Origin of the sequence: Mesorhizobium sp. KR2-14 (assembly GCF_040049255.1) — a bacterium.
Classification (GTDB): Bacteria; Pseudomonadota; Alphaproteobacteria; order Rhizobiales; family Rhizobiaceae; genus Pseudaminobacter.
Genome location: NZ_JBDZDR010000010.1, coordinates 1 through 56,997 on the forward strand (window position 1 = coordinate 1; position 56,997 = coordinate 56,997).

General features: G+C 62.9%; 52 protein-coding genes, 1 tRNA gene and 1 pseudogene. 28 read left to right on the forward strand and 26 right to left on the reverse strand.

Annotated elements, in window-relative coordinates; genetic code table 11:
• Nucleotides 1–159: 159 nt before the first annotated feature.
• The 6 genes from greA to ABLE86_RS20165 all read right to left on the reverse strand — a co-directional run bounded on the left by greA (nucleotide 160) and on the right by ABLE86_RS20165 (nucleotide 4,788).
• A complete protein-coding gene (greA, locus tag ABLE86_RS20140; RefSeq protein WP_348780882.1) occupies nucleotides 160–642 on the reverse strand; it encodes a transcription elongation factor GreA in 483 nt (160 codons plus the stop codon).
• Nucleotides 643–969: 327 nt separating this feature from the next.
• Nucleotides 970–1,164, reverse strand: coding sequence for a hypothetical protein (locus ABLE86_RS20145; protein ID WP_348780776.1), 195 nt, complete (start codon nucleotides 1,162–1,164; stop codon nucleotides 970–972).
• 86 nt (nucleotides 1,165–1,250) lie between these two features.
• On the reverse strand, nucleotides 1,251–1,562 hold the full coding sequence (locus ABLE86_RS20150; RefSeq protein ID WP_348780777.1) for a 2Fe-2S iron-sulfur cluster-binding protein: 312 nt from the start codon (nucleotides 1,560–1,562) through the stop codon (nucleotides 1,251–1,253).
• 21 nt (nucleotides 1,563–1,583) lie between these two features.
• Nucleotides 1,584–2,903: an FAD-dependent oxidoreductase gene (locus ABLE86_RS20155; RefSeq protein WP_348780778.1), complete on the reverse strand. Its 1,320-nt coding sequence runs from the start codon at nucleotides 2,901–2,903 to the stop codon at nucleotides 1,584–1,586.
• 89 nt (nucleotides 2,904–2,992) lie between these two features.
• Nucleotides 2,993–4,285 (reverse strand): TRAP transporter large permease, encoded by a 1,293-nt coding sequence (locus ABLE86_RS20160; RefSeq protein WP_348780779.1) that lies wholly within the window; start codon nucleotides 4,283–4,285, stop codon nucleotides 2,993–2,995.
• On the reverse strand, nucleotides 4,285–4,788 hold the full coding sequence (locus tag ABLE86_RS20165) for a TRAP transporter small permease (RefSeq protein ID WP_348780780.1): 504 nt from the start codon (nucleotides 4,786–4,788) through the stop codon (nucleotides 4,285–4,287). Before ABLE86_RS20165 ends, ABLE86_RS20160 begins: the two co-directional genes overlap by 1 nt.
• Before the next feature lie 528 nt (nucleotides 4,789–5,316).
• Between ABLE86_RS20165 and ABLE86_RS20170 the strand changes: the two genes are divergently transcribed.
• Entirely contained in the window at nucleotides 5,317–6,288 is a 972-nt protein-coding gene (locus ABLE86_RS20170; protein WP_348780781.1) for a LysR family transcriptional regulator, read from the forward strand.
• Between the two features lie 38 nt (nucleotides 6,289–6,326).
• On the opposite strand, the gene ABLE86_RS20175 is transcribed toward ABLE86_RS20170, so the two are convergent.
• From ABLE86_RS20175 to ABLE86_RS20195, 5 genes are all read right to left on the reverse strand, one after another.
• Nucleotides 6,327–6,776, reverse strand: coding sequence for a MarR family transcriptional regulator (locus tag ABLE86_RS20175; RefSeq protein ID WP_348780782.1), 450 nt, complete (start codon nucleotides 6,774–6,776; stop codon nucleotides 6,327–6,329).
• A 161-nt stretch (nucleotides 6,777–6,937) separates the two neighbouring features.
• Nucleotides 6,938–7,762 carry an SDR family NAD(P)-dependent oxidoreductase gene (locus ABLE86_RS20180; RefSeq protein ID WP_348780783.1) on the reverse strand — a complete coding sequence of 275 codons (825 nt, stop codon included), beginning with the start codon at nucleotides 7,760–7,762 and terminating at the stop codon, nucleotides 6,938–6,940.
• A 163-nt stretch (nucleotides 7,763–7,925) separates the two neighbouring features.
• Nucleotides 7,926–9,158, reverse strand: a complete 1,233-nt coding sequence (locus tag ABLE86_RS20185; RefSeq protein WP_348780784.1) for an FAD-dependent oxidoreductase — start codon at nucleotides 9,156–9,158, stop codon at nucleotides 7,926–7,928.
• Nucleotides 9,159–9,240: 82 nt separating this feature from the next.
• A complete protein-coding gene (locus ABLE86_RS20190; protein ID WP_348780785.1) occupies nucleotides 9,241–10,461 on the reverse strand; it encodes a cytochrome P450 in 1,221 nt (406 codons plus the stop codon).
• A gap of 28 nt (nucleotides 10,462–10,489) precedes the next feature.
• The gene (locus ABLE86_RS20195; protein WP_348780786.1) at nucleotides 10,490–11,185 is read right to left on the reverse strand and encodes an SDR family oxidoreductase; all 696 of its coding nucleotides are present in this window, start codon (nucleotides 11,183–11,185) and stop codon (nucleotides 10,490–10,492) included.
• A gap of 233 nt (nucleotides 11,186–11,418) precedes the next feature.
• Between ABLE86_RS20195 and ABLE86_RS20200 the strand changes: the two genes are divergently transcribed.
• The gene (locus ABLE86_RS20200; protein ID WP_348780787.1) at nucleotides 11,419–12,543 is read left to right on the forward strand and encodes a CoA transferase; all 1,125 of its coding nucleotides are present in this window, start codon (nucleotides 11,419–11,421) and stop codon (nucleotides 12,541–12,543) included.
• Nucleotides 12,544–12,605: 62 nt separating this feature from the next.
• Here the strand turns inward: ABLE86_RS20200 and ABLE86_RS20205 are convergent, their stop codons facing one another.
• The 12 genes from ABLE86_RS20205 to ABLE86_RS20260 form a co-directional block, all read right to left on the reverse strand.
• On the reverse strand, nucleotides 12,606–13,622 hold the full coding sequence (locus ABLE86_RS20205; protein ID WP_348780788.1) for a TRAP transporter substrate-binding protein: 1,017 nt from the start codon (nucleotides 13,620–13,622) through the stop codon (nucleotides 12,606–12,608).
• A 356-nt stretch (nucleotides 13,623–13,978) separates the two neighbouring features.
• A complete protein-coding gene (locus ABLE86_RS20210) occupies nucleotides 13,979–14,581 on the reverse strand; it encodes a hypothetical protein (protein WP_348780789.1) in 603 nt (200 codons plus the stop codon).
• A gap of 245 nt (nucleotides 14,582–14,826) precedes the next feature.
• Complete coding sequence (locus tag ABLE86_RS20215; protein ID WP_348780790.1) at nucleotides 14,827–16,014, reverse strand: multidrug effflux MFS transporter; 1,188 nt, start codon at nucleotides 16,012–16,014, stop codon at nucleotides 14,827–14,829.
• Between the two features lie 264 nt (nucleotides 16,015–16,278).
• A complete protein-coding gene (gene prpB, locus ABLE86_RS20220) occupies nucleotides 16,279–17,193 on the reverse strand; it encodes a methylisocitrate lyase (protein WP_348780791.1) in 915 nt (304 codons plus the stop codon).
• Between the two features lie 8 nt (nucleotides 17,194–17,201).
• On the reverse strand, nucleotides 17,202–18,359 hold the full coding sequence (locus ABLE86_RS20225; protein ID WP_348780792.1) for a CoA transferase: 1,158 nt from the start codon (nucleotides 18,357–18,359) through the stop codon (nucleotides 17,202–17,204).
• Between the two features lie 25 nt (nucleotides 18,360–18,384).
• A complete protein-coding gene (locus ABLE86_RS20230) occupies nucleotides 18,385–19,260 on the reverse strand; it encodes an enoyl-CoA hydratase/isomerase family protein (protein WP_348780793.1) in 876 nt (291 codons plus the stop codon).
• A gap of 18 nt (nucleotides 19,261–19,278) precedes the next feature.
• Nucleotides 19,279–20,784, reverse strand: a complete 1,506-nt coding sequence (locus ABLE86_RS20235) for an aldehyde dehydrogenase family protein (protein WP_348780794.1) — start codon at nucleotides 20,782–20,784, stop codon at nucleotides 19,279–19,281.
• A gap of 63 nt (nucleotides 20,785–20,847) precedes the next feature.
• A complete protein-coding gene (locus tag ABLE86_RS20240; protein ID WP_348780795.1) occupies nucleotides 20,848–21,993 on the reverse strand; it encodes an acyl-CoA dehydrogenase family protein in 1,146 nt (381 codons plus the stop codon).
• A gap of 22 nt (nucleotides 21,994–22,015) precedes the next feature.
• Entirely contained in the window at nucleotides 22,016–22,957 is a 942-nt protein-coding gene (locus ABLE86_RS20245) for a cupin domain-containing protein (RefSeq protein WP_348780796.1), read from the reverse strand.
• An 11-nt stretch (nucleotides 22,958–22,968) separates the two neighbouring features.
• Nucleotides 22,969–23,859 (reverse strand): fumarylacetoacetate hydrolase family protein, encoded by an 891-nt coding sequence (locus ABLE86_RS20250; protein ID WP_348780797.1) that lies wholly within the window; start codon nucleotides 23,857–23,859, stop codon nucleotides 22,969–22,971.
• The gene (locus tag ABLE86_RS20255) at nucleotides 23,856–25,541 is read right to left on the reverse strand and encodes an FAD-dependent oxidoreductase (RefSeq protein WP_348780798.1); all 1,686 of its coding nucleotides are present in this window, start codon (nucleotides 25,539–25,541) and stop codon (nucleotides 23,856–23,858) included. Before ABLE86_RS20255 ends, ABLE86_RS20250 begins: the two co-directional genes overlap by 4 nt.
• Nucleotides 25,542–25,787: 246 nt before the next feature.
• Nucleotides 25,788–26,894, reverse strand: a complete 1,107-nt coding sequence (locus ABLE86_RS20260) for a CaiB/BaiF CoA-transferase family protein (RefSeq protein WP_348780799.1) — start codon at nucleotides 26,892–26,894, stop codon at nucleotides 25,788–25,790.
• Nucleotides 26,895–27,034: 140 nt separating this feature from the next.
• Here ABLE86_RS20260 and ABLE86_RS20265 point away from each other — a divergent pair, with 140 nt between their 5' ends.
• The 10 genes from ABLE86_RS20265 (at nucleotide 27,035) to ABLE86_RS20310 (ending at nucleotide 38,219) form a co-directional block, all read left to right on the forward strand.
• The gene (locus ABLE86_RS20265) at nucleotides 27,035–28,000 is read left to right on the forward strand and encodes a 2-dehydropantoate 2-reductase (protein WP_348780800.1); all 966 of its coding nucleotides are present in this window, start codon (nucleotides 27,035–27,037) and stop codon (nucleotides 27,998–28,000) included.
• Between the two features lie 11 nt (nucleotides 28,001–28,011).
• A complete protein-coding gene (locus ABLE86_RS20270) occupies nucleotides 28,012–29,166 on the forward strand; it encodes a CoA transferase (protein ID WP_348780801.1) in 1,155 nt (384 codons plus the stop codon).
• Nucleotides 29,159–30,283, forward strand: a complete 1,125-nt coding sequence (locus ABLE86_RS20275; RefSeq protein WP_348780802.1) for a PrpF domain-containing protein — start codon at nucleotides 29,159–29,161, stop codon at nucleotides 30,281–30,283. Before ABLE86_RS20270 ends, ABLE86_RS20275 begins: the two co-directional genes overlap by 8 nt.
• An 85-nt stretch (nucleotides 30,284–30,368) precedes the next feature.
• A complete protein-coding gene (locus ABLE86_RS20280; RefSeq protein WP_348780803.1) occupies nucleotides 30,369–31,286 on the forward strand; it encodes an acyl-CoA thioesterase domain-containing protein in 918 nt (305 codons plus the stop codon).
• A gap of 30 nt (nucleotides 31,287–31,316) precedes the next feature.
• Nucleotides 31,317–32,972, forward strand: coding sequence for an AMP-binding protein (locus tag ABLE86_RS20285; protein WP_348780804.1), 1,656 nt, complete (start codon nucleotides 31,317–31,319; stop codon nucleotides 32,970–32,972).
• Nucleotides 32,973–32,981: 9 nt separating this feature from the next.
• On the forward strand, nucleotides 32,982–34,601 hold the full coding sequence (locus ABLE86_RS20290; RefSeq protein ID WP_348780805.1) for an AMP-binding protein: 1,620 nt from the start codon (nucleotides 32,982–32,984) through the stop codon (nucleotides 34,599–34,601).
• Nucleotides 34,602–34,758: 157 nt separating this feature from the next.
• Nucleotides 34,759–34,980 (forward strand): ferredoxin, encoded by a 222-nt coding sequence (locus ABLE86_RS20295; RefSeq protein WP_348780806.1) that lies wholly within the window; start codon nucleotides 34,759–34,761, stop codon nucleotides 34,978–34,980.
• Between the two features lie 205 nt (nucleotides 34,981–35,185).
• Nucleotides 35,186–36,205 (forward strand): TRAP transporter substrate-binding protein, encoded by a 1,020-nt coding sequence (locus tag ABLE86_RS20300; protein ID WP_348780807.1) that lies wholly within the window; start codon nucleotides 35,186–35,188, stop codon nucleotides 36,203–36,205.
• Entirely contained in the window at nucleotides 36,202–36,960 is a 759-nt protein-coding gene (locus tag ABLE86_RS20305) for a glucose 1-dehydrogenase (protein ID WP_348780808.1), read from the forward strand. The genes ABLE86_RS20300 and ABLE86_RS20305 overlap by 4 nt, the downstream gene beginning before the upstream one ends.
• Nucleotides 36,961–37,001: 41 nt before the next feature.
• On the forward strand, nucleotides 37,002–38,219 hold the full coding sequence (locus ABLE86_RS20310) for a cytochrome P450 (RefSeq protein WP_348780809.1): 1,218 nt from the start codon (nucleotides 37,002–37,004) through the stop codon (nucleotides 38,217–38,219).
• Nucleotides 38,220–38,498: 279 nt separating this feature from the next.
• Here the strand turns inward: ABLE86_RS20310 and ABLE86_RS20315 are convergent.
• Nucleotides 38,499–38,588 (reverse strand) — tRNA-Ser (locus ABLE86_RS20315).
• Between the two features lie 246 nt (nucleotides 38,589–38,834).
• Between ABLE86_RS20315 and rplU the strand changes: the two are divergent.
• The 3 genes and pseudogenes from rplU to ABLE86_RS20330 form a co-directional block, all read left to right on the forward strand.
• A pseudogene (rplU, locus tag ABLE86_RS20320) lies at nucleotides 38,835–39,233 on the forward strand (50S ribosomal protein L21); the annotation flags it as partial.
• A 43-nt stretch (nucleotides 39,234–39,276) separates the two neighbouring features.
• Nucleotides 39,277–39,546, forward strand: coding sequence for a 50S ribosomal protein L27 (gene rpmA / locus ABLE86_RS20325; protein WP_348780810.1), 270 nt, complete (start codon nucleotides 39,277–39,279; stop codon nucleotides 39,544–39,546).
• 122 nt (nucleotides 39,547–39,668) lie between these two features.
• Entirely contained in the window at nucleotides 39,669–40,259 is a 591-nt protein-coding gene (locus ABLE86_RS20330) for a GNAT family N-acetyltransferase (protein WP_348780811.1), read from the forward strand.
• Nucleotides 40,260–40,340: 81 nt separating this feature from the next.
• Here the strand turns inward: ABLE86_RS20330 and ABLE86_RS20335 are convergent, their stop codons facing one another.
• A complete protein-coding gene (locus ABLE86_RS20335) occupies nucleotides 40,341–41,201 on the reverse strand; it encodes an endonuclease/exonuclease/phosphatase family protein (RefSeq protein ID WP_348780812.1) in 861 nt (286 codons plus the stop codon).
• A gap of 113 nt (nucleotides 41,202–41,314) precedes the next feature.
• On the opposite strand from ABLE86_RS20335, the gene obgE reads away from it, so the two are divergent.
• From obgE to ABLE86_RS20395, 12 genes are all read left to right on the forward strand, one after another.
• Nucleotides 41,315–42,349, forward strand: a complete 1,035-nt coding sequence (gene obgE, locus ABLE86_RS20340) for a GTPase ObgE (RefSeq protein WP_348780813.1) — start codon at nucleotides 41,315–41,317, stop codon at nucleotides 42,347–42,349.
• A gap of 11 nt (nucleotides 42,350–42,360) precedes the next feature.
• On the forward strand, nucleotides 42,361–43,506 hold the full coding sequence (gene proB / locus ABLE86_RS20345; RefSeq protein WP_348780883.1) for a glutamate 5-kinase: 1,146 nt from the start codon (nucleotides 42,361–42,363) through the stop codon (nucleotides 43,504–43,506).
• A 3-nt stretch (nucleotides 43,507–43,509) separates the two neighbouring features.
• Nucleotides 43,510–44,796, forward strand: a complete 1,287-nt coding sequence (locus ABLE86_RS20350; RefSeq protein WP_348780814.1) for a glutamate-5-semialdehyde dehydrogenase — start codon at nucleotides 43,510–43,512, stop codon at nucleotides 44,794–44,796.
• A gap of 202 nt (nucleotides 44,797–44,998) precedes the next feature.
• On the forward strand, nucleotides 44,999–45,586 hold the full coding sequence (locus ABLE86_RS20355; protein ID WP_348780884.1) for a nicotinate-nucleotide adenylyltransferase: 588 nt from the start codon (nucleotides 44,999–45,001) through the stop codon (nucleotides 45,584–45,586).
• A gap of 165 nt (nucleotides 45,587–45,751) precedes the next feature.
• Nucleotides 45,752–46,129 (forward strand): ribosome silencing factor, encoded by a 378-nt coding sequence (gene rsfS, locus ABLE86_RS20360; protein ID WP_348780815.1) that lies wholly within the window; start codon nucleotides 45,752–45,754, stop codon nucleotides 46,127–46,129.
• Nucleotides 46,130–46,407: 278 nt separating this feature from the next.
• Nucleotides 46,408–46,890: a 23S rRNA (pseudouridine(1915)-N(3))-methyltransferase RlmH gene (rlmH, locus tag ABLE86_RS20365; RefSeq protein WP_348780816.1), complete on the forward strand. Its 483-nt coding sequence runs from the start codon at nucleotides 46,408–46,410 to the stop codon at nucleotides 46,888–46,890.
• A 138-nt stretch (nucleotides 46,891–47,028) separates the two neighbouring features.
• A complete protein-coding gene (locus ABLE86_RS20370; RefSeq protein ID WP_348780817.1) occupies nucleotides 47,029–48,309 on the forward strand; it encodes a murein hydrolase activator EnvC in 1,281 nt (426 codons plus the stop codon).
• Nucleotides 48,299–49,627: a S41 family peptidase gene (locus tag ABLE86_RS20375; RefSeq protein WP_348780818.1), complete on the forward strand. Its 1,329-nt coding sequence runs from the start codon at nucleotides 48,299–48,301 to the stop codon at nucleotides 49,625–49,627. Before ABLE86_RS20370 ends, ABLE86_RS20375 begins: the two co-directional genes overlap by 11 nt.
• A 120-nt stretch (nucleotides 49,628–49,747) precedes the next feature.
• Nucleotides 49,748–50,896: a divergent polysaccharide deacetylase family protein gene (locus ABLE86_RS20380; RefSeq protein WP_348780819.1), complete on the forward strand. Its 1,149-nt coding sequence runs from the start codon at nucleotides 49,748–49,750 to the stop codon at nucleotides 50,894–50,896.
• Nucleotides 50,897–50,905: 9 nt separating this feature from the next.
• Nucleotides 50,906–51,421, forward strand: coding sequence for an RNA pyrophosphohydrolase (locus ABLE86_RS20385; protein ID WP_348780820.1), 516 nt, complete (start codon nucleotides 50,906–50,908; stop codon nucleotides 51,419–51,421).
• 369 nt (nucleotides 51,422–51,790) lie between these two features.
• Nucleotides 51,791–52,924, forward strand: a complete 1,134-nt coding sequence (gene alr / locus ABLE86_RS20390; protein WP_348780821.1) for an alanine racemase — start codon at nucleotides 51,791–51,793, stop codon at nucleotides 52,922–52,924.
• A gap of 45 nt (nucleotides 52,925–52,969) precedes the next feature.
• Nucleotides 52,970–54,223, forward strand: coding sequence for a D-amino acid dehydrogenase (locus ABLE86_RS20395; RefSeq protein WP_348780822.1), 1,254 nt, complete (start codon nucleotides 52,970–52,972; stop codon nucleotides 54,221–54,223).
• Nucleotides 54,224–54,291: 68 nt separating this feature from the next.
• On the opposite strand, the gene ABLE86_RS20400 is transcribed toward ABLE86_RS20395, so the two are convergent.
• Nucleotides 54,292–55,173 (reverse strand): LysR family transcriptional regulator, encoded by an 882-nt coding sequence (locus ABLE86_RS20400; RefSeq protein WP_348780823.1) that lies wholly within the window; start codon nucleotides 55,171–55,173, stop codon nucleotides 54,292–54,294.
• A gap of 178 nt (nucleotides 55,174–55,351) precedes the next feature.
• Here ABLE86_RS20400 and ABLE86_RS20405 point away from each other — a divergent pair, with 178 nt between their 5' ends.
• The gene (locus ABLE86_RS20405) at nucleotides 55,352–56,848 is read left to right on the forward strand and encodes a CoA-acylating methylmalonate-semialdehyde dehydrogenase (protein WP_348780824.1); all 1,497 of its coding nucleotides are present in this window, start codon (nucleotides 55,352–55,354) and stop codon (nucleotides 56,846–56,848) included.
• Nucleotides 56,849–56,997: the final 149 nt, after the last annotated feature.

The following is a 56,997-nucleotide window of genomic DNA, read 5'->3' on the forward strand; positions in this document are numbered from 1 at the left end:
GCATTATGGCCAGCGGCGCATGAAAGGCCGCACTACAGGTCGGATACATGGCCGCACCAACCAGCAACGCAGAATGCTCAAAAGAACCCCTTGCCAACGGAGAGCCGTCCATACACGGCCCCACTGCCGTCATTTTGTGGGAGAGACCTCGATTGCCAATCAAGAAATTGACAAGATCTTGAGTTCGCGCGGTCCCTGTTGGACAACGTCGCCAACGGTCTTGCCGATCAGGGCGATGGCCACTGGTGAACCATGCGATATGGATCCTTGCGACGGATTCGCTTCGTCTTCACCGACAATTTGGAAAGTCTGGGTTCGTCCATCATCACGTTCAAAGGTGACGGTATGGCGGAATTCGACCACGTCGTTAGAAGTGGGCACCGGGCATAACTGGGCCGTTCGGATCCGCTCGGCATAATAGCTAACATCTCGAAACGGGACCGCCGACTGCCGTCGCCTCTCGTTGATGTCTTCCTGCAAGTTGGCAGCATCGAGAGCCTGCTGAGCGCGTGCCAATTCGACCTGCAACATCCTAAGGCCCGCCTCCGTAACGAGGTTGACTCGATCGGAGATCGGGCGCGCCGGCAGGATGGTTTCCGATGCTGCCTCAGCGCTTTCCTCTCTGACAAATGCTACGCTCACTTGATCATGCCTCTCGTCCTGTTCTCCAGTATTGGCATGGCCTGCCATCGACAATAAGTCACAACGCAGCGTCTGCGACACGGCGACGGCAGCGACCCAAGCGGGCCTTAACGTGTCGCTGAATTTTGCGACCCATTGTCAGCAAGCTCGCTGCTCGCTCGTCCTTGACACGGTGCCTGATCGAAAGCGCCTGTCGCTTCCTCCAAGATGGTAGTGGCGCAGGCTAGCGAGTGATGGGCGTGTTTTCTTGGCCGGCCCCTCTTTCGCGGTGACGCCTGATCGCGCCAATTGGCACGCCACCGCGGAACTCAACGTCCCTGCCAACCATCACGCTGATCTTGCTGCATTGTCGCGCGCCAACCCGTCACGATCCTCTTCATGGCCAAGTTCAGCATTTGTAACAGAGCTCGCTTGGGCGCTGCGTAGTTCAGCCATATCAACAGCAAGAAGAGTGTCTCCGTACAACATGACCGCGGACAGCGCAGCTTCATCGCGAAGGGCTTTGAGAAGCTGAACAAACATGTGCAACACTTCCCTGGTTCGGCTGCTAGCGATCGCTTCCTCCTTGGTAAGACTATCCGCGGCAGCGGGTTGTCCCTGCCATAGGGTCATGCAGGAATGGAGACCCTCAAGCCGTCGAGGCTGCGCGTCACCTCAATCTGGCAGCAGAGGCGGCTGTTGGGCGAGAAATTGTCGAGGCTCTCCAGGAGGTCCTTCTCGACGTCCTCGGCTGGGCCGACTTCGGCGATCCAGGTTTCATCGACGACGACGTGGCAGGTGGCGCAGCTGCAACCGCCGCCACATTCGGCGGAAATGCCGGAGATCAGGTTGTCGACGGCTGTCTGCATGACGGTGTCGCCCAGATGGGCTTCGACGTGGGTCTCGCTGCCGTCCTGTCCAATGAAGATGATCTTCGTCATTTCGAATTTTCCTAATGCTGGTTAGGCCGCGACTTCTTTGAAGGGCCTGCTTTCGTCGGCGAGCATCGCCGGGTCGATCACGCGGCGCTGCATGATCAGTTTCTTGGAAAGCACAAATTCGGACGGCCGGTTGACGCAGTCGGCTGCGATCAATGCGCCCTGCTTGAGGTAGAAGGCGGCGAAGCTGCGTCCTTCGGCAGGATTGCCGCGCAGCACCATCCTGTCATAATCTGTGCTTAACCCAGCCATTTGCAGCTTGAGATCGAACTGATCGGACCAGAACCAGGGGAGCGATCGGTCGGGCTTTTCGTTGTCACAGATCGTCGCGGCGGCGGCCTTGGCCTGTTCGACGGCGTTGCTTACGGATTCGAGACGGCAGGTGCCGTAATCCTTTACCGGATGGACCGTGCAGTCCCCTGCGGCCACGATGTCGGGATCGTCTGTACGGGCATATTCGTCGGTAACAATACCACCATCCACCCGCAGGCCAGCGGCTTCGGCAAGTTCGGTATTGGGCAGAACGCCGATGCCGACGACGAAGAAATCCGCTTCGATCTCCGCGCCGTCCTCGAAGTTGACTGCCTCAGCGCGAGGCGTTCCGCGCAGGCCCGCGATGCGCGCACCGGTGATGATGGTTACGCCTTCTTCGGCATGGACCCGCTGATAAAAGGTCGACATTTCAGGTGCGGTAACGCGGGCCAACACGCGCGGCGCGGCCTCGACCACGGTGACCTTGGTGCCGAATTTCCTCAGGGCGGCGGCGGTTTCGAGGCCGATATAGCCGCCGCCGATCACCACTGCGCGACGGCCTTCGCCAGCATGGGCGCGTATGCGCTCGAGATCGTTGAGGGTGCGCAGATAAAGGACGTTTTCCTGATCGGCGTTTGGAAGCCTGCGCACGCGTGCCCCCGTGCACAGCGCGAGCTTGTCATAGGCGAGCCGTTCGCCATCAGCGAGCACGACCTTCTTTGCAGCGCGGTCGATGGCGGCAACCGTGACGCCGAGACGGAGTTCGATATTGTGCCGGTTGTAGGCGTCTTCGTGGCGGATGAGGATGTCCTGAAAAGTCTTCTCGCCTGACATGTAGCCCTTCGACAGGGGCGGGCGGTTGTAGGGCAAGTGAGGCTCATCCCCGAGCATGAGGATGCGGCCGGTCCACCCCTCCTGCCGAAGGCTTGCGGCGAGCTGCGCCCCGGCATGGCTCGCGCCAACGATGATACAGGTTTCTGACAAGACGAGACCCTCCCAGGCGCGCAATTCAGTCCGCTGCCGAAGCCGTCTAACAAGATCGGCCACCTTACTGATGCCGTCATAAGACGCGAGATTTTCCTTGTGATCCAATACCTTTGCTGAATGAAAGGTAGGGGTCCTGAATATGACGAGGCCGGCCCCGCAAGAGGGCCGGCCAGGAAACCCGAACGGGCGTCAGATCATTTGAACAGCAGGTCTGGCAGCCAGGTGATGATGATCGGGAAGAGCACCATCAGACCGACACGCAGGATGTCTGCGACGACGAACGGGGCAATGCCGCGGATGATTTTGGCCAGCGGGACTTCGGGGGCGATGGCGCGGACCACAAAGAGGTTCATGCCAAGCGGGGGAGTGATGAGGGCAAGCTCTACCATCATCACCACGATGATGCCGAACCAGACCGGGTCGTAGCCAAGGCCGATAATGATCGGGAAAAACATCGGCAGTGTCAGCAGGATCATTGCAAGGCTTTCGAGAACGCAGCCGAGCAGGAGATAGATCAGCAGGATGGCGAGCAGAGTGCCGGTGGCCGAGAAGCCGCTCTCGGTGATAAAGGCGAGCACGGCCTTGTCGGCGCCGGTCAGGTTGATGAATTCGCCGAAGATGCTGGCGCCGATCACAAGGGCGAAGAGTATCGCCGTGGTGTGGGCGCTGTCGCGCAGGATTTCAAGGAACTGCGAAAGCGACACACGGCGCATAAGGGCAATGATGAAGCCGCCGACCGCGCCGATGCCGCCTGCTTCGGTGGCCGTGAAGAGCCCGCCGTAGATGCCGCCGAGCACAAGGATGAACAACGCTCCAACCATCCAGGTGCGTTTGAGTGCCGCCATTTTTTCGGCGCCGGTCGAGGTGCGCCCCTTGGGGGCAGCAGAGGGGTTGCGCCAGGAGACCCAGGCTATCGCAAGGGCATAGCCGAGGATGCCGAAGAGACCCGGAATGATTCCAGCGGCAAACAGCATGCCGATGTTGGTTTCGGTTTGGACGCCGTAAATCACCATGATGATGCTTGGCGGGATGAGAATGCCGAGGGTTGCGCCGGCCGCCACGGTGGCGGTGTTGAGGCCGTCTGAATAGCCATACGAGCGCATCGAGGGGATGGCGATCTTGCCGATGGTGATGGCGGTTGCAACGCTTGAACCCGAAACGGCGGCGAAACCGCCCGATGCGCCGACCGTAGCCATGGCAAGGCCGCCGCGATAACGGCCAACGAAGGCTTCGGCGGCTTTATAGAGGTCTGCCGAGACACCCGCGCCGCAGATGAGATTGCCCATCAGCACGAAGAGCGGAATGACGGACAGGCTATAGGAGAGTGTATTGCCGCTGACGGTGAGCGCAGCCATGGTGGTAGCCTGTGGCAAGCCAAGGAGTGCCCAGTAGCCTGCAAAGCCCACCACCGCGAGCGCGACAGCCACGGGAACGCGCGAAAAAATCAGAAGGAAGGCGCAAAAAAAGCCGATACCTGCTGCGAGCATCAGACCACCTCGTCTTGCACGGCCTTGGCGTCGGATTCATCACGACGACGTGCAAGTGCCGAAAGGATGAAGACCACGGCGGTGATAGCGGACATCACTGCCATGAAGTAATAGGCGTAGAAAACCGGAACCGAGAGCTGCGGGGTCACGTCGCCATAGCTGGCCAGACGCGTGCCCTGCGCCCAAAGGCGCTGCGCCAGCATGCCGAAAAGCCCTGCGCCCAGAACGTCACCCAAGATTTTCTGAGCATGAAGCAGCCAGGCCGGCGAGAAGTTGTCCAGGATGTCTACGACGATGTGCTGCCGTTTCCAGGCGATGACCGAATAGGCGAGAAAGGTCACGAAGACGAGCGAATATTCCGTCAGCTCGTTGGACCCCATCAGCGGCTTTTCGAAGAGGTTGCGGCCAACGACGTCGATGAAGGTCAATGCGGTCAAAACCACCAGCATGACGCTCGCCAGCGCATCGTTGAGCCAGAAAAAGCCGTCCCTTATCTTTTGCATAATCTCCTCCCTGTGTGGGCCGATGCGAGGGGAATGCCTCCGTCGCTTTCGCCGCATGCCCCCCTCTAACCGGCGGACGCTAGAAAACGCGGCGCGCGAGGTAAAATATGAAATGGCTCTGACTGGCTAGGCTTTGCGTCTCGCTTGAAGGCGAATCGCCATCATGCTGCGCAGCCCCGGAGTTTTCTCGCGAAAAGCGGCGGCAACTCTGGCCCGTGGTGCCCTCTCGGCATGGATCTCATCGGTGGCGATACTTTTTTCATATCGAAAGCCCTCGTTTGACGCCCCTCCGATAAGAGCCGTTTCTTATGAAAAGAGCGCGGAAGTCATTGAAAACAAATAATATGATCACCTTACCATCTCGCGGGAAGGTGGCGTCGCGGGCATTCTGCCGCCGGAGCGGCGGCGCCAAGCGCGTATTGCAAAGCCACAAAACTACGGTAGCCTTACTTTATGACCTATGCGAACTCGTGGAGGCGGAAACGAGGGAGAGGTCCTGCGAATGACTTTCCTGGGAGGGAGGAAACAATGAACATGAAACAGCTGCGCTATTTTTTGGCAGTGGCAGAGGAGCTTAACTTCACCCGCGCCGCCGCCAAGGTGAACATCGCGCAGCCCCCTCTCAGTCAGCAGATCATGGCGCTTGAGGCCGAGTTGGGTACCCCGCTTTTCATTCGTGAAAAGCGCAAGGTAGAACTTACCGAGGCGGGTCGTATCCTGGTCGTGCACGCCCACCGTGTTCTTAATGCGGCTTCGGCCGCCATCGGCGCAGTCCGTGCAGCCGAGCGCGGCGCCAACGCCAAGTTGACCGTGGGCGCGATCTACTCTTCGATCTATGCTTTCCTGCCCGATACGCTACGCGTCTTCCGCTCGATCGAGCCGCGCACCGAAGTATCCATCCAGGAGATGACGATCAATCAGCAGGTCCATGCCATCAAAGAGGGGCGCATCGAGATCGGCATGGTGCGGGGGCATGTCTATGACAGCGAGATCACCACAGAGCATTTATTCCGCGAGCGTCTGGTGCTGGCCGTTCCACACAACATGATTTTTGCCTCAGACGAAATCATCGACGTCCAGTCGCTTGCTGAAATGCCGCTTGTCGCGGTGACCCGCGGCCCGACGCGTGGCTACGGCGACCGCATCCTCAATATTTTCGAGCAGGAAGACCTCCAGCCCCGCGTGGTGAACGAGGTGGCCGACATGCACACCTCCATCTGCATGGTGGCGGCTGGTATGGGTGTGGCGATCGTGCCTTCCACGCTGCAGCTTCTCCAGCCGCGCGGTGTGCGCTTCATCCAGATTGACAGCGTCGCCGCCCACATCACCTTCTCGCTCGCCTGGCGCAGCAAGCAGGTATCCTCTTCGATGGCCACCTTTCTCGACGCCGCGCGCCAGAACGCCAAGAGCCTGCTGGCGGAACATGCCGATCTCTTCATGCGTCTGCCGCAAACTGCAGGTGCCAAGACTGTGCCGCAAAGGGCTGTCGCTGTCGCCTGAGGCAAAAAGCGATGGACGGAACGAGCGGGGCACGTTTTCTATTCGGAACTCGTCTCCGCCATCTGCAGGCGGATCTTCTCGAGCACGGCGAGCGTCGACTGCCATTCCTCGGGGGTGACGGTATTGCGGCTGTCGGTCTCGGTCTTCTGCATACAGGCCACGATCCGGGCGACATAGTCCGAGCCTTTATCTGTCATATGGACAGTCTTGCTGCGGCGGTCGTTCTGGTCGGGTTGGCGACAAATATATCCGCCCTTTTCGAGTGAGGCCAAGAATCCCGAAATGGTCATGGGATCGAGACTCGCGCGGCGGGCGAGAGTCACTTGCGTTACGGGTCCGTAATGGGCGGCATAAACCAGAATACGCGCAGCCCCCGGCGTCAGTTCGGGCGCGACCTTGGCCACGTCCTCCGCAAATAGCGTCCGCTTGTACCGGACTATGTCCGTAATGGTGAAGATGAATTCGAGATTCGGAGTGATGGCGGACATGTCCTTTCCACAGATCGAAGGCATTACCAGCCCCCGAAAAGAGCTGGAACTTCTGATCCTTGCCTCTTTTTTTGGCCGCAGGGAAGAAGTATCAGCCAAGGAAACATCTCCCGCCAGCGCGTAATCAGCCCCACCGACGATAGGGCGTCGGAAAACGGCTTTCACCGAGCCGAACCTACTGCCGGCGAGGCGCTCGATATGCCGCGCCAGGAAAGCGTACCACCATCAATGCGAACCACGGTGCCCGTGATGAAAGCGGCAGCATCGGAGGCCAGGAAGCAGGCCAGCTTGGCCACCTCTTCTGGCTTGCCGAGCCGCTTGATGATATGCGGCCCTGAAGTGGTTGCGATGGCGGCCTCGCGGTCCTTTGCGCTATCGATGCTGTGCATGAGCATGGGCGTCTCGATCGCGCCCGGAGCATAGCCATTGCAACGAATGCCGTACTGGCCAAGGTCGAGCGCCATTTGCTGGGTCAGCATCGCCACCGCAGCCTTGCTGGCGGTGTAGGCCGGCAGCCAAGGGTAGGCGCAGTAAGAGGCCACCGAAGCGGCGTTGACGATTGAGGGACCATTCTGCGACATCTTCAGCCAGGGCGCAGCAAATTTTGCGGCGCGCCAGATCGCCTTGAGGTTCACGTCCATAACGCGGTCCCAGGCTTCTTCCGGCAGGTTCTCGAAGGTGACATGGCTTTTCATCACGGCGTCGTCGGTGATGCCAGCGTTGTTAATGAGCGTGTCGACGCCGCCTGCTGCACTGGCGGTGGCCTCGATCATGTCATGGATATCCTCAGCTTTCGACAAGTCGGTGCGCAGGAAGATCGATTTGACCCCGGCGGCGTTCAGGTCGCGAACTGTCGCCTCACCTCCGGTCTCGTTGATGTCGATCACCGCGACGAAGCCCGCGCCTTGTCGGCCTGCCTCAAGCGCGATGGCGCGCCCCATGCCCTGGGCACCTCCGGTGACGATGACGGTTTTTCCGGTAAGCATCCTGCAATCCTCCACTGCCTGCGCCGCCATATGGCGGGCAGATGCGACTTTAGAACCGTTTGGCTGCTCTCCTCCAATATAAATAACAGATGGAGCAGTACCGCCGCTGAATTAAATGAAAAAGAAGAAGAACTTCTGAACAGAAAGCTCAGGAGGAAATTACTCAGGCAGTCTGAACCAGTAGATTCCGCAGGTCGAAGGAGAGGTCCTGCACCTCTTCCGGGGTGGGCGAGACGCCCTCGGCCAGAAGGCTCCGCCCCAGCATGTGGTCGCCGCCGCGGTTGAGCGATTCCACTGCGACGAGGTGTTCGTCACGGAAGCGAAAGATCGAGAAGCTGCGGTCGTCAGGGTTCCCTCGCGCCACGGAGAAATCCGACCTTTCGCTGAGGCCCGCAATCTGGATGAGAAGGCCGCCCTGTTCGCTCCAGAAGGTCGGGATGTCTCTGAATTCGCCGCCATGCTCGCCCATGAGCCGAGCCGCTACGTGATTTGCCTGGGAGACGGCGTTCTGGACGGATTCCAATCGGATCGCGCGTCCATTCGCGGGGAAGACGCAGCAATCGCCGATCGCCGAAATATTCGGATCCGAGGTAACGAGCGCGCCATTCACAACGATGCCGTTGGCGGTCTCAAGGCCGCAAGCCTCGGCCAGGCCGGTCTCCGGTGTCACCCCTATGGCAGCGAGAACGCAATCAGCCTGGAGAACTGAGCCATCGTCGAGCGTGACGGTGAACTCGCTGTCGTTCTCCTCCTCTATAAGCGCGACGGTGCGGTTGAAATGGAAGGTGATGCCCTTGGCCTCATGGTGCTGACGGATGGCGCGGGCGAGAAGGGGCGAGACCGCGCGGTCGAGAAGCCGCCCCAACACCTCTATCACGTGGATGCGCACGCCGGTCCTGGAAAGGGTGCCGGCGACCTCGAGGCCAATGAAACCGCCACCAATGACGACGACCTCCTCGGCGCGGTTCGCGGCTTGACGCAGCGCGTGGCTCTCGCGCAAGTCGCGCAGTTGCAACACGCGGCGGCTTGCCGTGGTGATCGGCGCCAGGCGGCGGTTGCGCGCGCCAGTCGCGAGAACGAGATGGCCGTAGCCAACACGGCTTCCGTCCTCTAGTTCGACTTCGCAGGCGCGGCGATCGATGGCGCGTACGCCGACACCGAGGCGCAGGCTAATGCGGTTTTTTTCATAGAAGCCCGGCTCTTCGAGCATCAGGTCATCGTCGGTCAGTTCGCCCGAAAGATGGCCCTTGGAAAGCGGCGGGCGCTGGTACGGCGCGACATTGCTCGCGTCGATCAGTGTGATCTCTCCGGAATGGCCACGCCGGCGCAGGCTTGTGGCAAGTTGCTGCCCAGCCTGACCCGCGCCAATGATCACGACAGAATTTGGCTGAAGCATTCGGGCATCCTTTGAGAGATTGTCGAGGCGGATCCGACCGGGCTCCGGCGCGATGCCACGCGACGGAGCCAATTACCTTGATTTACTCATTGTCCCAGACGACGGGCAGCTTCTGCAGACCGAGCACGAAATGGTCGCCTTTGGTCTGGATCTCCTGCGCTGGAATGGCGAGGCGCAGGTTCGGCAGATGGTCGAAGATGGTCGAGAAGACCGTCAGAAGTTCCGCCCGCGCCAGCGGCTGGCCAAGGCACTGGTGGATGCCGTAGCTGAATGCGACGTGGTGATCGGCTTTGCGGGTTATGTCGAATTTCTCGGGACATTCAAAAACATTGGGGTCGTGGTTTGCCGCCGCGATCAGCGCGATCACACCCTGTCCCTTCGGGATCAGCTCGCCATTGTATTCGATGTCTTCCACCGCGGTACGGAAGGCGTTGTAATGGACGATGGTGTGGAAGCGCAGCATCTCCTCGATGGCCGATTTGATCAGCTCGGGATCGTTGCGCATCATCTCGAGCTGATCGGGATGGGTGAGCAGGCTATGGAGGCCGAGGGCCATCTGGTTCGCCGTCGTCTCGTGGCCTGCCATGAGCAGCAGGTCCGCCATGACGACCAGCTCGCGCTGCGTCAGATGCCCCTCGCGTACTTGATCAACGATCAGATGCGAGATGATGTCGTCACGCCCATCGGCATTGTCCATGCGTGCTTCGACAAGCTTCTCAAGATAGCCGAGGATCGCCGCCGAGGCGGCTTTCGGAATCGACGGGTCCACATCGAGCAGCACACGGTCATGGCTCTTCTCCTGGAAGAATGCGTGATCTTCGTGGGGAACGTCGAGCAGGTCTGCAATCACAGTCGAGGTGAAGGGCAGGAAGAGGTCCTCATTCAGCTCGGCGGTGTTGCCGCGCGCCTTTAACCCCTCGAGCAGGCCGACGAAGGTCTTTTCGATGTGGGGGCGCAATGCCGCGATGCGCTTGATCATGAATTCGCGCGTCAACATTCGGCGCTGACGCCCGTGCTCGGGCGGGTCCATGCGAATGAAGGCGGGCTCGGCCTGGAGCACAGCGTCGCGCGCGGGCGAGAGACTTGGAAAGCCGTGAACCGCGGGATTGCCCGAGAAGCGGTTGTCGGCCAGAACGTTCTTCACGTCCTCGTAACGGGTAAAGACCTTGACGTTCTGACCGTTCCACATTGTCACATCGCCAGCCTGGGGTGTGCCGCGCATCTCGTCATATTCACGCGGCAAGTGAAAGGGGCACTGACGGGGAATGGGGAAGCGCGGTGCGCCATTTTCGTTGCTGCTCATCTTGCTGCTCCTCGCAATGGGCGACGATTTACATGCCGCCGTTCACGTCCAGGATCGCGCCGTTGACGTAGGCGGCGTCAGGACCGACCAGATAGGCGATGGCTGCGGCGATCTCTTCCGGCTCGGCCGCACGGCGCAGGCCGGTGTTCTCGATCAGCTTTTCGCGAACCTGGGCGGGAACCTTCGCACCCATGGCCGTGTTGATCGCGCCGGGTGAGACGGCATTGATGCGGATGCCTTGCGGGCCGAGCACCTTGCACAGGCTCTTGGTGAGGTTGATCACGGCCGCTTTCGACCCGCCGTAATCGGTCACTCCGCTGCCGACGACGCCCACGACCGAGGCGACCGAGACCACCGCGCCGCCGGCGCCGGCCGCGATCAGTCGCTTTGTAACTTCCTGGGTCAGGAAGAAGGCACCACGGATGTTCACGCCGTAAGTGAGGTCATAGTCGGCGGGCGTGATGTCGTAGAAAGTCTTGCCATGCCACACACCGGCATTGTTGATCAGCACGCGGATGAGGCCGATGTTCTCGGAGATATCGGCAACAGCGCTGGTGATCTGATTCAGATCGGTGATGTCGCACTGACGGTAATCGCCACCGCTCACGCCTTCGGCGGCGACGTCGAGGCCGACGACGCGGTAACCCATTGCGGTCAGGCGTTTGGTGGTCTCTTGGCCGACACGGCCGTTTGCGCCGGTGACGACGGCGATCTGCTGGGTCATGATGGTAATCCTCCTTTAGCGCCTTCAAGGTGGCTCTCAGGTCGACCCTGAACGGAGACTTTGAAGGGAAATTTCCTCAAGAGGTTACAAAGCCCAGTTGATATGATTCCAATACTAATTTTCAATCTGCCTAGACCACGAACCTATCAAGTTCAGGTCTATGTTACGTGCCGACGAGAGGCAGCAACGTAAGTGAGAGCAGGGTGAGGAACGCGCAGGCAGGACAGAGGGCTGTGCTCGACGGCGTGAAAGTCACCGACATGACCAGCGTGATCTTCGGGCCATACTGCACCTCGATACTGGCATCTATGGGGGCAGAGGTGGTCAAGCTCGAGCCTTCGCGCGGAGACGAGCTGCGCCGGGTCGGCAAGCCACGCACCACAAGGGGGATGGGGCCCGCCCATCTTACGATGAATGCCGGAAAGCACTGCGTGGCATGGGACATTCGCAGCCAGGATGGGCATCAGCGCTTGCGCCGCCGCATCGGCGAGAGCGCGGTATTCATCCACAATTTGCGTCCAGAAGCGGCCAAGCGCGCGGGGCTTGACTATGAGACCCTTTCGCAAGAGCGCGACGACCTGATTCACGTCTGCTGCTCCGGTTATGACCTGCGCGGTCCGCGAGCCGGCCAGCCCGCCTATGACGACGTGATACAGGCGGCTTCGGGCGCTGCTTCGCTGCTGCCGCGGGTCGACGGCTACGCCGCCCCTCGTTACCTTCCCATGGCGACGGCCGACAAGGTTGCAGGCCTCTATGCCGCCAATGCGGTACTGGCCGCTTTGGCGCGCCGTGCCGCCACGGGCAAGGGCTGCGCCGTCGAAGTGCCGATGTTCGAGAGCTTTACCCATTTCCTGTTGCAGGACCACCTTTATGGCGGTGCTTTGGTCGACGGGCCGGAGGGCATGGGCTACCCGCGCCAGCTTGATCCCGACCGGCAGCCGCTGCCGACGAAAGATGGCCATATCGCTGTCGCGCCATACACCGACGACCGCTGGGTACGCTTCTTCGAGGTCGCCGGAGCGTCCGACTTTCTTGCCCAGAACGGATTGGTTGACGCGCGCAGCCGCTTTGTGGGGCTTGCGCTCATGCAGGCCAAGCTGGCGCAGCTTCTCACTGGCCGCACCACCGCCGAATGGCTCGACCTATTGGGTTGTCATGATATTCCGGCCGCGCCGGTCGCTTCGCTCGAGGACCTGCTCGAAGACCCGCAGCTTCAGGCTAGCGGCTTCTTTCGCGAGAGGGAGCATCCGACCGAGGGGCGTTATCGGGAAATGGCACTGCCAATTACATTTCATGGCTGTCCCGAGGCCTTGCGCTTCCCCGCACGAAGGATCGGAGAGGATGACAACGCCTTTTGAGGAAGTCTTTAAATTGCGAAAGGCCCCGGAGTTTCCGGGGCCTTGCTTCTTAGGGACTTCGATTACCTGAGTTCGGACTGAAGCTCGCCGAGAACCGCGGCAGCATTGTCGAGGCCGGCTTTCTGAGCCTTGGCCACCCATTCCGGATACACGGCAGTCTGGATTTCTTCAGTGAGCTTGGCCAACGCCTCGGGGCCCATTTCCTTGATGGTTACCCCCTTGGCGAGCATTGCGTCGCGGCTTCTGATCTCGCCATTCTGGACCGCTTCGCCCACGCGTAGGGCCAGGGCCTCGCCGCCGATCTTCATGATGGCCGCCCGGTCCTCTTCAGAAATCTGGTTCCATTTGTCATGGTTGACGACGAGCGCCATGCCAGCCTGACCGAGCGCGCCCGGGATGGTCGAGGCATTGGTGAAGAACTCGTCGAGCTTCCAGGTCACTGAAGGCTCGTAGGGCATCACCATACCATCGATCACCCCGTTCGAAGCCATGGAATAGGTATCGGCAATCGAAGCGGTCACAGGAGCTGCGCCGAGCGCGGTCATGGCGGCCGTGACCGGGCGGTTCGACATGTAGTATTTCTGACCCTTCAGGTCCTCAAGCGAGTTGATCTCGCGGTTGCGGGTCATCAACTGCGCCGGAGCCACTGCGAACGCCGCGATGACATGGACGTCACCATAGCCCCGCTTTTCGGCCATGTGGCGTTCGTAGACTCGGTGGATGGCCGGGGCGAGCTTGGAGGCATCATCCGACAGCATTGGCAGTTCGCTGATCTCCATCAGCGGGAAACGGCCCGGGGTGTAGCCCGGCACGATCAGCGACATGTCGACGAGACCCTCGGCCACGACTTCATACTGGTCGCGCGGGGTACCCACCGCGGCGGCCCGGTTCTCCACGCGGACACGGCCCTCGGTCACCTGCGAGATCTCTTCGAGGAAGGGCAGGACGACTTCGTTCACGACGTAGCCCTTGGGGTGCCACATCGAGTAGCTCAAGACGGTCTCAGCGCGGGCGGGCAAGGCGAACGCTGCAGCAGCCAGCAGGTTCGCGGCGACGATGGTGCAAAACTTGAATGACATTCTTTCCTCTCCAATGCCTGGCTCGGCATTTCTCCTATGAGACGAAGATTGCGGAAGAACCTGCATATCGTCTAATATCAGATTTTATATGGAAGGCCGCGCACGAGGGGCCTGCGGGGTGTCTGCCTGAAGCGCTCAGACCATTTCTGGCCGGCGTTGATGTCAAAGACCGCGCCCGTGACGAAGCCTGCCTCCTGCGAGGCCGGACAGGAGACTCATCGCCCCACCTCCTCTGGCGCCTTCGGCCGTTCGACGGTCTGGGTGCCCCTGCTGGAAGGCTGAGCCTACTTCACGCGAGAGACCCGCAATGCGTGTGAGGGGGGCGGCTGCGCCGCTGGAAGCTTCCATCGACGGCCTCAGGCCTCGATAGCCTCGAGCAGGTGATCGAGTTCATAGACCGGAGGCTCGTCCTCCGCAGATACGAGATAGGGACGCGAAAGCCGTCCAAGTTCTTCGCGACTGTCCGCCTCTATCAGCACGATATCGCCAGTCATCACCCGGTTGCGGATGGCTTCGGCCTCGGTGGTGTGAATGCTCGAGCGACCGATGTCGCAGCGCGCGAACGTCACGCGCCCCGCCCCCGCCTCGAGTGCGACGCGCTCCGCTCCTTCGGGGAGCGCAAGGAAGGTGACAAACCCGCCACGCGACCGGCCTCGTCGCGAGAGAATTTCGAAGCAGGAGCGGAAATTGTTCTGGAACTGCGATACGGAACGGCTCGTCCATGGTGTGGGATTGTTCAGCCTTTCGAGATAGGCTGGGCTTTCCATGACGCAGAGCGCCTCCAGTTCGTAAAGCACGAGATACTTCGGCGCCGCCGTGCTCGAACGGTAACGCCGTCCCCGCCGGAATCCCGGCAGGGCCAAGCGTTCGGGCAGGTGTTCTTCGCTGTGCCAGGCGATGATGTCGGCTTCTCTGTCCGGCGGGAGGTCGAAACCTGCGAAGATGAGTGCCTGGGTCATGGGAGGTCCTTAGAACTTCACCGGCCGCGTGAAGACCTCGCGTACTCATCCGCGATGGCCAATTTGATCGGGGAGAATGCGGCACTCCCGTGCTTTTTCGGATGAACCGCTCGATGTGGCTTCTCCGGAAACCCTTGGCGAGGCGCAGGCCTGCAGCGTCCCAGTGTACTGCAATAAACTTCCGTATTCGTTTCGGATTTTGGATGCGAATTAGCAGCAGTGTCCAATATTAAAGGCGGCGTTGGTCATAGTCTTTTGCTATCGACGGGCGGTATCCTTGTCCACATGAGCCAACTGCCCACGGCGCTGGCGCCCATGGCGCAACTCACCACGACCAATGCCTGCCACGGGTCGGAGAAGAGCATGGCGGCAAAGCCTCCCAGAACCCCGCAGCCGATCTGCATGAAACCCATGACTGCCGCGCCCGCGCCTGCACGTTCTGGATAGGGGGCCATTGCGATGGAAAGCAGGCTCGGTGTGGTAGTTCCGATTGCGAGCCCGTTGATCGCTATGGGTGACATCACAGCAATGAAGCTCGGTCCGGTCAGGAAATAGGCGATGAAATAGATGAGGTTTGCGAGCAGCACGAGCGCCATTCCGCAGGCGAGAATCCGTTCGGCCGGGACAGTTTTGGCAATGCTGCGAACAATGGCCGAGCCGATGAAGAAAAAGCTTGTTTGCAGAACCATGCTTAGGCCGAAGACGCGGGGACTGTAGTGCAACTGTCCGATCACTGCGAGCGAGAGCAGCGCGCTTTGGGCGTAGACCACTCCGTTCACGCCGCCGAGAATGATAGCAGGCAGCACGAAGCCCTTTGAGCTCATGAGGATGGCGTAGCTTTGCAACAGCCCATTCAGGCTCGTGGGTGGCCGGTCAGCGGGAGCGGTTTCTGCAAGCAGCCCCCAGATGCAAGCGAGCGTCACCAGCCCAAGCGCAAGCATAAGATGGAAGAGCGCGTGCCAGTGCCAATATTCGATCACCACACCCCCGATAAAGGGAGCAACCGCAGGGCCAGTGGACAGCGCCAGGCCGACGGTCGCCTGGATTGCGAGTTGTTCCGGGCCCTTGTATAGGTCGCGGACGATGGCGCGCGAAAGCGCAATGCCTGCAGCCGCTCCCACGCCTTGAAGAAAGCGGGCGAATATCAACAGCTCGATCTGCGGCGCGAAGAGCGAAAACGTCGTGGCGATGACGTATAGCAAGAAGAAGCCGAGCAGCACGGGCTTGCGGCCGATCCCGTCCGAGACGGGGCCGCAGAATAGCTGTGAGCTGGCAAGGCCGAGGAAGAAGGCCGTCACCGTCATCTGCACGCCGGCAATGCTCGTTTCAAGCTCGACGGCAAGTTCCGGCAGGGCGGGTGTGTAGAGCGAAGAAGATAACGGGCCGACCATTGCGAGCATAGCGCAAAGGCAGGTAACGCGCCGGGCGCTCATCTGCGGCTTCCGAGTATGGCTGGTCATGTCTCTGTAGTTCCGTTGCAACGCTAACGGCGGGACGATGACCTCCCTTCCCGCAAGGAAGTTCGTGGATGGAAGCCGCGTCGAACTCGTCGATCTCGTCGATGAGGTTTGAGGGGAGGAGCAGGTTCAGCTCTGCGGTGACATCGTCGAAGGGTCGAGCGCAAGCTTGATCGGGGACGGCGCTCGTAGACCGAGGGCGGGGCACATGGGCCCCGCCAAACGCTGGCAGGACAAGCCTCAGCCTTCGATCGGCGCAGGCACGGAGGACGCCACGATCGAGGCGTCCAAGACCTCGTAGGCGCTGTAGGAGATCGTGTCGTAGAGTTCGGCGCGGGTCTGCATCTGATCGAGACTGGCCTTGGTGCCGCCGGTCTCGCGGATCGAGGCGTAGAGCTTCTCCTGCGCCTTCGCAGCGACGCGCAGCGAGGATACCGGCCAGATGACGATCTTGTAGCCGAGCTTCTGAAACTCGGCGGCGGTGGTGTGGGGCGTGCGGCCGAACTCCGTCATGTTGGCTAACAGCGGTACTTTAACCTCGGCAGCGAACCGGGCGAACATCTCGGGGGTGTTCAGCGCCTCGGGGAAGATAATGTCCGCCCCTGCCTCGACATAGCGCTTTGCACGCGCGATGGCACTTTCGATCCCTTCGGACGCAGCAGCATCGGTGCGTGCCACGATCTGCATGTGCTTGCGAGCCTTTTTCGCGGCAGCGACCTTGGCGGCCATGTCATCGATGGTGGCGAGCTTCTTGTCGTTCAGGTGACCGCATTTCTTCGGCAGGAGTTGGTCCTCGATCTGGATGGCGGCGGCGCCGGCCTCTTCGAAGGCGCGCACGGTCTGCATCACGTTCAGGGCTTCGCCGAAGCCGGTGTCGCCGTCGACGAGAATGGGAAGGTCCGACGCGCGGTAGACTTGCCGAATGAAGTGGCAGACGTCCTCCACCGAGATGATGCCCAGATCGGGCAGGCCCATCGAGGCGCTCATGGCCGCGCCCGAGAGATAGACCGCCTCGAAGCCGGCCCTCTTGGCCAGAAGCGAAGCAAGGCCATTATGGGCACCCGGCATCTGCAGGATTTCGTCGCGCTCGAGCAATTCCTTCAGGCGCAGGCCTGCAGGGCGAGGATCGGGAGTGTCGGAGATAAGATAAACCATTGTTGTTCTCAGTTGCGCGAGGGCCAGCCGGAGGGGGCGTTGGGGATGATGGCGTCGTTGTGTTCGCCAAGGCTCGGCGGGGCGAGAGAGATCTCGGTCGGCGTGGCCGAGAAGTTCAGAGGATTGTTGATGACCCTGAACTGGCCTGCCGAGGGGCTGTCGATGGTGCGGATGAGATCGGCCTGAACCTTCGGATCGCCGAAGACCTCGGGCCAGGTCTTCACAGGGCCATAGATCGCGCCGGCAGCGAGAAGGATGGGGTCCCACTCGGCAAGCGTGCGCGTGGCGAAAATCTCCGACAAGCGGCGGTTTACCAGATCACGGTTCTTCAGGCGCGCGCCCTTGGTCGCGGTTTCCGGGTCGGTCTTCATCGAAGGTGCGCCGATCGCGTCGCAGAGGATCTGCCAGAACTTGTCGTTGATCGTAATGATCATCACCTCGCGCCCGTCCTTGGTGGCGTAGGTATTGTTCGGCACAATGTCCCAATGCTCGTTGCCCAGGCGATCGGGGGTGTGGCCGGTCGCGTCGAAATAGACGTCGCGCGGCACGAGGCTGAAGATCGAGGCATCCATCATCGACAAGTCGATGCGCTGACCTTCGCCGGTCTTGTGGCGAGCCTCAAGCGCGGTAAGAATGCCGATGGTCGAGAGCAGCGCCGTGACGAGGTCCGAGAAGGGAAAGCCGGTGCGCAGCGGCCCGCTCTCTTTGCTTCCGGTAATCTGCATCAGGCCCGACATGGCCTGGATGACCATATCGAGGGCGGGGCGGTTGCGGTCGGGCCCGGTCTGGCCGAAGCCGGTGATCGAGCAGTAAATCAGACGCGGATTGACCTTCTTCAGTTCTTCGTAACCGAGGCCCAGCTTTTCGGTGAACCCGGGACGAAAGTTCTCGACGAAGACGTCGGCCTCGGCAGCGAGTGCCTTGGCGGTGGCCAGCCCCTCGGAGGTCTTGAGGTCGAGCACGATGCCGCGCTTGTTGCGGTTCACCCCAAGGAAGAAGGCGCCGGTCCCGTTCAGCGTGGTTTCGCCCGATTTGCGGAAAGGGTCGCCCGAGGGCTGCTCTACCTTGATGACGTCCGCGCCGGCGTCGGCAAGTAGCATCGTGCCCATCGGGCCGGTCATCATCTGGGTGAAATCAAGGACCTTGAGGCCTTTCAATGCGGTCATTTCAGTACCTTGCCCGATCCGGAGATCAGTCCTTCTTCTCGTAGAATTCTTTCTGGTTCTTGTTCATTTTGGTCACGCCGCTGTCGCGCTTGGCCTTCATGAAGTTGAACTCGTCGGCGTCGTAACGGATGTTGGTGGCCAGGGTGTGCAGGATGTGGCCATAGGAGAACTGGCCGGTGATGCCGAGGCTCTCCATTGCCACCAGCGTCGCGGCCTTGCCCATGATGATGCCGTCGCGCGGCAGGCGGACGATGCGTTCGGCCCATTCCTCGCCGGCCTCGTCAAGCTGATCGAGGGGGACGACCTTGTTGACCATGCCGTAGTCGAGGCAGCGCTGAGCATCCCACAGCTCGGCCATGAGCAAAAGTTCGCGCGCGCGGCGCGGGCCGAGCGTCATCATTTCCCACGCGGCGAAATAGGCTGCGCCCGACAGGCCGAGCTTCTGCTCGGGGTGCCCGAGCTTGAGCGTGTCGGCGGCGATGACGAGGTCCGAGGCTTCGGCAAGATAGAGACCCGCACCCAGCGTATAGCCCTTGGCGAGTGTCAGAGTGGGCTTGAGAGACTCGTAGATGTGGCGGAAGCGGTTGATGTACATTTTGTCGTACTGTAGACGCGCGCGCTGGCTAGGGCGGCGCGGCTTGCCGTTCTTGTCGAGCTGCGGCTCGCCGTATTCCTTGCCCAGTTCGGACATATCGTGGCCGGCGCAGAAATCGTTGCCGGCGCCACGCAGGACGACGACACGGACGTCGTCATCGGCTTCGGCGCGGTGATAGCCCTCGATGAGCTGGTCCAGCATGGCGTTGGACATAGCGTTCTTCTTTTCGGGGCGATTTATCGTGATGTAGGCGCGGCCGTCCTTGGCCTCGTATTCCACATAGCCCTGGGTGGTTTGGCTGCTCATAGGAATGTCCTTTCGCGGTCAGGCCAATTTGACGGCCACGGCCTTGATCTGGGTGTAGAGGTCGAGCACTTCCGCGCCGCGTTCCCGGCCCCAGCCCGATTGCTTGTAGCCGCCATAGGGCAAGCTCGCGTCGGGTGACGTATGGGCGTTGACGTTGACGATGCCCGACTGGATCATCTTGGCGAGACGGTGGGCGACCGAGATGTCGCGGGTCCAGACCGAGGAGGACAGGCCGTAGGGAGAAGCGTTGGCACGTGCGGCGATACCTGCGAGGTCTTCCTCGTCGAACCGCATGGCGCAGAGAACCGGCCCGAAGATCTCCTCGTCATGGACGGTCATGCCGGGTCCGGTATTGGCCAGGACGGTCGGTTCGATGAAGTAGCCCTTCTGTCCGAGCGAGCGGCCACCGGTGACGACTTCGGCGCCCTCGCCACGGCCCTTTTCGATGTAGCTCATGACGCTTTCGTGCTGGGCACGCGAGATGACGGGGCCGAGGTCATGGCCGGGCAGCATGCCAGGGCCGACCTTGAGTGCCTTGGCGCGCGCAGCGACAGCCTCCACGACGCGGTCGTAGACCTTGTCATGGACGTAAAGGCGCGAGCCCGCAGCGCAGACCTGTCCGGCGTGGAAAAAGATCGAGCCGGCGATGCCTGCCACGGCCGCGTCGATGTCGGCATCGGGGAAGACGATGACCGGCGACTTGCCGCCCAGTTCCAGCGAGACCTTCTTCAGGTTCGAGCTGACGCAGCTGCGGGCGATGTGCTTGCCCACCTCGGTCGAGCCGGTGAAGGCGACCTTGTCGATGCCCGGATGGTTGGTGATCGCGTCGCCGATGATCGAGCCCTTGCCGGTGACAACGTTCAGCACGCCCGCAGGGAGGCCTGCCTCCAGTGCGAGTTCGGCGATGCGCAGCGCGGTGAGCGGCGTGGCTTCGGCAGGCTTGAGCACGATGGTGCAGCCGGCAGCCAGCGCGGGAGCGATCTTCCAGGCTGCCATGTTCATCGGGAAGTTCCAGGGCAGGATCTGTCCCACGACGCCCACGGGCTGGCGCAGCGTGTAGGCGTGCCATTCGCCCGGCATCGAGGGGTTGTGGGTGTCACCGGTGATCTTGGTAGCCCAACCGGCCATGTAACGGAACATGTCGGCCACGCCGTAGATGTCCACGTTGCGGCAGAACTGCAGCGGCTTGCCCGAATTAAGGCATTCCAGCTCCGCCAGCTCGTCGCCGTTGGCCTCGATCAGATCGGCGATGCGGTTCAGGATCCGGCCTCGCTGCGAGGGCGTGACCTTTGCCCAGGCGCCTTCGAAGGCGGCACGGGCAGCGCGAACGGCGAGGTCCACGTCTTCCGCCCCAGATTCTGCAACGGTGGTGATCTCTTCTTCCGAGGCCGGATCATAGATCGCCTTGCGCTTTCCGGACAGCGCCGCGACCGACTGGCCGTCGATCATCAGCCCGTGCTGGCGTGCGAGATAGGCTGCGGTCGCGGGGGTCAGTAAATAGTCTTTGAAAGTCACGTCGAGCATGGGTCAAGCTCCTCAAAATCTGGGGGAAAAAGGCGGGGCCGAGGCGGCCGCCGCGCGCGTCGCTCACTTGCCCAGGAGTTGGCGCGCGATGATGATGCGGTGAATCTCGTTCGTACCTTCGAGGATCTGGTTCAGCTTGGCATCACGCATGATCCGCTCGACCGGATATTCGGTCGAATAGCCGTAGGCGCCGAGCACCTGCACTGCCTCGGTCGCGATCTCCATGGCCACGTCCGTGACGTAGCACTTGCACATCGAAGCGAGCATGGTCAGGCGCGAAACTTTGCCGCTGTCGATCTCGAGCGCGCTCGAATAGAGCAGCGAGCGGGCTGCCTCAGTCTTCATGGCCATATCGGCCAGCTTGGCCTGGACCATCTGGAAATCGCCGATGCGGCGGCCGAACTGGCGGCGTTCGTTGGCATAGGTGACCGACGCCTCAAGTGCGGCCTGAGCGAGACCCAGCGAGGATGCCGCGACCGAGGGACGATTCAGGTCGAGGATCTTCATGCAGGCCTTGAAGCCCATGCCTTCCTCGCCCAGACGGCAATCGGCCGGAATCCGCATGTCCTCGAAGTGAAGCTGGCACGTCGGCGCGCCGTGGCGACCCATCTTGTGCTCCGACTTGCCGACATGGAAGCCCGGGGTCTTGGTGTCGACGAGGAATACCGAGATGCCGTCGTGGCCCTTGGCTTCCGAGGTGCGGGCGAAAAGCAGCACGTAATCGGCGTCGGCGCCCCACGTGATCCAGCTTTTCTGGCCGTTGACCACATAGCTGTCTCCATCCTTGCGGGCGAAGGTGCGGATCGAGGAAACGTCCGAGCCGGTCTCGGGCTCGGTGATGGCTACGGCGGCGATGGCGCGGCCGCCGGCCGAGATCGGCAGGTAATGGTTCTTCTGCTCTTCCGTGCCGAAGTGGAGCACCGGCAAGATGAGGCCGATGGAGTTGTTGGCGCAAAGCGTCGAGGCGGCAAGAGAGCCGCGCCCGATTTCTTCCTTCGCGATACAGACCGAGGTCAGGTCGCCCCCGGGCCCGCCATACTCCTCGGGAACCCAGAGCTGCAGGAGCCCAAGGTCGCCGAAGATTTCTGCCAGCTCGCGCGGGAAGCGGTCGGTCGCCTCCATTTCGGCCACGCGCGGGCGGACCTCGTCCTCCGTGACACGGCGCGCCATGTCACGGATCATTTCCTTCTCTGCGCCTAGATCGAACATGTCTTGCTCTCTGTTTCGGCGCTTACGCCTGGGTCTTTTCCAGCTCCGTGAAGCCGAGCGCGTCAAAGACTGGCTCGTCGGTCACCTGTATGAGCTGGCTGAATTCGCGGCGGGCCCTGATCGAATAGGCGTGCCAGTTCGGGATCACCACGACGTCGCCGCGCGTCACGGTGACCTGGCCAAGGTTCTCGATCTCCATGTCCACCTCGCCGCGCATCACGGTGTAGATGGAGTTGGTGATGCGGCGGCCCTGCTCGTAGGTCTCGCCCTCATTGAGGCCGAGCGAGTGGATGCCCATTGTCTTGATCATGCCCTGGGCGATCGGCGCTCGGCCCTGTTCGCGGGTGGCGGCAAGGATGTCGGCATCCTTGTTGCGCAGCTCCGAGTCCGGCTGGTTCGAGCTGATCTGTTCGTTCTTGGTCGGATAGTCCTCGAAATACATGTTCTCGAGGTTCTGCACGAGCGGCACGTCGAGGATGTCGATCCAGAAGGCTGGTTCGGAGGAAAAGTTCGAATGACCGTGCCAGGCCCAGGAAGGAGTCAGGACCACGTCGCCCTCGGCCACGTCGACGCGGGTACCATCGACGATCGTATAGGTCTCGGGGCCAACGTCGAGCACGATACGCAGTGCGTTCGGCGCATGGCGGTGCGAGCGTGCCGTCTCGCCCGGCAGCACCAGCTGGTATGCTGCGACCAGATGGCGGCAGGTCGGGTAGTTGTTGCCCTCAATCGGGGCGACGAGGATTAGGTTGCGACGTTCGGCCTTTTCCGGCGAGACGAAGTCGGCAGCCTTATCCAGCGCTTCCCGGGCTTCTTTGTAGCGCCAGACGACGGGCACGAACTTTGGCCTCGGCTCTGACCACATAGCCGGCTCGCGTTTGGCCCAACCGGGGACAAGGGCCTTGGTGCCCAGTTCTTCGTAAAAGCCTTCGGGAGCTGCAACGTCTACGTTTTCCAACGGCATTTCTGTTCTCCTCAGGATGCGGTTCTGATTTTCGGCGCGCTCCAGACATCATGTGCGCCGATCGTTCCGGTCCTGACCTTGAGGTCCATCCGGCCGACGTGATCGATCTCGATGCTGAGCGTGTCGCCGTCCTTCACGGGACCGACCCCTGCCGGGGTTCCGGTGGCGATGATGTCACCCGGCTCCAGCGTACAGACGGCCGAAGCCATGGCGATCATCTCGGGGATGTCGACGATCAGGTCGCGGGTAGAGGCGCGCTGGCGCTCCTCGCCGTTGACCCAGAGCCGCATCTCGAGATTATCCATGTCCGGCACCTCATCGGGGGTGACGATCCACGGGCCGATGGGGCAGAAGCTGTCATAGGACTTGCGCATTACACGCTCTTCCTGACCGCGCACGACCATGTCGAGCAGGCAGGAAAAGCCGAAGATCATGCCGCGCGCCTCCTGGCGGCTCACGCCGCGGCCGCGCTTGCCGATGATGATCGCAAGTTCGCATTCATGGTGAATCTCGCGACCCTCGATCGGCGGCAGCACCACCGGATCGGCCGGACCGGAGATCGAGGAATTGGCTTTCAGGAAGAAGCCCTGACCCTTGGCATTGGCCTTGGAGATGACGTTTTCCTTCATCTCCTTGATGTGGTCGTGATAATTCGCGGGGAACGCGATCAGCTTGTTGGGCCACCGCACCGGTGCCTCGAGGCGCGCGTCGGTCAGCGGAATGCCCGCCTCACCGTGACGGGCCTCGATGGCGGGGCGCAGTTCCTCCCAGCGGGCGATGGTCTGGAGCATGCCGACCGGCGGCCAACTGGCCGGGTCGATTCCCGCTACCTCGGTCACGTCGATGACGCGGTCTTTTTCCACCAGGCCGATGCGGTTGCCGTTGAAGGAGACGATCTTCATTCGGCAGCCCCCCGCAGGGTGGCTTCAAGAGCCTGGTAGGCCATGGCGCCGCGCGAGACGTCGATGACGGAACCGGCGCACTCGGCCTTGTCGCCGCGCCAGCTCACATGGCCATCGGGGCGTACCAGCACCAGCTTTGCGCCGTAGAGCGCTCGCGCCTCGGCATTGTTGATGTCGCGCAGAGTGACCGGCATTCCAGCCTCCTTGGCGGCGGCGAGCAGCGGTTCGGCATCGGCGGCCGGGTCGAGGCGGCAGAGCACGAAACCCTTGCCGAACAGGTCGAGCGTGGAGACGCCCTCCTCCAGCCAGACATGCGGGGCTCGGTGGCCCGGGCGGGCAGTCTGCTCGTAGGTCTGGACGGTGTCTTCCGGTTCCGGTGTGCCGTCGGCGAAGATCACGGGCGAACCTTCGTAGCGATAGCCAAGATGGATGCCGATCGTGTACCACTCGCGCTTCATCATCTGCGTGTAGGCGTCGCCGAACTCCTTGCGTGCAGCATCGCCCTCGGCGCCTTCCTCGAAGACCTTCTGGTTGAGGTATTTCCGCGGCGTCAGCATCAGCTTGAGGTTGTTGGTGGCCTCCGTCACGTTGCGGATGGAAACCGGGCGGCGCTCCACCTCGTAGCTGGCCAGGAGTTCCGGCCCGCCCCAGCCCTCGAGCATGGCGGCAAGCTTCCACGACAGGTCGACGGCATCCTGAATTCCCATGTTCATGCCGAAGCCGCCGGTGGGCGAGGTCAGGTGGGCGGCGTCGCCGGCTATGAACACTCTCTTCGTGCCGAACTTGTCGGCAACGAGCTGGCGGCGGATCCAGGGCAAGATCGAGAGGACTTCATAGTCGAAGTCGCTGCGGCCCACGGCGCGCTCGAAGACGGCGCGGACCTCATCCTCGCCAAGTGTACGCATCTCGCCGTCGCCCACGATGGAGAGGCGCCACCAGTCGCGGCCGTTGATTGCCACGATGGTTGCATAGGTGCCTTCGGGGCCGATGAAGATGTAGCGGTAGCCCGGCTTCTTGTCGTGCAGCTTTTCGAGGCCGTCGCATTTGATGATGGCGTTCGTGGTGTAGGTCAGCGTGGGTTGGCCGGCCATCTGGATGCCGAGCGCGTGGCGGACCGCCGAGGCGCCGCCGTCGGAGCCGACCAGATATTGTGCCTCGACCTCGAACTCCTGGCCGGTGGCCAACTCGCGCAGCCGGACAGTCACGCCTTCGTCGGTCTCAACATGGCTGACATACTCATGCTCGTAGAGGATGTCGCATTTGCCGCTTTGCTTGGCGAAGCGGGTGAGGACCGGGTCGAAGAAGTTCTGCGGGCAGCGCTCACGCTTCTGCGGGCTTTGCGGCGGCTTACTTTCATCCTGGACGGATGGAAACTCCTCGCGGCCGAATTCGTAGCCGCCGGCAAGCTGGGACACCCAAGCGTAGTCCTGCGAATAGGCGCGGTTGTAGCCGGCCTTCTCGACCCAGTCGACGATCCCCCAACGACGGCAGAATTCCATGGTGCGGATGCCGACCATGTCCATCTTGGGCTGATAGACTTGGCCGTCACCTCGCTCGACAAGAACCGACGAGATGCCGCGCCAGCCCAGATCGCCTGCGAGGGCGAGGCCGATGGGGCCAGCGCCAATTATGACTACCGGAACTCTTTTATCCCGGCCTTGGGTCGTTAGCTGCTCAGCCATGCCAAACGCTCTCCTTTGCGGATAGTTGGGAGGGCGTCTGAAGCCGCCCGTCATACCGTGTCGGAGCGACTATCGCGGTGGCTGGTTCGTAAGGCCAATATTGTTTGAAAATGCATCTATACGAAAGTCCTTTGGATGGAAAAGAACTTTATATACAATGAGTTGTGTGTGAGGTGGGTCGACTTTTCCCCACGTGGACGAAAGGCCTCAAAGTATGTCGGGAATTTATTTCGCGGCCCGCGTCGACTATGTGTCCAAACCCCACGCGGCGCGCGTCTCAGCGTCTGGAGCGAGCCTGCGGGGGCGTGGCAAGCAAGGTGTGCGGCTAAACTCCGGACCGCTTCTCGGCTGCACCATGCCGTTCACATCTGTGAAGACGCGGCTATGGTTTTGGGGGTGTTCGGGGGCAGTAGCGAAATCGAGGACCGGGGTCACGCAGGCATCTGTGCCGTCGAAAATCGCTATCCAATGGGCTTGCGGCTTCGCCGCGAAAGCGGCGGTCATTTCCGCCCGCAGTGCCGGCCAGTTTTCGCGACGCTGGCGCTCAGGCGCGCCTTCAATTCCGAGCCCGTTGCAGAGGAACTCGAAGAACTTCGGCTCTAGTGCGCCGACCGCGACGTGTTTGCCGTCCGCACAGATGTAGCAATCATAGAAGGGCGCTCCTCCATCGGTGAGGTTGCAACCCCGGCCGCCGGACCAGAGCCCTTCCTGATGGAAGCCCCAAAAGGCCGTGGTGAGCAGCGCCGAACCCTGAACCATTGCCGCATCGACCACCTGTCCCTTGCCGGAGCGGCTGCGTTCGAAGAATGCGGCAACCATGCCCAGTGCGAGCAGCATGCCCCCGCCGCCCATGTCGCCGGCGATTGCCAGGGGCGGCGCCGGAGGGGCGTCGGGGCGGCCTATAGCGCCCAGAAGGCCGGAGATGGCGATGTAGTTGATATCGTGACCCGCGCGGGGAGCGAGCGGTCCCTCACGCCCCCATCCGGTGAGCCTGCCATAGACCAGCGCCGGGTTCCTTTCCAGAAGCGCATCAGGCCCGAAGCCAAGTCTTTCGGCTACGCCGGGACGGAAGGATTCGATCAGCCCATCGGCTCGTTCCGCGAGGGCATGGAGACGAGAGAGGCCCTCGGCGCTCTTGAGGTCGAGTTTCAGGGTCCCTGAACGGCCACGCCCAAGCGCCGGACCGGGATCCGTGCCCCCGATCGCCGCATTCGAAGGCACCAAACGCTCGATGCGTAGAACATCCGCGCCGAGATCGGCAAGGAGCATCGCGGCAAACGGCGCACCGCCAATGCCTTCGACCTCGAGTACCTTCAGTCCTGCCAACGGGCCCTGTCGCGAATTTCCGATCATGTGCTTGCCTTGCGCCACATATCAGAAACATAGCGATATGCGCATCCGCTCGACCAATACGGTTTTCGTTTCAAAGGGTTTTAAGGCTTAACGTTCGCTCCCTTTTTCCCGATCGTTATGTGGAACCAGAGGAATGATCCATGAAGATCTGCATTTTCGGCGGCGGGGCCATCGGTGGCCATATCGCCGCCCACCTCGCCAGAGAAGGCAGCCCCGAGGTCAGCGTCGTGGCACGTGGAGCGAACCTCGCGGCCATTCGGCGAAATGGACTGACGGTGCAGACGCCTCGCGAGACTTTTACCGCTCGCGTCAACGCGACCGACTGCGCCGCGGAGCTTGGCGCGCAGGATTACGTCTTCCTGACGCTGAAGGCTCATCAGCTTGACGCGGCGCTTGACGATGTTGCCAAGCTGGTCGGGCCGCAGACCGCATTGTTGCCGCCGACGACGGGTCTGCCGCATTACTTCTTCAAGGGTGGCGAGGCAGCCGACGCCATCGACCCAGGCGGGCGTCAGTCGGCGCTGATGCCGCCGGAAAAGATTCTGGGCGTTGTCTACTGGATCGGCGCCCATGGCGTGGGACCGGGTGTCATTGCGCAGGACGGCGACAAGACCGGCTGCCCCTTGGGCGAGCTGGACGGCACCATGTCGCCCCGCGCGACGGCGTTGGCCGAACGGCTGACCGCTGCTGGCATCCCCTCAAAGGTCACGCCCAATGTGATGGGCGCGATCTGGATGAAATTCGTCAACAGCCTTTGCTGGAATCCCATCGCCGTTCTGACCCTTGCTCGCATTGGCGAAATCGCCGAAAGCGAATGCGCGCCGCTCCTGTCTGCCGTGATGGAAGAGGCCGACCGCGCCGCACGCAAGATCGGCATCGAAATACCGCAGCCGCCGGAGCGGCGCATCGCGCTCACGACCTCGGCTGTCGCCCATAAGATGTCCATGCTTCAGGACCTCGAACATGGCCGGGCGCTGGAGCTCGATGTGCTCTGGCGCTCCATCCAGGCGATGCAGCGCCTTTCCGGCGAAGAGATGCCGCTCCTCAATTCAGTCTATGCATTGGCGCGCCTGCGGGCAAAGACCCACGCCGCCAGCCTTTCGTAAAAGGACCCGAAATGACCGACCAAACCAACGCCGTCAGCCGCCCGCTCGAAGGCTTCCGCGTTATCGAAGCCGCGGGCTATCTCGCGGGCCCGCTCTGCGCCCATACCCTTTGCGTGCTTGGCGCCGAAGTCATCAAGGTCGAACCGCCGACGGGCGATGCCTACCGCAATGTGGGCCATGCCGTGGGCGGCAACGGCGTGATGTGGACCAATGCCAACACCGGCAAGAAGTCGGTCGCCCTCGACCTGAAAGACCCTGCCGATCTCGCCAAGCTGAAGGAACTGATCGCGGGCGCCGATGTCTTCATCGAAACCTGGCGTCCGCGCGTATCGGCTGCGCTCGGCCTCGGCTATGAGGAAACGTCGAAGCTGAATCCGCGGCTTGTGCAGCTTTCCCTGACGGGTTACGGCCCCGACGGCCCGCTCTCGGCCGATCCGGCCTACGACGCGATCATCCAGGGAATGGTGGGTCTGCTCGATTACGAGGCTGACGGTGGCCGTCCGCGCGCAACCAATAACTTCGTGGCCGACAAGGTCAGCGCGATCTTTGCCGCCCAGATTGTGCTTGCGGGCCTCATGCAGCGCGAGCGTACCGGCAAGGGCGTCCATCTCGAGACCTCCATGCTTGATATGATCGCGAATTATGCGTTCACGGACACGATGCACAACCGCGTCTACCTCGAGGACGGTTCGGACCAGACCATTCTGCCGCAGCCTGTGGTCGCCACTTCCGACGGCCATATCGTGCTCTCGCCCGTGACCGGCAAGCAGCTTGGCCGCACACTCGAGGCGGTGGGCCATCCCGAGTGGAAGGAGGAGCTGAAGCAGATCAAGAGCCGCAAGGAATCGACCGAGACTTTCTTCAAGAGGGTTGCAGGTCCGATTGCCGAAAAGCCATCGGACTACTGGCTGGAGAAATTCCGCGAACTCGACGTGCCGGCCGGTCCGGTTCTGAAGCCCGAATCGATGCTGGAGAACCCACAGCTCGCTCACAACGAATTCTTCCAGGAATTGGAAAGCCCTGCAGGCAAGTTGCGTGTGCCGCGTTATCCGGCCCGCTTTGACGGGCTGATCCTCGCCCCATCGGCGCCCGCTCCGGCGATCGGCGCCGACAACGGAACCGTATTCGGCGCGCGTGTCGCCGGGCTGGAGGACGCCGATGCCTGATCCGCAGATCGGCTACCGTTCGGTCTACATGCGCGGCGGTACCAGCCGCGCATTGATCTTCCACCGGGACGACCTGCCGCCGCTCGGTCCGGAAGGAAGCCGTGCGCCGTGGGATGCGGTCTTCACCGCGGCCCTCGGCAGCCCCGACAGCGGTATGCGCCAGCTTGACGGCATGGGGGGCGGCATCTCCTCGCTGTCGAAGGTCGCTGTGGTTGGGGCCCCGAGCCGTTCGGATGCCGACGTCGACTACACCTTTGCACAGGTGGGGGTCGACAGCCCCACCGTTGGCTACAAGGGAAACTGCGGCAACATTTCTTCCGCTATTGGCCCCTATGCAGTTGACGAGGGGCTGGTCGCGACTGACGGCGAGGAGGCGGCCGTCCGCATCCACAACACCAATACCGGCAAGATCATCCGCGCCCGCTTTCCTCTTGTCGGGGGCAAGGCCGCAGTGAAGGGCGACTATGTCCTTCAGGGTGTCGAGGGCAGCGGGGCCGCAATCCGGCTCGACTTCCTCCAGCCGGGCGGCTCGGTCACCGGCAAGATCTTCCCGACCGGACGACTGGTCGACACCCTGGCGCTCGAGAACGGCGATATTCCCGTGACGCTGGTCGATGTTGCGAACCCGCTTGCCGTGGTCGAGGCATCGACCCTTGGCATGCGCGGCAACGAAAGCGCCTCGGAAATCGAGGGAGATAACTCGCTCATGGAGCGTTTACGCGATCTGCGCCGCAGGGCCGCTGTCGCAATGGGCGTGGCCAAGGACGACGAGGAGGCCCGCACCACGGTGGCGAACCTGCCGCTTGTGGCGATCGTCTCCCCGGCCGAGGAGGGCGCAGCGCTCCGCGCCCGCATGATCTCGGCCGACCAGCCGCACAGGGCGACGCCGTTGACAGGGGCCATGGCGCTCGCCGCAGCAAGCCGTATCAAGGGAACGCTCGCTGAAGGGCTCTCGCATCATGGCTCGGCCGACATCGTGCGGCTGGCTCATGCTAGCGGGTTAATCGACCTGGCGTGCGAGGTGGAGGACATGGGGCTTCAAAGCCGGGTGGCCTCGGTGGGGGTCATCCGCACCGCGCGCCGCCTTATGGAAGGCCGAGTATTCATTCCAGTCTGAATCACCATGGCCTTATATTGAAACCATATTGGTCTCCCGCCCCCGCCGCAGCCTAAAAGTTCGGCAGAGGATGCGGGAGGCCTATGTGAAGGACATTTCTGGCGGCGGTGACACCTTTGGACTGGAAGATCTCGTAAAGCTCGTCTGGGCCGAACAGATCGACGGGACGCTCTTTCGTGCCGCCTCGCCCGGAAACTGCACGCCGCGCGTCTATGGCGGGCAATATGTCGGCCAGGGCATCATGTGTGCAGCCCGCACCGTCGACACAGAGCGAAAGCTGCACCAGTTTTCCGGCCTCTTCATAGCTCCTGGCAAGATTGACATTCCGCTCGAGATAAAGGTCACGAAGCTCCGCGACGGGCGCAGCTTCTCCTTGCGTCAGGTCGATTTCCTGCAAGAGGGACAGCAGATCTTCAGCGCGACCCTGTCTTTTCATGTGCCTGAGGGCGGCAGGCAGGTGCTCGGCGAATCACCGCCGCTTCCCAGGCCTCAGGGTTGGATGACCGAGGAGGAATATCTCGCCACCATCGGCGTGGATTTGGAGGACAGCCCGCAGATATCGCTGCGCTTTTTCTCGACACTCCTGGAGCGCCGCAGTCGTTCGTGGCGAGACGAGCGGATTGACGTGTCCGCGCCGCCTTCGGCCAGTTTCTGGTCCCGCCTTGCAGGACCGCTGCCCAGGCTTGAGAGCGTTGTGCCGACGGAGTTGGAGCCGGTGCTGCATCAGGCGCTCATTGGCTATTTCTCGGATCTGGGTCTCATGGCCACGGGCGCACGCCCGCTCGGCTTCGGTGCTCGCCATCCTGCCACGCGATCGTCCTCACTCAGCCATCACATGCTCTTTCATGCCCCGCTCAGGGTGGATGAATGGTACTTCACGGCGACCACGGGGTTGGGGGTGAGCGAAGGCAGGGCGGCCGCCACGGCACGCATCTACGACGCCGATGGCAGAGCGGCGATCACCGCCACGCAGGAAGGCCTCGTCCGGCGTATCCCCCGCTAGGCCCGGACATGCACAAGAAGGGAGAGGAACATGGGTCGCTGGGACGACAAATTCATCCGCGCCGAGCGCAAGTGGGACAAATGGCGGATGCAGGACTATGCGCTCTCTGATCGCGTCATCCACCGCATTCTCCAAGACAAGGCCAGCCAGTACGAGGCCCGCACCGCGGTGCGCTTCCGCCACCGCGACCTGAGCTATGGCGAGCTGCATCTAGAGGTGAACCGTGCCGCCAACGGGCTGGCTTCGCTTGGCGTGAGGCCAGGCGACAAGGTCGCCATGATGATGCCGAACGGGCCGGAGTTCCTCTTCTTCTGGTTCGGCCTGAACCGAATCGGGGCGGTGAACGTGCCGATCAACGTGGCGCAGAAAGGCGAAGGGCTGGCCTACCAGATCACCGACGGCGACTGCGTGGGACTCGTGGTCGATGCGTCATACCTGTCCAATGTCGAGGCGTTGGCCGACCGCCTGACAAGCCTGCGCCATGTCATCGTGACCGGCGAAGGGGCAGCCGAGGCCCGGGGTTGGAACGGCGTTGAATTGCTTACGCTGGACGAGGTCATGTCGGCGCCCGATACCACGCCGACAGCGGAGGTCAGCTACCGCGACCTCTCGACCATCCTCTACACTTCCGGCACCACAGGGCGTTCCAAAGGCGTGATGATCGGTCACAACTATTGGTACGAGATCTGGGCCAATTGCGTCCGGGCCTGCCGCTACACCGAAGACGACATACTGTATACGGGCCTGCCGCTCTTCCATTCTTCGGCAAAAGGCACGACCGTCGGTCCCGCGCTACTGGCCGACGCCCAATCGGTCGTCGTCGAACGCTTCTCGGCCTCGAGGATGATGGACGACTGCCGCCATTTCGGCGCGACCGAGGCGAAGTATATCGGTGGCATCATTCCCATCATGCTCAAGCAGGCAGAACGGCCCGAGGACGGCGACAACCCGCTGCGGCTCATGGTTGGTGCTGCGGCTCCGGTCGAGCTTTGGGACGCTTTCGAAAGCCGGTTCAATACCCGTCTGCTGGAAATGTACGGCATGACCGAATGCACGGCGGCGCTGATCAACCCCTACGAGGCGCGCAGGCCCGGTTCCTGCGGCAAGCCGATCATGGGCTGGAACGTCAAGATTGTCGACGAGAACGACTGCGAGCTCCCCGCGGGCCAGGTCGGCGAGATCGTCACCCAGCCGCAAACGCCCTGGCTTGGCACTTCAGGCTATTACGCCAAGCCCGATGCCACGCTCGAGTTGTTCCGCAATTTCTGGATCCATACCGGAGACATGGGCAAGACCGATGAGGACGGATATTTCTACTTCGTCGACCGCAAGAAGCAGGCCCTTCGCCGGCGTGGCGAAAATATCTCGTCCTTCGAGGTCGAGGCCGTACTCAACGCCATGCCGGAAGTGCTGGAATCCTGCGTCGTGGGCGTACCGTCCGAGATGGGTGAGGATGAGGTCAAGGCGGTGATCGTGCTGAAGGAGGGCCAGTCTCTCACGCCAGGCCAGGTGATCGACTGGTGCGTGCCGCGGATGGCCTATTTCGCCATTCCGCGCTACCTCGCTTTCCGAGCCTCGCTGCCCAAGACCCCGAGCGAAAGGGTGGAGAAGTATCGCATCAAGGACGAAGGCGTCACACCAGATTGCTGGGACCGCGAGGCCGCCGGCATCGTGCTGGCCCGTTGAGCTCTACCTGTGAGACAGGCTGAAAAGTTCCAGCGCGCCGCCCGCAGATGGGAGGAATGGCAGCCCCGCTCCTACGCGCTGGCAGACCGTTTCGTGCCGCGGATATTGGCCGACAGCGCGCGCGAGTTCCCTGACCGCATCGCCTTCCGTTTCGAGGAAGGCGATGTGAGCTTCGCGGCGCTGCAGGACGGAGCGGAGCGGATCGCAGGCGGCCTTGCGGCGCTCGGTCTTGGCGAGGGCATGCGCCTTGCGCTGATGCTGCCGAACTCGCAGGCCTTCCTTGAAAGCTGGTTCGGAGCGAATTTGATCGGCGTCACCGCTGTGCCGATCAACACCGCGCAGCGTGGCGAGGGGCTCCGTCATCAAATCGGCCACGCCGATTGCCGCGCCATCGTCATCGACGCGGCCCACCTGACTCAACTCTCCGAGATCATCGAACGGTTGCCCCATCTGCGTCACGTGATCGTCCTTGGCGAAGAGCCCCCGCCCTGCGGCCATGCCGAGGCGTTGGACTACGAGGCGCTGCGCAGTCTGTCGCGCGGTTATCTCCCCTACAAGGGCGATCATCGTGGCCTCGCCACGATCAGCTACACCTCCGGCACGACCGGCCCCTCGAAAGGGGTGATGATCGGCCATGGGTACTGGTACGAGATCTGGGCCGCGGCTGTGCGCTTCGCCCGGCTGGTGGACGAGGACGTCCATTACTGCGCTCTGCCATATTTCCACCTTGCAGCGCATGGCATCACCGGTCCGGTGCTTCTTACAGGGGCGAGCGCGGTGGTGCGCCGCCGCTTCAGTGCCACGCGCTTCATGGAGGATTGCCGCGAGAACGGCTGCACCACGAGCAAATATGTGGGCAGCATCATCCCCTTCCTGATGAAGCAGCCCGAATCCGCGCGCGATGCCGAGAATCCGCTCAGGCTGATGATCGGCTCGGCTGCGCCGAAGGAACTTTTTCACGCCTTCGAGAAACGTTACGACACGCGCCTTCTCGAGCTTTACGGCATGACGGAATGCAACGCCTGCCTCGTGAACCCCTATGAGAATCGCCGGCCCGGTTCCTGCGGCAAACCTACCGAAGGGTGGGATGTGCGCATCGTCGACGATGACGACCTTGAGCTTCCGCCGGGAGCGGTGGGCGAGATCGTTGCGCGACCCCTGCGACCCTGGCTCGGGACGTCGGGATATGATGGCAATCCCGAAGCCACCCTCGAGCTGATGCGCAACCACTGGATGCACACCGGCGATCTCGGATACCGCGATGAGGACGGGTATTTTCACTTCGTCGACCGCCGCAAGCAGGCGATCCGACGGCGAGGCGAGAACATCTCCTCATTCGAGGTCGAGGCGGCGATCAACAGCCATGAGGCCGTGCTTGAAAGCGCTGTAGTCGGCGTGCCGTCACCGTTCGGAGAGGAAGAGGTGAAGGCGGTGGTTGTGCTCCGGAAAGGAGAGCGGCTTGCGCCCGACGCGCTCTTGGAGTGGTGCCGCGCGCGTCTACCGCGCTTTGCCGTGCCACGCTATGTCGCCTTCCGCGATGCCCTGCCCAAGACCCCTAGCCAGAGGGTCGAGAAATATCGCCTCAAGGAAGAAGGCATAACCGCAGATTGCTGGGATGGTGAGGCATAGGAGGGTGCTCTGGATGAAGTCGGATTTCATATTGGACCATGCCTCAGCCCGACAGTCTAATCGTTGCGGAACACCGCTTTTTGACCATGCGGGCCAGTGCCCATGGGCGACGCACGCCCGTCTTGGCGCAGACCATGACAATTGCAGGGAGACAGAAATGACAGCCGATACCCGTAGGATGGTGGTCAAGATCAATGAGAGCGTCTGTGTCGGGGGCGGCCTGTGCGTCGTGTCCAGCCCTGAGGTTTTCGACCAGCGCGACAGCGACGGCGTCGTGGCGCTCAAGCAGATGTATCCATCGCCGGACCAGCATGACGCCGTCCTGAGCGCTGTGCGCAAATGTCCCTCGCGTGCAATCCGCGTCGAATACGAAGACTAATCCGACGCCAGACGGTAGGCCAACTTATCGCATTCCGAGCCAGACCCCCTCGAGGTTCCGGCTTGTGCCCGCTTCCGAAAAAGGAGCTTGGCGAGCCATAGCGTATAAGTATCGATCCATTCCAACCGCGTAATAGCTCGGCATCATTTTCCTTCATAGCATTTCTCCCTAGCGCCCGGGAGTAGGCGCCTAAGGGAGGAAGAAAATGGAAGTTATCTGGAAGAGGATGTCGGGCTGGGTGGCCGCAATCGCGGCGTTCACCCTCGCGGCCACGAGCGCGCACGCGCAGACCGTGCTCAGCTATTCTCCTTGGCCGGCGAGTTTCGTGCCTGAGAAGGTCCTGCATGAATTCTTCGCCGATATCGAGCGCGAGACCGAGGGCCGGGTGCGCGTGGAGCCTCGCGCCGCCATGGTTGGCCGCGGCTCCGCCGAGCAGTTCGACGTCGTGCGCGATGGGATAACCGACCTCGCCATGATCGTGCCTGGCCACACGCCAGGACGGTTCCCGCTGCTTGAGGTGGCAGAGATGCCCTTCATCAACAGCGACCATGACGCCACCGCCTCATCGTTCTACGACATCTACGAGACCCATCTCGCCCCGCAGCAGCCAATCAAGGGCGTAAAAACGCTCTCCATCTGGCTCATTCCGGCGCAGAACGTGCTGACGCGTAACAAGACCATTATCTCGACCTCTGACTTCAAGGGCATGAAGCTGCGCTCACCTAATCCTGCCTCGAGCCTGACCATGCGCACCCTCGGCGCGGTTCCAGTGGCCACCGGCGGTGACCAGATGTTTGAAATGGCCTCCACCGGCATCATCGACGGAGCGTTCTTCAACTATCAGGCCATGTTCACCTTCAACATCCATCCTTACCTGCGCCATTTCACCGTGGCTCCGGGTGGCATGACCAGTGGCAGCAACGCCATCCTGATGAATCAGGACAAGTGGGACAGCCTCTCGCCCAAAGATCAGGAGATCATCTCCAACCTCGCCGGACGTGCGCTTTCGGTCCGCATCTCCGGAGTCTGGGCGCAAGAAGAGCGGGAGGCCCGCGCAAATCTAGAAGCCGAGGGTGTGAGTTTTACTGACATGTCGCCGAAACTCGTGGCCGAGCTCCACGCCGCGCTTGAGCCGAACGAGCGCGAATGGATAGAGAAAGCCGAGGGACTGGGCCTGACCAATGCAGCCGACGTGCTCATGGCGATGAAGCGAGGCTCTCGGTGAGCGGTGGAGACTTTAAGGCAAAGGTAGTGTTGGTCACCGGCGGCGCATCGGGCATTGGGGCGGCGGCTGCAGCCGCCTTTGCTCGCGCCGGCGCCCAGGTGATGATCGCCGATCGGGATGAGGAGGGGGGGCAGGCGCTTGCCGCCTCCCTGACCCTGGAAGGGCATGAGGCGCGCTTCTTCAGTGTCGACATTGCCGATGCCGCCTCGGCCCGTGCCATGGTCTCGGGCTGCATCGAGGCCTTCGGCGGGCTCGACCATGCCTTCAACAATGCCGGCTTCGTTGATCAGGCGGAAGACCTGACGCAGACGGGCGACGCGGACTGGGAGCGCCTGGTTGCAGTCAACCTCGGCGGCATCCGCCACTGTATGGTGGCCGAACTGGAACATATGGCTGCGCAAGGCGGCGGGACCATCGTCAACACCTCCTCGCGTGCAGGCCTGCGCGGCGTCGCGCGCAGCGCCGCCTACAGCGCGACCAAACACGGCATCATCGGCCTGACCAAATCGGCGGCGGTGGAATTCGGCCAACGCGGGGTACGCGTCAACGCCATCTGTCCCGGCCTCGTCGCCACGCCGCTCGTCATCGCTAAATTCGGGGCGGAATTGCCCGACCTCGAGAAATCCATGAACCCGATGGGGCGCATCGGCCAGCCTGAGGAGATTGCCGCCGCGGTGCTCTGGCTGTCCTCGCCTGCGGCGTCTTTCGTGACCGGCATCGCCCTCCCCGTTGACGGCGGAGCCAATGCGGGCTGACCCCCGTCCTACTTCACCTCAAGGTAATCGAAAGAAACACCATGTATGATGAAGCTTGCCCAGTTCAAACCCAGTTCCCTTTCAAGCGCGGCACGGACGCACTCGTTCCTCCGCGCGAATATGACATCTTTCGCCGAGCCGAGCCGGTACGGCGCGTCACGCTTTGGAACGGCCAGAATGCCTGGCTGATTACTCGCTGGCAGGACGTGCGCGAGGTGCTGGCCAACAACACCTTCAGCGCCGACCCGGACAAGCCCGGCTATCCGACAACCTCGCCCGCCCGGGGCGCAGAGCTGAAGGCCCGCAAGACCTTCATTAACATGGACCCTCCGGAACACACCCGCCTGCGCCGCATGCTGACGCGCGAATTCATGGTCAAGCGTATCGGCCAGCTGCGGCCCATGATCGAAGAACTGCTGCAGGAGTTGCTTGACGACCTCGAAAACAAGGGCCCGGGCGCCGATCTCGTCGCACTGGTCTCCAAGCCGCTGCCAGCCAATGTGATCTCGACCATGCTGGGCGTTCCCCAATCGGACTTCGCTCGCCTCGGCTATCTGAGCGCGCTTCGCAACGACCACAGCTCCAAACCCGAGGACATCAAGGCCGCTGCCGAGGAGATGGTCGGCCGACTGAGCGAGATTATCGACGAGAAGACCCCGAACTCGGCTGCCGGCGAGGACCTGCTCAGCCGCCTCATCGAAGAACAGATCAAACCCGGCGACCTTTCGGTGATCGAGGCCGCGCGCCTTTCGGCATTGCTCTACATCGCCGGCCACGAGACCACGACCAACCAGATTGGCCTTGGGATGCTCACGCTCTTCCGAAATCCCGATCAACTCGCCAAGCTTAAGGCCAACCCCGAACTTGTCGGGCCCGCAGTGGAGGAGATGCTGCGCTACGTGACGCTGACCCACCTCAATTCCGCCCGCGTGGCGACTGCGGATGCGGTGGTCGCGGGCCAGCTCATCCGTGCCGGCGAGCCGGTCTATCCGAACCTCGCCGCAGCGAACTACGATCCCGACGTCTTCAAATGTCCGCATGACTTCGACATCAACCGGGCCGAAAATCCGCACATGGCCTTTGCTTATGGCGTACACCAGTGCCTCGGACAACCGTTGGCGCGGCTCGAGCTGATGGTGTTCTTCTCGGAAATCTTCAAGCGCTTTCCGACCATGGAACTGGCTGTTTCCGAGGAACAGATCCGCTTCGTGACGGAAGCGCAGACCCTCAGCGTCTTAGAGCTTCCGGTGAGGTGGTGACATTGCAGGAAAGGACGGGCGCCCGGTAAGGGCCTCGTCAAGCCACGCGTCAGGACAGGAGGACGTTCATTGACTCCGCCGTTGGCGCATGGATGTGCTCGTCAGGCGGCCAGTCGGCGACGCGCTGTTCAAGCCCGTTCCTCGGCAGCGCGCGCTTCCTCCATTTCTGCCAGAATCTGCTGGTGCCGGTTCGGCGGCAACGAAATGGGGATCGAAGTGGGGAAAGGAACCATGCTTTGGGAAGTTCCCCAGCAAAACCAAGAGATTGCGAGGCCGCAATGGCGGAGAGGGAGGGATTCGAACCCCCGATGCCCTTGCGAGCATGCCGCATTTCGAGTGCGGTGCATTCAACCACTCTGCCACCTCTCCGCGTCGTGGTTGGCCAGCTTGCTGGCGCGGCGCACTAGATAACGAGTCGCGATCGATCGCACAAGGCCTCTCGCGCACTTATTTGTGGCTTACCTTGACTTGCCCCGGTCGTTCGGTTACACGCGCACAGTTCCGCCATGGGCCTTGCCCGGCGTGGGACGTATATGAACCCCGCAGACTGACAAAAAGACGGCTCGAACGCGTCGAGTGTTCCTAGAAGCCGGACCGAACAGCGAAAGGCAAAAAATGTTCGCAGTCATCAAAACGGGTGGCAAGCAGTATCGCGTTGCCGCCAATGACGTCATCACCGTCGGCAAGATCGCCGGCAATGCTGGCGACATCGTCGAAATCACCGAAGTCCTCGCCGTGGGCGAGGGCGAGAACGCCTCGATCGGCGCGCCCTTCGTTGAAGGCGCCACCGTGGCCGTGGAAGTGGTCGAGCAGGGCCGCGCCGCCACCGTCATCGCGTTCAAGAAGCGTCGCCGCCAGAATTCGCGTCGCAAGCGCGGCCACCGTCAGCACGAGACCGTCATCCGGATTTCGGAAATCCTGACGGGTGGCGCGAAGCCGACGAAGAAGGCTGCCGCCGAAACGGAAGCCACCGAAAAGCCCGCCAAGAAGGCCGCGCCGAAGAAGGCTGCAGCCGCGGCGGAAAACGAGTAAGTTCGAGGACTGAAGGAGTAGACCAATGGCACATAAGAAAGCTGGCGGTTCGTCGCGCAACGGTCGCGATTCGGAATCCAAGCGCCTCGGCGTGAAGAAGTTCGGCGGCGAAGCCGTCATTCCGGGCAACATCATCATCCGCCAACGCGGCACCAAGTGGCATCCGGGCGCCAATGTCGGCATGGGCACCGACCACACCCTCTTTGCGCTCGAAGCCGGTGCAGTTGCTTTCCGCAAGAAAGCCAACGGCCGAACCTACGTATCGGTGAATCCGTTTACCGAAGCCGCGGAATAGCCGGATCCGCACCACAACACCGGCGCCCCATCTCGGGACCGGTGTCTGGTAGAATCCAGAAAAAGGATCAGGGGAGATGGGTCGCCAGCTCCCCTTTTTCTTTGTCTGGAGGAATATTGGACATGGTTGCCGAAGCGGAAGACTTCGAAGATGAAAGTCTGAGCATAGATTGCCCGGTGCTTGTCACCGAACGGCTGGTGCTGCGCCCGCCGCATGAAGACGACACCGCCGAGCTGATCGCGCTGGCAAACAATCCGCGCGTGGCCGAGATGCTGTCGCGGATGCCCTATCCCTACGGCGACGCCGAGGCGCGCTCCTTTCTCAACAGTGCCGCGCAGCCGCGCAGCACCGGGGCAGTCTATGCGGTCACACTCGCGGAAACGGGCGCCTTCGTCGGGTGCGCGGGGCTGAACGCCACCGATCGCGGACTGGAGCTCGGCTACTGGATCGGCGAACCCTACTGGCGGCGTGGTTATGCGACCGAGGCCGCGCATGCGCTGGTCGACCTCGCCTTCCGGGCCACGACCATCAATGTGCTGCACGTTTCCTGCCGGGTCATCAATCCGGCCTCGCGGCGCGTCATCCACAAGTGCGGCTTCCAGTATGCCGGCCAGGGCATGCTGAACTCCATCGTCGCAGGCAGGGTGCCGGTGGAACGCTATCGCCTCGACCGCAAGGCTTGGGTGAGCCTCAGGACATGGGCGCGACTTTGAGCGAAGACGTACGCCCGGTATCGACGCCGGCACTGGCGGTCATGCATGTGAAGGAAGACGAGCGGCCGGTCCGCTGGCCGCTCACCCCAGCTCGAACCAGACCGGCAGATGATCCGAGCCGGTTGCGGATGCGTCGATCCAGCTTCGCCTGACGCGGGCTGAAAGGCTTGCGTGGACGAAGGCGAAATCGATCAGCCTATTCTGTTCCGGCTTGTCGTCGTCGATCCAGCTTATCGCGCCTTCTTGCGCGCCGTCGGTGAGCGAAAAGACGTCCACGGGATGGTGAGCCACGATCTGGCGGCCCTCGGCATGGTCGGCCTCTCCAGCCATCAGGGTGTATTCGGGCGATCCCTGCACCATGTTGAAATCGCCCATCAGAACGAATTCTTCCGGGCACGGCAGCTCGGGAAACCCGTATTCGGCCGAGCCGGTAATGGCGCCACCCTCCATCGGATAGGCATAGACACGCTCCTTCAAATGGCGGATCTGGGCCGAGCGCTCCTCGTGATTGATGTGATCGAGATGAACCGAATAGACGCGCAACGGGCCGGACGGGGCCATGACCAGCGCCTCCAGCGCCGAGCGCTGCAGATTGCCGCGATTGAACCGGCGCGTGCGAGGCAGAAGCAGGTTGCGCGAGGCCGCAATCGGCCAGCGCGACAGCACCATGTTGCCGAACTGGAGGCGCTTGTTGGCCGGCCGGCCATCTTCGTCGCGCAGGCCGAAATCGACATCCATGGCCGGGCCGTAGACGTGAAACAGATCGGGCAGAAGTTCGGCGAGACCGGCCACGAGATCGGCGCCGCCATTGCGCGGAAAATTGCGTGTCACCTCCTGCAGCGCGATGATGTCGGCGCCTTGCAGGCTCGCCGCAATGCGCCCGAGATCGTAGTTGCCGTCGCGGCCGATGCCGTACTGGATGTTGTATGTGACCAGTTTCATGCCCATCTCTCACCCTCTCCGATTGCGCGAAGCCTCAAACCTGCACTCGCCCTCGTGCGTTCTTTGCGCTAGAGCAGTCCCACACATTAGATAGCAGCGAAAATCTTGTTCCGATGAAATTCCTCGACCAGGCCAAAGTCTATATCCGCTCCGGCGACGGGGGCGCCGGCTCCGTCTCGTTCCGCCGGGAAAAATTCATCGAGTTCGGCGGGCCGGACGGCGGCGATGGCGGTCGCGGCGGCGATGTCTGGATCGAGGCGGTCGACGGCCTGAACACGCTGATCGACTATCGCTACCAGCAGCATTTCCGCGCCAAGACCGGCGTGCACGGCATGGGCCGCAACCGCACCGGCGCCAAGGGTGCCGATGTGGTGATGAAGGTGCCGGTCGGCACCCAGGCCTATGAAGAAGACAATGAGACGCTGATCTGCGACCTGACCGAAGTGGGCCAGCGCTTCCGCCTTGCGGCGGGCGGCAATGGCGGTTTTGGCAACCAGCATTTCAAGACCTCGACCAACCAGGCGCCGCGCCGCGCCAACCCCGGCCTGCCGGGCGAGGAACGCACCATATGGCTCAGGCTGAAGCTGATTGCCGACGCCGGGCTGGTTGGCCTGCCCAATGCCGGCAAGTCGACCTTCCTGGCCGCAGTTACCGCTGCCAAGCCCAAGATTGCCGACTATCCGTTCACCACGCTGTATCCTGGCCTCGGGGTGGCGCGGGTCGATGCGCGCGAATTCGTCATCGCCGACATTCCCGGCCTGATCGAGGGTGCGCACATGGGAGTGGGCATTGGCGACCGCTTCCTCGGCCATGTCGAGCGTACGCGCGTGCTGCTGCATCTGGTGTCTGCGCAGGAGGAAAGTCCGGGCAAGGCCTACAAGACCGTGCGCAAGGAACTGGAAGCCTATGGCCACGGCCTTGCCGACAAGCCGGAAATCGTGGCGCTGAGCCAGGTCGACACGCTTGATGCGGATGCCCGCAAGAAGAAGCTCGCCTCGCTGAAGCGCGCGACGGGGACGACGCCTTTCATTCTCTCGGCAGTGAGCGGCGAAGGCGTCGAGGCAGTGCTGCGCGCATTGATGGCGGAGATTCATGCGGCACGGGTGGAAGAAGCGCCGACCGAGCCTGACGAGCGGTGGATCAGGTAGAAGCCATGAGCCTGCAATCCCTGAAGAACTACCGCCGCATCACCGTCAAGATCGGCTCGGCCCTGCTGGTCGACCGTTCGGCCGGCCTGAAACGTGACTGGCTGGCTTCGATCAGCGACGACATCGCCGCCCTTGCGGCAGGCGGCGCCGAGGTTCTGGTCGTTTCCTCGGGCGCCATCGCGCTTGGCCGCACCATTCTGGGCCTGGGCAAGCGCGCGCTGAAGCTGGAGGAAAGCCAGGCGGCGGCCGCCGCCGGCCAGATCGCTCTTGCGGGCGCATGGTCGGACGAGCTTGGCCGCAACGGCCTGAAGTCGGGCCAGGTGCTGGTGACGCTCGGCGACACCGAGGAGCGCCGCCGCTATCTCAATGCGCGCGCGACCATCTCGACCCTGCTCAAGATGAAGGCGGTGCCGGTCATCAACGAGAACGACACGGTCGCCACCAGCGAAATCCGCTATGGCGACAATGATCGCCTGGCCGCGCGCGTCGCAACCATGATGGGCGCCGACCTGCTCGTGCTGCTTTCCGACATAGACGGCCTCTACACGGCCCCCCCTGCCCGCGACCCGAATGCGAAATTCATTCCCCTTGTCGAGCGGATCACGCCCGACATCGAGGCGATGGCTGGGGCTGCGGCCTCCGAACTGTCGCGCGGCGGCATGCGGACAAAGCTCGACGCCGGCAAGATCGCCACGGCCGCCGGAACGGCGATGATCATCACCTCAGGCACGCGGCTCAACCCGCTCGGCGCCATCGACCGCGGCGAGCGGGCTACCTTCTTCCAGCCCAGCGCCAATCCGGTAAAGGGCTACAAGACCTGGATCGCCGGCCAGCTCGAGCCTGCCGGCAGGCTTGTGGTGGACGCCGGCGCGGTTCGCGCGCTGCTGTCGGGAAAATCGCTGCTGCCGGCGGGCGTGACGGTGGTGGACGGCAATTTCTCGCGCGGCGACACGGTGGCGATCGTCAGCCCGGCGGGGCGTGAGATCGCGCGCGGCCTTGTTGCCTACGATGCCGCCGATGCCGTAAGGATCGCGGGACTGAAGACCGACGAGATCACCGGCGTGCTTGGCTATGAGGCGCGTTCGGCTATGATTCATCGCGACGATCTGGTGGTAAGCCACAGCGAGCCGGCGGAAACGGCGCAGGCGGGAGGTTGAGCCATGCAGGTGGCACATGAGAAATCCCGGGAGGACACCGCCTCCCTGATGGCCGAACTTGGCCGCAAGGCGCGTGCGGCCGCGCGGCCGCTTGCCATTGCCAGCGCCGAGCGCAAGCATGCGGCGCTGGTCGCCATGGCCGATGCTCTCGTTCGCGGCGAGGAAAAGATCCTCGCAGCCAACGCAATCGACATGAAGAACGGCGCGGAAGCGGGGCTCAGCGCCTCCTTGATGGATCGGCTCAAGCTTGATCCGAAGCGCATTCGCGACATGGCGGAAGGTGTTCGCGCCATCGCCGAACTCAGGGACCCGGTGGGCGAGGTGACGGCCGAGTGGGATCGCCCCAACGGCCTTCACATCGAGCGCGTGCGCACGCCGCTGGGGGTCATCGGCGTCATCTACGAGAGCCGCCCCAACGTGACGGCCGACGCCGGCGCGCTCTGCCTCAAGGCCGGCAATCCGGTCATCCTGCGCGGCGGCTCGGACTCGCTGAATTCGTCAGCGGCCATTCACGCCTGTCTGGTCGAGGGCCTGCGCGCCGCCGGCCTGCCCGAGGACGCGATCCAGTTGGTGCCGACCACCGACCGCGCCGCCGTCGGCGAGATGCTGAAGGGCCTGTCGGGCAATCTCGACGTGATCGTGCCGCGCGGCGGCAGAAGCCTGGTGGAGCGCGTGCAGAACGAGGCGCGCGTGCCGGTCTTCGCCCATCTCGAGGGCATCTGCCATCTCTATATCGACAAGTCGGCCGACCTCGACATGGCGAAAAAGATCGCCGTCAACGCCAAGATGCGGCGCACCGGCATATGCGGCGCTACCGAGACGCTGCTGGTCGACCGGGCGGCTGCGGCCACGCATCTTGTGCCGGTGCTGGAAGCGCTGCGCCAGGCGGGCTGCGAGATCCACGCCGACGAGGACGTGCTGAAGGCCTTTGCCGACGCCAAGCCGGCGACCGACGCCGACTGGGTGACGGAATATCTCGATGCGATCATCTCGGTGAAGCTGGTGGACGGCGTTGCCGGCGCCATAGACCACATCGAGACCTATTCGTCGCATCACACCGAGGCAATTGTTGCCGAGGATGCGGCGGCTGTGGAGCGATTCTTCAACGAAATCGACTCGGCAATCCTGCTGCACAACGCCTCGACCCAGTTCGCCGACGGCGGCGAGTTCGGCATGGGCGCGGAGATCGGCATCGCCACCGGCAAGATGCATGCGCGCGGTCCGGTCGGCGTCGAGCAACTCACCTCCTTCAAGTACCGCGTGCGCGGATCGGGGCAGGTGCGGCCGTGATCGCGGGGCCGTTTTACCCTCCTCCTTGCGGAGAGGGTCGGCAGACGAATGTCGCGAAGCGTCATTCGGAAGCAGGGGTGGGGGTGGAAACCAGTTGCCCACCTCCGACCTGACCCAGCCGGCACCCCCATCCAGCTCCGCTTCGCGGATCGATCCTCCCGGCATGGGGGATGATAACAGCGTCGCGCCGAAATATCTGCGCATGCCGCATGTCGAAAAGGGCATGCAGGTCGGCCTGTTCGGCGGCTCGTTCAACCCGCCCCATCGCGGGCATGCACTGGTGGCCGAGATCGCGATGCGTCGGCTGCGGCTGGACCAGCTCTGGTGGATCATCACCCCGGGAAACCCGCTGAAAGACACGCGCGAGCTGGCGCCGCTCGCCGAACGTATTCGCCTTTCGGAAGCGATGGCACGCGATCCGCGCATGAAGGTGACGGCTTTCGAGGCGACATATCACATGCGCTACACCGCCGACACGCTGGCGCTAATCAAGGCGCGCAATCCCGGCGTCGATTTCGTGTGGATCATGGGCGCCGACAATCTGCGGAACTTCCATCGCTGGCAGCGCTGGCGCCAGATCGTCATGACGTTCCCCATCGCGGTCATCGATCGGCCGGGTTCGACCCTGTCCTTCCTGTCATCGGTGGTGGCAAAGACCTTCGGCTATGCCCGGGTGGACGAGGCGGATGCACCACGCCTGGCCAGGATGCGGGCGCCTGCGTGGACCTTCATCCACGGGCGTCGTTCGCTCCTGTCTTCCACCGCCATTCGCAACGGCTCCAAGCCCTGAACGCCGTCTTGTTTCCCATCTTGATTCAATGAGCGTCCGAGCCTTGAAACCACAATACGACTCTGCATATCTATTGATTGTCCTGCGATGCCCGCGGGACTTTTTGGTTGTTCCTGTTCGGAAGGAAAGACACTGAGAACAGCACTCAGCAAGAAGGCAAATGTCATGCCTTCACTGGCCGGGATGGACGGAAGCGATGCCGTGTCCCGTGCCCTCAAAGCAGTCCTTGCCAGTCTGGAAGACTCCAAGGCCGAAAACATCGTCTCCATCGACCTTCATGGCAAATCGAGCCTCGCCGACCACATGGTGGTGGCGTCGGGACGCTCGCATCGTCATGTCGCGGCGGTGGCCGATCATCTCATCAAGGCGCTCAAGGACGCCGGTTTGGGCACCCCTCGCATCGAGGGCCTTGCGGCAGCCGATTGGGTATTGATCGATTCGGGCGATATCATCGTGCACGTCTTCCGTCCCGAAGTCCGCGACTTCTACAATCTGGAGAAGATGTGGCAGGCGCCGGGCCTCGAGGAAGAAACGGTCCACTAGAGAAGGAAGGAATGGTGTAAGAACCTTCCAACACCTCGCTCTGGAGCATTTGGCAGCCAAGCGGATCGCTTGGCGCCATATAATGCGGCCAAAACGAAGAGCGTGCGGAGTAAGGATGCCGCCGCTCTAGCGAGAAACACGTCGCGGCTGGATCGGCTATCCGGCCGCCACGAGTTGGTGCACGCCCACGCGGGAAACGGCGCCGGGACGCGTGCATGGGTTGCCGGACCCATTTTCCGGGTCCATGCGCCAAGCGCCATTCCAATGGTCGGAGCAGGATGAAGATCGCCGTACACGCCGTGGGCCGGATGAAGGCCGGTCCCGACAAGGAACTGGCCGACCGCTATTTGGACCGCTTCGCCAAAAGCGGGCCCGCGATAGGGCTGGAGTTTGCGGGCGTCATCGAAACCCCGGAAAGCCGGGCGCAGGCCGTCAACGAACGCAAGCGCGAGGAGGCCCAGAAGCTGCAGGCGCAGCTCGCCTCCGGCGCTGCCCTGGTGCTTCTGGACGAGCGCGGCAAGAACATCTCCTCGGAGGATCTTGCCGAGCGGATCGGCCGCCTGCGCGATGGCGGCCAGAAGAACCTCGTCATCGCCATCGGCGGGCCGGATGGCCATGATGCCGCGCTTCGCGAGCGTGCCGAGCTGACGCTTTCCTTCGGTGCCCTGACCTGGCCGCACCAGCTCGTGCGCATCATGCTGGCCGAACAGCTCTATCGCGTCGCGACCATTCTTTCGGGCCATCCCTACCATCGGGCTTGACCCACCTCCGGCGACGGGCGCCGCAACATGGTTGATTGTTCGTTAACGAACGAGCCGCTAAGGTCGAGCCGAAATTTGCGGCGTGGCGGAATGCATCGATTGGTCAAAGGAGTGGGCGTTGGGCGGACATGCCTGGGCATGTCTGTCGCGTTTGCGCTCGCCATGTCGGCAACCTGCGCGCGCGCCGAAGACAGCTCTGCCATCCTGGCCAGCCAGGCCGAGCGGCAGGCCGAATACGAGCAGGTCTCGCGCGACATGAGCCTCTCGGCCGACCGTCTGGATACGCTGGTTGCGGAGATCGCCAAGGTCAAGAAGGACTACGCCAGCATCACCGCAGCGCTCATCCAGTCGGCCAAGACGGAGAAGAAGCTCAGCCAGGACATCGACGACATCACCGGGCGGCTGGAAGGGCTGAAGGAGCAGAAGGAAGCGATTCGGCTTTCGCTGGCGGCGCGGCGCGGCGTGCTCGCCGAAGTGCTGGGCGCGCTGCAGCGCATGGGCCTCAACCCTCCCCCGGCCATCCTGGTCAAGCCCGAGGACGCGCTGTCTTCCGTTCGCAGCGCCATCCTGCTCGGGGCCGTGGTGCCGGAGCTGCGGGCCGAAACCGAGATCCTCATGACCGACATGAAGGAGATGCAGCGGGTTACGGCTTCCATCGAGGCGGAAAGGCAACGCCTGCTGGCTTCGGTCGCCGAGCAGCTGACGGAGAAAAAGCGGCTCGGCCTTCTGCTGGAAGAAAAGCAGCGCCTGCATGGCGAGACCGAAACCGCGCTGGCCGAGGAACAGACCAGATCGCAGGAGCTTGCCGCCCGGGCCAAGAGCCTGAAGGACCTGATCGCCTCGCTTGAAACCCAGGCGGAAAACAGCCGCCGCAACGATGCGGCCGCCAGGCAGGCGGCAGAGCACAGGCTGGCACGGGAAGCCGAACTGGCGGCATTGCCCGACGCCAACCGGCTCCTGGCGTCGGCGCCGTTCTCGGCCATGCGCGGGCGGATCGCCTTGCCGGTCATCGGCCGGATCACCCGGCATTTCGGGGCGCACGACGATAACGGCGGCGTGATGCTCGGCGACACGGTTGCGACACAATCGGGAGCCATCGTCACGGCGCCAGCCGATGGAACCGTCTTGTACGCGGGACCCTTCCGCTCATATGGACAACTCTTGATCCTGAATGCAGGCGACGGTTATCATGTCGTCCTTGCGGGCATGAGCAGAATCAGCGTCTCACAGGGACAGTCCGTCCTCGCAGGCGAGCCGATCGGAGCGATGGGGGAAACCAGGGTGGCGAGCACCTCTGCGCCTCCCAATGGAAACACTGTTTCGGAGCTCTATGTAGAGTTCCGTAAGGATGGAAAACCCGTCGATCCGACCCCATGGTGGTCGGAGCGGCTTTCGGGAAGGACAGGAAATGATACGTAAATTGTCGCTTCTGTTAGCCGGAGCGCTGATGGGCGCATCCGCCATGACCCTGGTCTATGGCGTGCCCAGCTCGACGGCAAATGCGGCGGGGTCTGACACCTATCGCCAGCTTGCGATTTTCGGCGACATCTTCGAGCGCGTGCGCGCCCAATATGTGACGCCGCCGGATGAGAAATCCCTCGTGGAGAGCGCCATTAACGGCATGCTCACCTCGCTCGACCCGCATTCGTCCTACATGAACGCGGAAGCAGCCAAGGACATGCGCGTCCAGACCAAGGGTGAGTTCGGTGGCCTCGGCATCGAAGTCACCATGGAGAACGATCTGGTCAAGGTGATCACGCCGATCGACGACACGCCTGCGGCCAAGGCAGGCGTGCTGGCCGGCGACTTCATTGCCAAGATCGACGGCGAGGAAGTGCGCGGCATGACCCTGAACGACGCCGTGGAGAAGATGCGCGGCCTCGTCAACACGCCCATCAAGCTGACGATCCTGCGGCAGGGCGCCGACAAGCCGATCGACCTGACGATCATGCGCGATATCATCAAGGTCAAGGCGGTGAAGTTCCGCGTCGAGAACGACGTCGGCTACATGAAGATCACCTCCTTCACAGAAAAGACCTTCGACGACCTGCAGAACGCGATCGAGCAGATCAAGAAGCAGGTGCCGAACGAGAAGCTCAAGGGCTACATCCTCGACCTGAGGCTCAACCCGGGCGGCTTGCTCGACCAGGCGGTGAGCGTTTCCGACACCTTCCTCGATCGCGGCGAGATCGTTTCGACCCGCGGCCGCGACCCGAAGGACATCACCCGCTACGATGCCCGCTCGGGCGACATGACCGACGGCAAGCCGCTCATCGTGCTCATCAATGGCGGTTCGGCGAGCGCTTCGGAAATCGTCGCCGGCGCACTGCAGGACCACCGCCGCGCGACCGTGCTCGGCACGCAGTCCTTCGGCAAGGGATCGGTGCAGACGATCATCCCGCTGGCTGAAAGCGGTGCATTGCGGCTGACGACGGCGCTCTATTACACGCCTTCGGGCAAGTCGATCCAGGGCAAGGGCATCACGCCCGACGTCAAGGTCGACCAGCCGCTGCCGGACGAGCTCAAGGGACGTGACGTGACGCGCGGCGAGTCCGAACTCAAGGGGCACATCAAGGGTGTCGAAGAGAACGACGAAGGCTCGGGCTCGGCTGCCTATGTGCCGCCGGAAGCAAAGGACGACATCCAGCTCAACTACGCGCTGGACCTGATGCGCGGCACCAAGGCCGATCCGGCCTTCCCGCCGAACCCCGACAAGGCGGTACTGAACCAGCAGTAAGGGCTGAGCCCCGATCTAAGCGGGGCAACCGCCCACAAGCCAAAGCCTCCTGACTCCGCCGGAATTCCACCGGCGGAGTTTTCCAGCAACATACCTTCCCTCCGGCCTCGAGGATGCGGCTTGTCGCCAGTGCAGAAGGACATCGATCGCCCGCTTGGACAGAATGCCCCCGGCCCCCGGAGGGGAACTCGCGGATATTCCCTTCGCACCGGGACGTTGCTGACGGCGTTGGCAGCGGTGGCAATCGTGGCCGCATCGAGCGCGATCGCCTTTCGCGAAAAACCCTTCCGCAATCCGGCGCCGATCACCGTTTCGAAGCCTGAGATGGCCATGCCGGTTGAACAGGCGGCGCTGGAAGAACGGCCCAAGGTCGAAAGCCCCTCGATCATCCATGTCAGCCCACCGAGCGGTTCGGCTGGCAATGTCGTCGTCATCCACGACCCGTCCGGCATTGGCCAGGACCTTCGCGTCGCCCATCTGCCGGACCGTGACCTGATTGAGCAAAGCGAAGCCGGCCCGCTGCCGGCGCGGGCCGCCGACGGCAGGCGGCCGTTCGACGTCTATGCGCGGCCGTGGTCGGGCGCGCGCGGCGCGCGGGTGGCAATCGTCATCGGCGGGCTGGGCCTGTCGCAGACGGGCACCCAGCAGGCGATAGCCAAGCTGCCGCCGGAGGTCACCCTTGCCTTCGCGCCGCACGGCAACAGCATCGGCCGCTGGATGCAGGAGGGGCGCCGGCAGGGCCACGAGATCGTGATGCAGGTGCCGCTGGAGCCGTTCGACTACCCGAACGTCAATCCCGGCCGCAACACGCTGACGGTTTCCGGATCCGCAGCCGAGAACCTGAAGAACCTGCACTGGGTCCTGTCGCGCACCACCAACTATACGGGTGTGATGAACTATATGGGCGCACGCTTCGCCGCCGATCCGGCCGCCATGGGGCCGTTCATGGCCGAACTCGGCAAACGCGGCCTGCTTTACCTGGACGACGGTTCCTCTGCACGCAGCCTCGCGCCGGAACTGGCCCTGAAGGACGGCGTTCCCTTCGCCTCGGGCGACGCGATCATCGATCAGGCGGGCGACCGCGACACGATCCTGAAGAAGCTCGACCAGCTGGAAAGCATCGCGCGCGCCAAGGGTTTTGCCATCGGCACCGGCTCCGCCTTCGACGTCACGGTGGACGCCGTTGCGCAATGGGTCGCAGAGGCCAGGCAGCGCGGCATAGAGATCGTGCCCGTGTCGGCACTCGCCAACGATCCCGAAAAGGGCTGAAGGACATAGATGTCAAAGAAACTCGATCCGCAGTCGCTTCCCTACCGGCCTTGCGTCGGCGTCATGGTGCTGAACCAGACCGGGCTGGTGTGGGCCGGCCATCGCATTGCCGAGCCCGACAGCGAAATGGCTGGAGCGGACAAGCTGTGGCAAATGCCGCAAGGCGGAATCGACAAGGGCGAGGATCCGTTGCCGGCGGCGTTGCGGGAACTCTACGAGGAGACCGGCATCCGCAGCGTCTCGCTTCTGGCGGAAGCGCCCGGGTGGATCCACTACGACCTTCCGGCCGACAAGGTCGGCATCGCCTTGAAGGGCAAGTATCGCGGGCAGAAGCAGAAATGGTTCGCCTTTCGGTTCGATGGCGACGAGAGCGAGATCGCCATCAATCCGCCGCCGGGTGGACATGACCCCGAATTCGACGGCTGGGCCTGGAAGAGGATGATCGACCTTCCGGAGCTGATCGTGCCGTTCAAGCGCAAGGTCTATGACGAGGTCGTGGCCGCCTTCCGGCACCTCGCGCCCTAATCCCCGGCACCGCCCCTCCGATATGAAGAACCGGCCGGTTAGGCCGGCCGAATTCGCCGTGGCGCGATCGCTCGCCGCCGCAGGCGCCCTTTTCAACAATGGCCGGCCGGTTCCGCCGCGGCAGCGCAATCCAGTTCGCATGGCGCGGCGGGATGCGACGTTTCGCCGCCTCTGCGCCAACGCACAAAGGCGCACTGCCCCAGCCGGCCATATTGCGATGCAATGTTTCCCGAACTATTGGTGGCAGCGAGGCACGATCATCGAATATCAGTCGGATTTCAAGAAGGATCGTGCATCAAACCAAGGCTTGAAGCAATTTTCCTTCTTTTCAGAGGGGTTTTGCGCCAGCATGAGGGAATTTTCGGCGGAATGGACCAGTCTTACGCAAATAATCGCGATTTCACGCAGGCGAGCCTGGCGGAAGCCGGCGCGATCCTGACGATCGATCTTTCTGCGGTTCGGGAAAACTACCGCCTGCTCAAGAGCCGCCTGGGTAACGCTCGCTGTGCCGGCGTCGTGAAGGCGGACTCCTACGGGCTGGGCGCCGCCCAGGTCGCACAAGCGCTGATGAAGGAAGGTTGCGACACGTTTTTCGTGGCGCATGTCGGCGAAGGACTGGCGCTGAGGGCAGTTCTTGGCCGCGGTGCCGCGATCTACATACTCAACGGCACGACGCCCGGCGCCGAGGTCGAAGCGGCGGCCGCCGGCCTCACCACCGTTGCCAACAGCCTCGAACAGTTGGCCGCCTGGCGCGAAACAGCCCGCGCCGTCGGCCGCCGCCTCCCCGTCGCCCTTCAGGTCGACAGCGGAATGTCGCGGCTTGGCATGATGCCCTCGGAAGTCGAGACGCTCGCCGGCGACGCGAGCCTGCTGGACGGCCTCGACGTCAAGCTGGTGATGAGCCATCTGGCTTGCGCCGATGAGCCGGAACACCCGGCCAATGCCGCGCAGAAGGAAGCATTCGACCGCCTGCGCGCAATGCTGCCGGCAACCCCCGCCTCGCTCGCCAACTCGTCCGGCATCTTTCTCGGAGCCGACTACCACTACGATCTAGCCCGGCCGGGTGCCGCGCTCTATGGCATCAATCCCACCCCCGGCCATGCCAACCCGATGCGCGCGGTGGTGCAGCTGGATGCCAAAGTCATCCAGACCCGCACGCTCGATAAGAACACCGGCATCGGCTACGGCCACACATTCCGCACCGCCGGCCCCCTGCGCGCCGCCACGATTTCGCTCGGCTATGCCGACGGCTGGCACCGCCGCGCTGCCGCCGGCGCCTATTTCAACGGCGTCCGGCTTCCGTTCATCGGCCGCGTCTCGATGGACAGCATCATCATCGACATTTCCGCGCTGCCGGAAGGCGCGCTGAAAGCGGGCGATCTGGTTGAGCTGATCGGCAGCCACCAGGCCGTGGATGACGTTGCCGGCCATGCCGGCACCATCGGCTACGAGGTGCTGACCGGCCTCGGCCATCGTTTCCACCGTATCTATCAAGACGGCTGAGCCGCCCGCCGCCCAAAAGCATCATCGCAGGGGAGAGTTGTACGAATGAAAGTTCTTGTCTTGGGGAGCGGGGTGGTTGGCGTCACCTCGGCCCACTATCTGGCCGAAGCCGGCCACGAGGTCGAGGTGGTCGATCGCCAGAGCGGCCCGGCCCTGGAAACCAGCTTCGCCAATGCCGGCGAGGTTTCGCCCGGTTATGCTTCGCCCTGGGCCGGCCCCGGCATTCCGACCAAGGCCATCAAGTGGCTGCTGATGAAGCACGGCCCTCTCGTGGTGCGGCCGAAGCTCGACCGCCACATGTGGTCGTGGCTGATCAAGATGCTCGGCAATTGCACCTCATCGCGCTACGCCGTCAACAAGGCGCGCATGGTGCCGGTGGCCGAGTATAGCCGCGATCTCCTGAAGGAGATGCGCAAGACCATCGGCATCACCTATGACGACCGCGCCCAGGGCACGCTGCAGCTTTTCCGCGAGCAGAAGCATCTCGACGGCGTCGGCGGCGACATCGAGGTTCTGAAGCAGTTCGGCGTTCCCTTCGAGGTTCTGGACAGGGCTGGCTGCATTGGCGCCGAGCCCGGCCTGGCAACGGCCGAAGGCTCGTTTGCCGGCGGCCTCAGGCTGCCCAATGACGAAACCGGCGACTGCAAGATATTCACCGACAAGCTGGCCGAGCATGTCGGCGAACGCGGCGTAAAATTCCGCTTCAACACCAGCATCGACAAGATCTTGGTCGAGGGCGGGCGCATTTCGGGCGTTGCGACCAGCGCCGGCGTGCTGAAGGCGGACGCCTATGTGGTGGCGCTGGGCAGCTATTCGCCCTTCCTGCTCAGGCCGCTCGGCATGTCGGTGCCGGTATATCCGGTCAAGGGCTATTCGATCACCGTTCCGATCACCAATCCAGACGCCGCGCCCGTCTCGACGGTCATGGACGACAGCTACAAGATCGCCATCACCCGCCTCGGCGATCGCATCCGCGTCGGCGGCACCGCCGAGATTTCCGGCTTCGACCTGCGCCTGCACAAGAGCCGTCGCGACACTCTGGAATATTCGGTCTCCAACCTGTTCCCGAAGGGCGGGTCGGTGAAGGATGCCACATTCTGGAGCGGCCTGCGCCCGATGACGCCGGATGGTCCGCCCATTGTCGGCAAGACCCGCTTCGACAATCTCTACCTCAACACCGGCCACGGCACGCTGGGCTGGACCATGTCCTGCGGCTCGGGCCGCGTGCTGGCCGACATCGTCACCGGCCGCAAGCCGGAGATCGACGCCACGCCGCTCAACCTCAGCCGGTACAACTGAGGTAGGCGCTCGCCAAGATCCCAAAGGCCGCATTCGCAAGGATGCGGCCTTTGGCTTTTCTGGCACTCTCAGATGAAAAGCGCCTTCTCGCTTTCCACGATGCGAGTGATGTAGCCGGCGACGATCTGGATATGGCGCAGCGGACGCATCGATTCATGATAGACCAGCCAGTAGGCGCGGCGGATCGGCTTTGCCGCCGGAACCGGCACCAGTTCGGGCATCGAGCGGGCGATGAAGCTGTGCAGCATGCCGATGCCAGCGCCTGCCCGCACTGCCTCGGTCTGGCCCAGGCTGGAGGAAATCGAGAAGCCGGCATCCCAGTCGGGGCTGAATTCCGCGGCATAATCGAGTGATGGACTGGCGACGAGGTCGGACACGTAGCCGACGAGGCGGTGGCCGGAAAGCTCGGCCACCGTCTTGGGAAGGCCGTTCTGCTCCACATAGGCGCGTGAGGCAAACAGGCCGAGCGTGTAGTCGACCAGTTTGCCGGCGACCAGACGCCCTTCGGTGGGGCGCTCGACGGTGATGGCGATGTCGGCCTCGCGCCGCGACAGCGAAAACGAGCGCGGCACCGGCACAAGCTGGATCTTCAGGTCGCGATGCATCGCCGTCAGCGCGCCGAGCCGCGGCGCCAGGAAGGCGACCCCGATGCCATCCGGCGCGCCGATGCGCACCGTGCCGGAAACGTCGTCCCCCTCGCCCGCCACTTCGGCACGGGCGGTGATCATGTCGGCTTCCATGCGCTCGGCAAAATCAAGGAAGCGTTCGCCCGCGGCGGTCAATTCGCTCCCCGTCGTCAGCCGCCGGAACAGTTTTGTGTTGAGCGCCTCCTCCAGCGCAGCCAGGCGGCGCGACACCGTGGCGTGGTTGAGCTCGAGACGCCGCGCCGCGCCCAGGATCTGGCCGGCACGGGCCACGGCAAGGAATATGCGGACGTCATCCCAGTTCATGGGGGAGGCCCGCTGGAGGTGTGGTGGGGAACGAAACCATGAGCGCAGTTTACTATGCGAAAAACAGCACGCAATCTGCACGGGTACATTATTTTGCGCACAACGGTTGCTGCTCCGATCGCGTTGCAATGCGCAGCGCAAAGCAAGACAATGGGCCACCATCTTAAGGAGAGCCATCATGGTCGAATACGGTCATTTCATCGGCGGCAAGCGCGTCGCCGGAACAAGCGGGCGCAAGCAGGACGTCATGCAGCCGATGGACGGCTCCGTGCGCGGCACGGTGGCGCTGGCGTCGGCCGAGGAACTGCGCCTGGCGGTGGAAAACGCCAAGGCTGCACAGCCGGCCTGGGCTGCCACCAACCCGCAGCGCCGCGTGCGCGTACTGATGAAGTTCCTCGAGCTGGTGCACAAGGAATATGACGAACTGGCCGAGCTCCTTGCCCGCGAGCACGGGAAGACGATTGCCGACGCCAAGGGCGACATCCAGCGCGGCCTTGAAGTGGTCGAGGTCTGCATCGGCGCCCCGCACATGATGAAGGGCGAGTTCACGGACAATGCCGGCCCCGGCATCGACACCTATTCGATGCGCCAGCCGCTCGGCGTCGTGGCCGGCATCACCCCATTCAACTTCCCGGCCATGATCCCGCTGTGGAAGATTGCTCCCGCCCTCGCCGCCGGCAACGCCTTCATCCTGAAGCCGTCCGAGCGCGACCCGGGCGTGCCGCTGCGCATTGCCGAACTGTTCGTCGAAGCCGGCCTGCCGGCAGGCGTTCTCAACGTCGTCAACGGCGACAAGACCGTGGTTGATGCTATCCTCGACGACCACGACATCAAGGCCGTGGGCTTCGTCGGCTCGACGCCGATCGCGCAGTACATCTATGCGCGCGGCTGTGCGGCCGGCAAGCGCGTGCAGTGCTTCGGTGGCGCCAAGAACCACATGATCATCATGCCCGACGCCGACATGGACCAGACCGTCGACGCCCTCATCGGCGCCGGCTACGGCTCGGCCGGCGAGCGCTGCATGGCGATCTCGGTTGCAATTCCGGTGGGTCACGAGACCGCCGACCGCCTGATGGAAAAGCTGATCCCGCGCGTGGAGAGCCTGAAGGTCGGCCCCTCGACCGATAGCTCGGCCGATTTCGGCCCGGTCGTCACCCGCGAGGCGCTGGAGCGCATCAAGGGCTATGTCGACAGCGGCGTGCAGGAAGGCGCCAAGCTGGTGGTCGACGGCCGCGGCTTCAAGATGCAGGGCTACGAGAACGGCTTCTACATGGGCGGCTGCCTGTTCGACCACGTGACGCCGGAAATGCGCATCTACAAGGAAGAGATTTTCGGCCCCGTGCTCTCGGTCGTCCGTGCGCCGACCTATGAGAACGCGCTGAAGCTCGTCAACGACCACGAGATGGGCAACGGCACCGCCATCTTCACCCGCGACGGCGACGCCGCCCGTGACTTTGCCTCCCGCGTGCAGGCCGGCATGGTGGGCGTGAACGTGCCGATCCCGGTGCCGATCGCCTACTACACATTCGGCGGCTGGAAGGCCTCGTCGTTCGGCGATCTCAACCAGCATGGTCCGGATGCGTTCCGCTTCTACACCAAGACCAAGACGGTCACTTCGCGCTGGCCGTCGGGCATCAAGGATGGCGCGGAGTTCATCATCCCGACGATGAACTAAGCCCGACGATTTCCTGTTTGCGCGTCCTCGCCGCGGTGCGGCTGCGGGCGCGCGGCAGGGCATCAAGGACGGCGCGGAGTTCATCATCCCGACGATGAACTGAGGCCGACGATTTCCTGTTTGCGCGTCCTCGCCGCGGTGCGGCTGCG

Coding starts and splice junctions, on each gene's coding strand:
- ABLE86_RS20335 (WP_348780812.1), bottom strand. CDS start 41,201: ATGAAACTGGTCACATACAACATCCAGTACGGCATCGGCCGCGACGGC.
- ABLE86_RS20145 (WP_348780776.1), bottom strand. CDS start 1,164: ATGTTTGTTCAGCTTCTCAAAGCCCTTCGCGATGAAGCTGCGCTGTCC.
- ABLE86_RS20275 (WP_348780802.1), top strand. CDS start 29,159: ATGCCTGATCCGCAGATCGGCTACCGTTCGGTCTACATGCGCGGCGGT.
- ABLE86_RS20370 (WP_348780817.1), top strand. CDS start 47,029: ATGTCTGTCGCGTTTGCGCTCGCCATGTCGGCAACCTGCGCGCGCGCC.
- ABLE86_RS20260 (WP_348780799.1), bottom strand. CDS start 26,894: ATGATCGGAAATTCGCGACAGGGCCCGTTGGCAGGACTGAAGGTACTC.
- ABLE86_RS20205 (WP_348780788.1), bottom strand. CDS start 13,622: ATGTCATTCAAGTTTTGCACCATCGTCGCCGCGAACCTGCTGGCTGCT.
- ABLE86_RS20255 (WP_348780798.1), bottom strand. CDS start 25,541: ATGGCTGAGCAGCTAACGACCCAAGGCCGGGATAAAAGAGTTCCGGTA.
- ABLE86_RS20375 (WP_348780818.1), top strand. CDS start 48,299: ATGATACGTAAATTGTCGCTTCTGTTAGCCGGAGCGCTGATGGGCGCA.
- ABLE86_RS20405 (WP_348780824.1), top strand. CDS start 55,352: ATGGTCGAATACGGTCATTTCATCGGCGGCAAGCGCGTCGCCGGAACA.
- ABLE86_RS20230 (WP_348780793.1), bottom strand. CDS start 19,260: ATGAGCAGCCAAACCACCCAGGGCTATGTGGAATACGAGGCCAAGGAC.
- ABLE86_RS20170 (WP_348780781.1), top strand. CDS start 5,317: ATGAACATGAAACAGCTGCGCTATTTTTTGGCAGTGGCAGAGGAGCTT.
- ABLE86_RS20160 (WP_348780779.1), bottom strand. CDS start 4,285: ATGCTCGCAGCAGGTATCGGCTTTTTTTGCGCCTTCCTTCTGATTTTT.
- alr (WP_348780821.1), top strand. CDS start 51,791: ATGGACCAGTCTTACGCAAATAATCGCGATTTCACGCAGGCGAGCCTG.
- obgE (WP_348780813.1), top strand. CDS start 41,315: ATGAAATTCCTCGACCAGGCCAAAGTCTATATCCGCTCCGGCGACGGG.
- ABLE86_RS20175 (WP_348780782.1), bottom strand. CDS start 6,776: ATGTCCGCCATCACTCCGAATCTCGAATTCATCTTCACCATTACGGAC.
- prpB (WP_348780791.1), bottom strand. CDS start 17,193: ATGGTTTATCTTATCTCCGACACTCCCGATCCTCGCCCTGCAGGCCTG.
- rsfS (WP_348780815.1), top strand. CDS start 45,752: ATGCCTTCACTGGCCGGGATGGACGGAAGCGATGCCGTGTCCCGTGCC.
- rpmA (WP_348780810.1), top strand. CDS start 39,277: ATGGCACATAAGAAAGCTGGCGGTTCGTCGCGCAACGGTCGCGATTCG.
- ABLE86_RS20245 (WP_348780796.1), bottom strand. CDS start 22,957: ATGCCGTTGGAAAACGTAGACGTTGCAGCTCCCGAAGGCTTTTACGAA.
- ABLE86_RS20400 (WP_348780823.1), bottom strand. CDS start 55,173: ATGAACTGGGATGACGTCCGCATATTCCTTGCCGTGGCCCGTGCCGGC.
- ABLE86_RS20355 (WP_348780884.1), top strand. CDS start 44,999: ATGCCGCATGTCGAAAAGGGCATGCAGGTCGGCCTGTTCGGCGGCTCG.
- ABLE86_RS20235 (WP_348780794.1), bottom strand. CDS start 20,784: ATGCTCGACGTGACTTTCAAAGACTATTTACTGACCCCCGCGACCGCA.
- ABLE86_RS20195 (WP_348780786.1), bottom strand. CDS start 11,185: ATGACCCAGCAGATCGCCGTCGTCACCGGCGCAAACGGCCGTGTCGGC.
- ABLE86_RS20395 (WP_348780822.1), top strand. CDS start 52,970: ATGAAAGTTCTTGTCTTGGGGAGCGGGGTGGTTGGCGTCACCTCGGCC.
- ABLE86_RS20350 (WP_348780814.1), top strand. CDS start 43,510: ATGCAGGTGGCACATGAGAAATCCCGGGAGGACACCGCCTCCCTGATG.
- ABLE86_RS20190 (WP_348780785.1), bottom strand. CDS start 10,461: ATGAGCAGCAACGAAAATGGCGCACCGCGCTTCCCCATTCCCCGTCAG.
- ABLE86_RS20210 (WP_348780789.1), bottom strand. CDS start 14,581: ATGACCCAGGCACTCATCTTCGCAGGTTTCGACCTCCCGCCGGACAGA.
- ABLE86_RS20295 (WP_348780806.1), top strand. CDS start 34,759: ATGACAGCCGATACCCGTAGGATGGTGGTCAAGATCAATGAGAGCGTC.
- ABLE86_RS20250 (WP_348780797.1), bottom strand. CDS start 23,859: ATGAAGATCGTCTCCTTCAACGGCAACCGCATCGGCCTGGTGGAAAAA.
- ABLE86_RS20265 (WP_348780800.1), top strand. CDS start 27,035: ATGAAGATCTGCATTTTCGGCGGCGGGGCCATCGGTGGCCATATCGCC.
- ABLE86_RS20215 (WP_348780790.1), bottom strand. CDS start 16,014: ATGAGCGCCCGGCGCGTTACCTGCCTTTGCGCTATGCTCGCAATGGTC.
- ABLE86_RS20240 (WP_348780795.1), bottom strand. CDS start 21,993: ATGTTCGATCTAGGCGCAGAGAAGGAAATGATCCGTGACATGGCGCGC.
- ABLE86_RS20310 (WP_348780809.1), top strand. CDS start 37,002: ATGTATGATGAAGCTTGCCCAGTTCAAACCCAGTTCCCTTTCAAGCGC.
- ABLE86_RS20285 (WP_348780804.1), top strand. CDS start 31,317: ATGGGTCGCTGGGACGACAAATTCATCCGCGCCGAGCGCAAGTGGGAC.
- ABLE86_RS20165 (WP_348780780.1), bottom strand. CDS start 4,788: ATGCAAAAGATAAGGGACGGCTTTTTCTGGCTCAACGATGCGCTGGCG.
- ABLE86_RS20150 (WP_348780777.1), bottom strand. CDS start 1,562: ATGACGAAGATCATCTTCATTGGACAGGACGGCAGCGAGACCCACGTC.
- ABLE86_RS20225 (WP_348780792.1), bottom strand. CDS start 18,359: ATGACCGCATTGAAAGGCCTCAAGGTCCTTGATTTCACCCAGATGATG.
- ABLE86_RS20385 (WP_348780820.1), top strand. CDS start 50,906: ATGTCAAAGAAACTCGATCCGCAGTCGCTTCCCTACCGGCCTTGCGTC.
- ABLE86_RS20270 (WP_348780801.1), top strand. CDS start 28,012: ATGACCGACCAAACCAACGCCGTCAGCCGCCCGCTCGAAGGCTTCCGC.
- ABLE86_RS20180 (WP_348780783.1), bottom strand. CDS start 7,762: ATGCTTACCGGAAAAACCGTCATCGTCACCGGAGGTGCCCAGGGCATG.
- ABLE86_RS20185 (WP_348780784.1), bottom strand. CDS start 9,158: ATGCTTCAGCCAAATTCTGTCGTGATCATTGGCGCGGGTCAGGCTGGG.
- rlmH (WP_348780816.1), top strand. CDS start 46,408: ATGAAGATCGCCGTACACGCCGTGGGCCGGATGAAGGCCGGTCCCGAC.
- ABLE86_RS20300 (WP_348780807.1), top strand. CDS start 35,186: ATGGAAGTTATCTGGAAGAGGATGTCGGGCTGGGTGGCCGCAATCGCG.
- ABLE86_RS20330 (WP_348780811.1), top strand. CDS start 39,669: ATGGTTGCCGAAGCGGAAGACTTCGAAGATGAAAGTCTGAGCATAGAT.